57 protein-coding genes, 1 tRNA gene and 1 riboswitch (2 of these 59 running past the window's edge) are annotated in these 56972 nt (G+C 70.8%); of the genes, 45 read left to right on the forward strand and 13 right to left on the reverse strand.

Annotated features, from left to right (window positions below; genetic code table 11):
• From OG858_RS38410 to OG858_RS38420, 3 genes are all read right to left on the reverse strand, one after another.
• Window positions 1–1171 carry the start of a Tex family protein gene (locus OG858_RS38410; protein WP_328543987.1) on the reverse strand. 1220 nt of this gene lie to the left of the window's left edge, so the window shows 1171 of its 2391 coding nt (coding positions 1–1171); it begins with the start codon at window positions 1169–1171; the stop codon falls past the left edge of the window.
• Between the two features lie 160 nt (window positions 1172–1331).
• On the reverse strand, window positions 1332–1475 hold the full coding sequence (locus OG858_RS38415) for an LPFR motif small protein (RefSeq protein ID WP_256960241.1): 144 nt from the start codon (window positions 1473–1475) through the stop codon (window positions 1332–1334).
• Window positions 1476–1560: 85 nt separating this feature from the next.
• Window positions 1561–2427: an SCO6745 family protein gene (locus OG858_RS38420; protein ID WP_319068310.1), complete on the reverse strand. Its 867-nt coding sequence runs from the start codon at window positions 2425–2427 to the stop codon at window positions 1561–1563.
• 156 nt (window positions 2428–2583) lie between these two features.
• Between OG858_RS38420 and OG858_RS38425 the strand changes: the two genes are divergently transcribed.
• Window positions 2584–3543, forward strand: a complete 960-nt coding sequence (locus tag OG858_RS38425; RefSeq protein ID WP_328543986.1) for a GlxA family transcriptional regulator — start codon at window positions 2584–2586, stop codon at window positions 3541–3543.
• A 10-nt stretch (window positions 3544–3553) separates the two neighbouring features.
• Window positions 3554–4189 (forward strand): DJ-1/PfpI family protein, encoded by a 636-nt coding sequence (locus OG858_RS38430; protein ID WP_086749754.1) that lies wholly within the window; start codon window positions 3554–3556, stop codon window positions 4187–4189.
• A 13-nt stretch (window positions 4190–4202) separates the two neighbouring features.
• Here the strand turns inward: OG858_RS38430 and OG858_RS38435 are convergent, their stop codons facing one another.
• The gene (locus OG858_RS38435) at window positions 4203–4946 is read right to left on the reverse strand and encodes an enoyl-CoA hydratase/isomerase family protein (protein ID WP_327748188.1); all 744 of its coding nucleotides are present in this window, start codon (window positions 4944–4946) and stop codon (window positions 4203–4205) included.
• 148 nt (window positions 4947–5094) lie between these two features.
• Here OG858_RS38435 and OG858_RS38440 point away from each other — a divergent pair, with 148 nt between their 5' ends.
• Together OG858_RS38440 and OG858_RS38445 are read left to right on the forward strand one after the other, a co-directional pair.
• The gene (locus OG858_RS38440; RefSeq protein WP_408059504.1) at window positions 5095–5733 is read left to right on the forward strand and encodes an HdeD family acid-resistance protein; all 639 of its coding nucleotides are present in this window, start codon (window positions 5095–5097) and stop codon (window positions 5731–5733) included.
• A 173-nt stretch (window positions 5734–5906) separates the two neighbouring features.
• Entirely contained in the window at window positions 5907–6422 is a 516-nt protein-coding gene (locus tag OG858_RS38445) for an ATP-binding protein (RefSeq protein WP_086746893.1), read from the forward strand.
• 42 nt (window positions 6423–6464) lie between these two features.
• On the opposite strand, the gene idi is transcribed toward OG858_RS38445, so the two are convergent.
• From idi to galE, 4 genes are all read right to left on the reverse strand, one after another.
• Window positions 6465–7058 (reverse strand): isopentenyl-diphosphate Delta-isomerase, encoded by a 594-nt coding sequence (gene idi, locus OG858_RS38450; protein WP_086746905.1) that lies wholly within the window; start codon window positions 7056–7058, stop codon window positions 6465–6467.
• Between the two features lie 124 nt (window positions 7059–7182).
• Window positions 7183–7701, reverse strand: coding sequence for a GNAT family N-acetyltransferase (locus OG858_RS38455; protein WP_086746894.1), 519 nt, complete (start codon window positions 7699–7701; stop codon window positions 7183–7185).
• On the reverse strand, window positions 7692–8630 hold the full coding sequence (locus tag OG858_RS38460) for a cation diffusion facilitator family transporter (protein WP_086746895.1): 939 nt from the start codon (window positions 8628–8630) through the stop codon (window positions 7692–7694). The genes OG858_RS38455 and OG858_RS38460 overlap by 10 nt, the downstream gene beginning before the upstream one ends.
• A gap of 157 nt (window positions 8631–8787) precedes the next feature.
• Window positions 8788–9756, reverse strand: coding sequence for a UDP-glucose 4-epimerase GalE (gene galE / locus OG858_RS38465; protein ID WP_319068304.1), 969 nt, complete (start codon window positions 9754–9756; stop codon window positions 8788–8790).
• 424 nt (window positions 9757–10180) lie between these two features.
• Here galE and OG858_RS38470 point away from each other — a divergent pair, with 424 nt between their 5' ends.
• The 20 genes from OG858_RS38470 (at window position 10181) to OG858_RS38560 (ending at window position 31447) form a co-directional block, all read left to right on the forward strand.
• Window positions 10181–12022: a DUF5941 domain-containing protein gene (locus OG858_RS38470; protein ID WP_086746897.1), complete on the forward strand. Its 1842-nt coding sequence runs from the start codon at window positions 10181–10183 to the stop codon at window positions 12020–12022.
• A complete protein-coding gene (locus tag OG858_RS38475) occupies window positions 12019–12771 on the forward strand; it encodes a phosphocholine cytidylyltransferase family protein (protein WP_046706041.1) in 753 nt (250 codons plus the stop codon). The genes OG858_RS38470 and OG858_RS38475 overlap by 4 nt, the downstream gene beginning before the upstream one ends.
• Window positions 12759–13823 (forward strand): iron-containing alcohol dehydrogenase family protein, encoded by a 1065-nt coding sequence (locus OG858_RS38480; RefSeq protein ID WP_086746898.1) that lies wholly within the window; start codon window positions 12759–12761, stop codon window positions 13821–13823. Before OG858_RS38475 ends, OG858_RS38480 begins: the two co-directional genes overlap by 13 nt.
• A gap of 28 nt (window positions 13824–13851) precedes the next feature.
• Window positions 13852–14580, forward strand: a complete 729-nt coding sequence (locus OG858_RS38485) for a CDP-alcohol phosphatidyltransferase family protein (RefSeq protein ID WP_037704113.1) — start codon at window positions 13852–13854, stop codon at window positions 14578–14580.
• 8 nt (window positions 14581–14588) lie between these two features.
• Window positions 14589–15461 carry a glycosyltransferase family 2 protein gene (locus OG858_RS38490; RefSeq protein WP_373420776.1) on the forward strand — a complete coding sequence of 291 codons (873 nt, stop codon included), beginning with the start codon at window positions 14589–14591 and terminating at the stop codon, window positions 15459–15461.
• A 95-nt stretch (window positions 15462–15556) separates the two neighbouring features.
• Window positions 15557–16486: an ABC transporter permease gene (locus tag OG858_RS38495; RefSeq protein ID WP_086746900.1), complete on the forward strand. Its 930-nt coding sequence runs from the start codon at window positions 15557–15559 to the stop codon at window positions 16484–16486.
• Entirely contained in the window at window positions 16479–17246 is a 768-nt protein-coding gene (locus tag OG858_RS38500) for an ABC transporter ATP-binding protein (RefSeq protein ID WP_046706038.1), read from the forward strand. The genes OG858_RS38495 and OG858_RS38500 overlap by 8 nt, the downstream gene beginning before the upstream one ends.
• Window positions 17247–17651: 405 nt before the next feature.
• Window positions 17652–18554 carry a squalene synthase HpnC gene (gene hpnC, locus OG858_RS38505; protein ID WP_319316159.1) on the forward strand — a complete coding sequence of 301 codons (903 nt, stop codon included), beginning with the start codon at window positions 17652–17654 and terminating at the stop codon, window positions 18552–18554.
• Window positions 18551–19501 carry a presqualene diphosphate synthase HpnD gene (gene hpnD / locus OG858_RS38510; RefSeq protein ID WP_037704108.1) on the forward strand — a complete coding sequence of 317 codons (951 nt, stop codon included), beginning with the start codon at window positions 18551–18553 and terminating at the stop codon, window positions 19499–19501. The genes hpnC and hpnD overlap by 4 nt, the downstream gene beginning before the upstream one ends.
• Window positions 19501–19641, forward strand: coding sequence for a DUF6380 family protein (locus OG858_RS48320; RefSeq protein WP_373420774.1), 141 nt, complete (start codon window positions 19501–19503; stop codon window positions 19639–19641). The genes hpnD and OG858_RS48320 overlap by 1 nt, the downstream gene beginning before the upstream one ends.
• A complete protein-coding gene (hpnE, locus tag OG858_RS38515) occupies window positions 19638–21065 on the forward strand; it encodes a hydroxysqualene dehydroxylase HpnE (protein WP_328543984.1) in 1428 nt (475 codons plus the stop codon). Before OG858_RS48320 ends, hpnE begins: the two co-directional genes overlap by 4 nt.
• Before the next feature lie 68 nt (window positions 21066–21133).
• Window positions 21134–22207 (forward strand): polyprenyl synthetase family protein, encoded by a 1074-nt coding sequence (locus OG858_RS38520; RefSeq protein ID WP_373420775.1) that lies wholly within the window; start codon window positions 21134–21136, stop codon window positions 22205–22207.
• A gap of 137 nt (window positions 22208–22344) precedes the next feature.
• The gene (shc, locus tag OG858_RS38525) at window positions 22345–24357 is read left to right on the forward strand and encodes a squalene--hopene cyclase (protein ID WP_319068297.1); all 2013 of its coding nucleotides are present in this window, start codon (window positions 22345–22347) and stop codon (window positions 24355–24357) included.
• Window positions 24357–25001: a phosphorylase family protein gene (locus OG858_RS38530; RefSeq protein WP_086748799.1), complete on the forward strand. Its 645-nt coding sequence runs from the start codon at window positions 24357–24359 to the stop codon at window positions 24999–25001. The genes shc and OG858_RS38530 overlap by 1 nt, the downstream gene beginning before the upstream one ends.
• A 5-nt stretch (window positions 25002–25006) precedes the next feature.
• Window positions 25007–26029, forward strand: a complete 1023-nt coding sequence (gene hpnH / locus OG858_RS38535) for an adenosyl-hopene transferase HpnH (protein WP_086748798.1) — start codon at window positions 25007–25009, stop codon at window positions 26027–26029.
• Between the two features lie 4 nt (window positions 26030–26033).
• Window positions 26034–27191 carry a flavodoxin-dependent (E)-4-hydroxy-3-methylbut-2-enyl-diphosphate synthase gene (ispG, locus tag OG858_RS38540; protein WP_086748797.1) on the forward strand — a complete coding sequence of 386 codons (1158 nt, stop codon included), beginning with the start codon at window positions 26034–26036 and terminating at the stop codon, window positions 27189–27191.
• A gap of 41 nt (window positions 27192–27232) precedes the next feature.
• Entirely contained in the window at window positions 27233–29164 is a 1932-nt protein-coding gene (gene dxs / locus OG858_RS38545) for a 1-deoxy-D-xylulose-5-phosphate synthase (protein WP_319316150.1), read from the forward strand.
• On the forward strand, window positions 29165–30574 hold the full coding sequence (locus OG858_RS38550; RefSeq protein WP_086748795.1) for an aspartate aminotransferase family protein: 1410 nt from the start codon (window positions 29165–29167) through the stop codon (window positions 30572–30574).
• Between the two features lie 121 nt (window positions 30575–30695).
• A complete protein-coding gene (locus OG858_RS38555) occupies window positions 30696–31328 on the forward strand; it encodes a helix-turn-helix domain-containing protein (protein ID WP_086748801.1) in 633 nt (210 codons plus the stop codon).
• Complete coding sequence (locus OG858_RS38560; RefSeq protein WP_086748794.1) at window positions 31325–31447, forward strand: DUF6126 family protein; 123 nt, start codon at window positions 31325–31327, stop codon at window positions 31445–31447. Before OG858_RS38555 ends, OG858_RS38560 begins: the two co-directional genes overlap by 4 nt.
• A 210-nt stretch (window positions 31448–31657) precedes the next feature.
• On the opposite strand, the gene OG858_RS38565 is transcribed toward OG858_RS38560, so the two are convergent.
• Complete coding sequence (locus OG858_RS38565) at window positions 31658–32455, reverse strand: tyrosine-protein phosphatase (protein ID WP_086748793.1); 798 nt, start codon at window positions 32453–32455, stop codon at window positions 31658–31660.
• A 257-nt stretch (window positions 32456–32712) separates the two neighbouring features.
• On the opposite strand from OG858_RS38565, the gene OG858_RS38570 reads away from it, so the two are divergent.
• From OG858_RS38570 to OG858_RS38590, 5 genes are all read left to right on the forward strand, one after another.
• Window positions 32713–34788 carry an alpha-galactosidase gene (locus tag OG858_RS38570; RefSeq protein ID WP_086748792.1) on the forward strand — a complete coding sequence of 692 codons (2076 nt, stop codon included), beginning with the start codon at window positions 32713–32715 and terminating at the stop codon, window positions 34786–34788.
• A 301-nt stretch (window positions 34789–35089) separates the two neighbouring features.
• Window positions 35090–35248, forward strand: a riboswitch (cyclic di-AMP (ydaO/yuaA leader).
• A gap of 4 nt (window positions 35249–35252) precedes the next feature.
• The gene (locus OG858_RS38575) at window positions 35253–36257 is read left to right on the forward strand and encodes a LysM peptidoglycan-binding domain-containing M23 family metallopeptidase (protein ID WP_086748791.1); all 1005 of its coding nucleotides are present in this window, start codon (window positions 35253–35255) and stop codon (window positions 36255–36257) included.
• A gap of 192 nt (window positions 36258–36449) precedes the next feature.
• Window positions 36450–37010: a hypothetical protein gene (locus OG858_RS38580; protein ID WP_086748790.1), complete on the forward strand. Its 561-nt coding sequence runs from the start codon at window positions 36450–36452 to the stop codon at window positions 37008–37010.
• A 72-nt stretch (window positions 37011–37082) separates the two neighbouring features.
• Window positions 37083–37793 (forward strand): DUF6250 domain-containing protein, encoded by a 711-nt coding sequence (locus tag OG858_RS38585; protein ID WP_086748789.1) that lies wholly within the window; start codon window positions 37083–37085, stop codon window positions 37791–37793.
• A 205-nt stretch (window positions 37794–37998) separates the two neighbouring features.
• Window positions 37999–38784: an SGNH/GDSL hydrolase family protein gene (locus OG858_RS38590; RefSeq protein WP_037704094.1), complete on the forward strand. Its 786-nt coding sequence runs from the start codon at window positions 37999–38001 to the stop codon at window positions 38782–38784.
• A 383-nt stretch (window positions 38785–39167) separates the two neighbouring features.
• Here OG858_RS38590 and OG858_RS38595 read toward each other — a convergent pair whose 3' ends face one another.
• A complete protein-coding gene (locus OG858_RS38595) occupies window positions 39168–39788 on the reverse strand; it encodes a TetR/AcrR family transcriptional regulator (protein ID WP_179201022.1) in 621 nt (206 codons plus the stop codon).
• A gap of 115 nt (window positions 39789–39903) precedes the next feature.
• Window positions 39904–41085: a Glu/Leu/Phe/Val dehydrogenase dimerization domain-containing protein gene (locus OG858_RS38600; RefSeq protein ID WP_319068284.1), complete on the reverse strand. Its 1182-nt coding sequence runs from the start codon at window positions 41083–41085 to the stop codon at window positions 39904–39906.
• 182 nt (window positions 41086–41267) lie between these two features.
• Here OG858_RS38600 and OG858_RS38605 point away from each other — a divergent pair, with 182 nt between their 5' ends.
• The 12 genes from OG858_RS38605 to OG858_RS38660 all read left to right on the forward strand — a co-directional run bounded on the left by OG858_RS38605 (window position 41268) and on the right by OG858_RS38660 (window position 52278).
• Complete coding sequence (locus OG858_RS38605) at window positions 41268–42446, forward strand: MBL fold metallo-hydrolase (protein WP_319265686.1); 1179 nt, start codon at window positions 41268–41270, stop codon at window positions 42444–42446.
• Between the two features lie 455 nt (window positions 42447–42901).
• Window positions 42902–45112 (forward strand): sensor histidine kinase, encoded by a 2211-nt coding sequence (locus tag OG858_RS38610; RefSeq protein WP_328543983.1) that lies wholly within the window; start codon window positions 42902–42904, stop codon window positions 45110–45112.
• Between the two features lie 80 nt (window positions 45113–45192).
• Complete coding sequence (locus OG858_RS38615; RefSeq protein WP_319065781.1) at window positions 45193–45624, forward strand: roadblock/LC7 domain-containing protein; 432 nt, start codon at window positions 45193–45195, stop codon at window positions 45622–45624.
• Between the two features lie 2 nt (window positions 45625–45626).
• Window positions 45627–45998, forward strand: coding sequence for a DUF742 domain-containing protein (locus tag OG858_RS38620; RefSeq protein ID WP_086748613.1), 372 nt, complete (start codon window positions 45627–45629; stop codon window positions 45996–45998).
• Window positions 45976–46575, forward strand: coding sequence for a GTP-binding protein (locus OG858_RS38625; RefSeq protein ID WP_086748599.1), 600 nt, complete (start codon window positions 45976–45978; stop codon window positions 46573–46575). Before OG858_RS38620 ends, OG858_RS38625 begins: the two co-directional genes overlap by 23 nt.
• Entirely contained in the window at window positions 46572–47129 is a 558-nt protein-coding gene (locus tag OG858_RS38630; RefSeq protein ID WP_086748600.1) for a GAF domain-containing protein, read from the forward strand. Before OG858_RS38625 ends, OG858_RS38630 begins: the two co-directional genes overlap by 4 nt.
• Before the next feature lie 199 nt (window positions 47130–47328).
• Window positions 47329–48357 carry an L-threonine 3-dehydrogenase gene (gene tdh / locus OG858_RS38635; protein WP_086748601.1) on the forward strand — a complete coding sequence of 343 codons (1029 nt, stop codon included), beginning with the start codon at window positions 47329–47331 and terminating at the stop codon, window positions 48355–48357.
• 56 nt (window positions 48358–48413) lie between these two features.
• Window positions 48414–49613, forward strand: coding sequence for a glycine C-acetyltransferase (locus OG858_RS38640; RefSeq protein ID WP_319266580.1), 1200 nt, complete (start codon window positions 48414–48416; stop codon window positions 49611–49613).
• Between the two features lie 83 nt (window positions 49614–49696).
• Complete coding sequence (locus tag OG858_RS38645; RefSeq protein WP_086748603.1) at window positions 49697–50596, forward strand: LysR family transcriptional regulator; 900 nt, start codon at window positions 49697–49699, stop codon at window positions 50594–50596.
• A 65-nt stretch (window positions 50597–50661) separates the two neighbouring features.
• Window positions 50662–51246 carry a helix-turn-helix domain-containing protein gene (locus OG858_RS38650; protein WP_328543982.1) on the forward strand — a complete coding sequence of 195 codons (585 nt, stop codon included), beginning with the start codon at window positions 50662–50664 and terminating at the stop codon, window positions 51244–51246.
• Between the two features lie 26 nt (window positions 51247–51272).
• On the forward strand, window positions 51273–51830 hold the full coding sequence (locus OG858_RS38655; RefSeq protein ID WP_328545274.1) for a GNAT family N-acetyltransferase: 558 nt from the start codon (window positions 51273–51275) through the stop codon (window positions 51828–51830).
• Between the two features lie 88 nt (window positions 51831–51918).
• On the forward strand, window positions 51919–52278 hold the full coding sequence (locus OG858_RS38660; RefSeq protein WP_046707674.1) for an MmcQ/YjbR family DNA-binding protein: 360 nt from the start codon (window positions 51919–51921) through the stop codon (window positions 52276–52278).
• Between the two features lie 82 nt (window positions 52279–52360).
• On the opposite strand, the gene OG858_RS38665 is transcribed toward OG858_RS38660, so the two are convergent.
• Window positions 52361–53266 (reverse strand): transketolase family protein, encoded by a 906-nt coding sequence (locus OG858_RS38665; protein WP_328543981.1) that lies wholly within the window; start codon window positions 53264–53266, stop codon window positions 52361–52363.
• A gap of 41 nt (window positions 53267–53307) precedes the next feature.
• Window positions 53308–54009 (reverse strand): thiamine pyrophosphate-dependent enzyme, encoded by a 702-nt coding sequence (locus tag OG858_RS38670; RefSeq protein WP_086748607.1) that lies wholly within the window; start codon window positions 54007–54009, stop codon window positions 53308–53310.
• Window positions 54010–54160: 151 nt separating this feature from the next.
• On the opposite strand from OG858_RS38670, the gene OG858_RS38675 reads away from it, so the two are divergent.
• The 4 genes from OG858_RS38675 to OG858_RS38690 all read left to right on the forward strand — a co-directional run.
• Window positions 54161–54234: transfer RNA gene (locus OG858_RS38675), tRNA-Pro, on the forward strand.
• Window positions 54235–54665: 431 nt separating this feature from the next.
• Window positions 54666–55886 (forward strand): ABC transporter substrate-binding protein, encoded by a 1221-nt coding sequence (locus OG858_RS38680; protein WP_319266584.1) that lies wholly within the window; start codon window positions 54666–54668, stop codon window positions 55884–55886.
• A gap of 70 nt (window positions 55887–55956) precedes the next feature.
• Window positions 55957–56916, forward strand: a complete 960-nt coding sequence (locus OG858_RS38685) for a carbohydrate ABC transporter permease (RefSeq protein ID WP_086748608.1) — start codon at window positions 55957–55959, stop codon at window positions 56914–56916.
• On the forward strand, window positions 56916–56972 hold the start of the coding sequence (locus OG858_RS38690; protein WP_086748609.1) for a carbohydrate ABC transporter permease. It continues 777 nt past the right edge of the window; the window shows 57 of its 834 coding nt (coding positions 1–57); it begins with the start codon at window positions 56916–56918; its stop codon lies off the right edge, out of view. Before OG858_RS38685 ends, OG858_RS38690 begins: the two co-directional genes overlap by 1 nt.

Consider the following 56972-nt stretch of genomic DNA (forward strand, 5'->3'; position numbering starts at 1 on the left):
TGCCGATGGCGATCAGGTCGACCGTGTGCTCCTTGGCGAGGCGCGCCAGCTTGGCGATGGCCTCGTCCCACTTGTTGGCCGGGACGTGCGGGTAGATCACGTCGGTCGCGACGACCTTGCCGGTCGCGTCCACCACGGCGACCTTCACGCCCGTACGGAAACCGGGGTCGAGGCCGAGCGTCGCCCGGGTGCCGGCGGGGGCGGCGAGGAGCAGGTCGCGCAGGTTCGCCGCGAACACGTTCACCGCCTCGTCCTCGGCGGCCGTCCGCAGCCGCAGCCGCAGGTCGATGCCGAGGTGGACGAGAATCCGGGTCCGCCAGGCCCAGCGGACCGTGTCCGTCAGCCACTTGTCGCCGGGGCGCCCGCGGTCGGCGATCCGGAAACGATGGGCGACGATCCCCTCGTACGAGGAGGGGCCGGGCTGCTCGGAGGGCTCCTCCGGCTCCAGGACGAGATCGAGGACGTCCTCCTTCTCGCCGCGCAGCATCGCCAGGATGCGGTGGGAGGGCAGGTCGGTGAACGGCTCGGTGAAGTCGAAGTAGTCGGCGAACTTGGCGCCCGCCTCCTCCTTGCCGTCCTTCACCTTGGCGGCCAGCCGTCCTCGCACCCACATGCGCTCGCGCAGCTCGCCGATGAGGTCGGCGTCCTCCGAGAACCGCTCGGTGAGGATCGCCCGCGCGCCGTCCAGCGCGGCCTGCGGATCGGCGACGCCCTTGTCGGCGTCCACGAACGCCGCGGCGGCGGCCTGCGGCTCGACGGTCGGGTCGCCGAGCAGGCCCTCGGCCAGCGGCTCCAGGCCCGCCTCGCGGGCGATCTGCGCCTTCGTGCGCCGCTTCGGCTTGAAGGGGAGGTAGATGTCCTCCAGCCGCGCCTTGGTCTCGGCGGCGCGGATCCGGCTCTCGACCTCGGGCGTCAACTTGCCCTGCTCGCGCACGGACTCGAGGATCGCCGCCCGCCGCTCCTCCAGCTCCCGCAGATAGCGCAGCCGCTCCTCGAGCGTGCGCAGCTGCGCGTCGTCGAGCATCTCGGTCGCTTCCTTGCGGTAGCGGGCGATGAAGGGCACGGTCGAACCGCCGTCGAGCAGCTCCACCGCGGCTCTGACCTGCCGCTCCCGTACGCCGAGCTCCTCGGCGATCCTGCCTTCGATGGACCCTACGAGGGGTGTCGTCACGTTCCCGTACCGCCTTCTCCACTGGGGTTGCGCGGCAATTGTGGCAGGTGGCACCGACAGCGGGGGCCCAGGACGTGAGACTCGCGGGGCCGGCCCGGGACGGGCGGGGAGCCGGACGCGTGCTCGCGTCCGGCTCCGAAGGTCCACGGCACGGTCGTACTCAGGCCCGACGGGCCCGCCCTCCGCCGCGCGTCGAACTCGACGCGCCGCCGAAGAGCCGGGCCACGGCCCGGAACGGCAGCGTGACCACCGTCGCGATGGCCCCACCGATCTGCCGCAACACGTCTGCGATGGCACGCAACACGTACTTCCCCTTTCGTCTCCCGGCCGGCTGGGCCAGGAACGATCGGGTACCGCGCCCCGCGCCGTTCATGTCTGAACCGGTTCGGTCAGCGCTTGCCGATCATCCCCGCCGGGAACGCCCCCGCGGAGAGCATGGTCGTCACCAGCCCGGTCATCAGCTCGGTGAGCCGCTCCACCCCGGCCGCGCCCAGGTGCTCGTACGGCGCGAGGTCCAGGCGGTCCGTCGCGTCCTCGATCTCCCTGCGCAGGGCCACGCCCGCCTCCGTCAGTTCGCCCTCGGCGCCGAGCAGCCCGCGCCCGTGGAGCCGGGCGGTCGCGGCGTCCCACTCGTCCCTGGTCCAGCCGCGCGTGCCGACCGCCCACTTCGGCGACATGCCCTTGCCGGTCGCGGTGTGGCTGGCCAGCGCCTCGACCGGGTCGAGGCCCGCGTCGAGGAGCACCGCGAGATGTCCGTCGCCCCGGTGCTCGCGCAGCAGCGTGGTCGCGTGCCAGAGCGCGAGATGCGGGCGCTCGGGTACGGGGAGATCGGCGTGCGCGGCATACAGGGGGCGTGCGGTCCTCACGCACGCCTCGGTGGCGCGGAGTGCCAGCTCCGCAGCCTCGGCGACCTCGTCGGAGGCGATCAGCTCCTCGCCGAGCAGCCGCCGCAGCGTGGCGTCGGCGGTGCGCTCGCGGGCCGCCAGCACCACCGAGGGCGCGGCTGCCTCCCACACGGCGGGAACGTGCTCCGCCACCAGTTCGTGGCGGAAGTTGAAGAACGTCGCCGTCACCACGCCCGCGCCGACCCCGCCCATGGCCGCCGCCCGCACCGCGAAGTACGCGGCCTGCGGGTCCGCCACCCCCACGGCGGCCAGCTCCCGGCCGAGATCCGGCGAGAAGTAGTGCGCGGAGTGGAACGGATTGAGGAGGCTGTGGCAGCGCCGCCCGGCGCGCTCCGGCAGAGGTGAGGTCATGCCCGACATGTTACCGACCGGTTGGTAGGTGAGGGGGGCGGCCCGGCCGCCCACCTGCCCCGGCCGGCCCGGGCGTGGTGGCGCTGCTCTCCGGTGGCAGAAAAGGTGGGGTACTCGTCATTGCGGCCGTCGTCCGACCGCCCAAGAATCGATGACATGCGAACTGTCCTGGTCGTCCTCTTCGACGGCGTGCAGAGCCTTGACGTCACCGGCCCGATGGAGGTCTTCGCCGGCGCCGAACAGCACACACCGGGGACGTACCGCATCAGCACGGCCTCGCTGGACGGCACGCCCGTGCGCGCCTCCAGCGGCCTCACCCTCGTCCCCGACCACACCCTCGCCACCGCACCCGCCCCGCACACGCTGCTCGTCCCGGGCGGCCAGGGCACCCGGAATCCCGCCCCCGAGGTCATCGCCTGGCTGCGCGAACACGGCCCGCGCGCGCAGCGCCTGGTCTCGGTCTGCACCGGCGCGATCCTGCTCGCCGAGGCGGGCCTCCTGGACGGCCGCCGGGCGACCACCCACTGGGCGTACTGCGACACGCTGGCCCGCCACCACCCGGCGATCGAGGTCGATCCGGACCCCATCTTCGTCCGCGACGGGCACGTTGCCACCTCCGCCGGTGTCACCTCCGGCATCGATCTGGCCCTCGCGCTCGTCGAGGAGGACATCGGCCGCGAGGTCGCCCTCGCCATCGCCCGCCACCTCGTCGTCTTCCTGCGCCGCCCGGGGAACCAGGCCCAGTTCAGTGCCCAGCTCGCCGCCCAGACGGCCCGGCGGGAGCCGCTTCGCGAGGTCCAGCAGTGGATCACCGAGCACCCCGGTGACGACCTGAGCGTCGAGCACCTGGCCGCCCGCGCCCGGCTCTCACCCCGCCACTTCGCCCGCGCCTTCCAGGCCGAGACGGGCACGACCCCGGGCCGGTACGTCGACCGCGTCCGCCTCGAACACGCCCGCCGCCTCCTGGAGGACACCACCGACGGAGTCGAGGAGATCTCCCGCACCTGCGGCTACGGCACCTCCGAGGCCATGCGCCGCGCCTTCGTGAAGACCCTCGCCACGTCCCCGGCGGAGTACCGCCGCCGCTTCCGCCCGGCCTCCGCACCCACCCCCTGAAAGGGAACCCATGCAGATCGCCATCGTCCTCTTCGACCGCTTCACCGCTCTCGACGCGGTGGGTCCGTACGAGACCCTCGGCCGTGCGCCGGACGCGGAACTGCTCTTCGTCGCCGAGGAGACCGGCCCGGTCCGTACCGACCAGGGAACCCTGGCGATCACCGCCGACAAGACCCTGGCCGAGGTGCCGAACCCCGACATCGTGATCGTTCCCGGTGGCCCCGGCCAGAGCGCGCAGATGGAGAACGAGGCCCTGCTGGGCTGGCTGCGTACAGCCGACACCACCAGCACCTGGACGACCTCCGTGTGCACCGGCTCCCTGTTGCTCGCCGCCGCGGGCCTTCTGGAGGGCCGCCGCGCCACCTCGCACTGGCTTGCCCTCGACGCGCTGAAGCGGTTCGGCGCGGAGTCGACGGGGGAGCGGGTGGTGTTCGACGGCAAGTACGTCACCGCGGCCGGCGTCTCCTCCGGCATCGACATGGGTCTGACCCTGCTGGGCAGGATCGCGGGCGACGACCACGCCCAGGCGATCCAGCTGGCGACGGAGTACGACCCGCAGCCGCCGTACGACGCGGGCTCACCGGAGAAGGCGCCCGCCCACCTCGTCGAATGGTTCCGCGAGAACAGCCGTCACGTTCTGCGGTGAGTGCAGGGGGAGTTCAGACGCTCCAGGTGAACCGGGGCCGCCTGCGCTCCAGGAACGCGGCGACGCCCTCCGCGGTGTCGCCGCTGCCGCGGGCCTGCTCGGCCCAGTGGGCGTCACGGTCCGTGCGGCCGTTCGCGAACTCCTTGGCCGCCGCCTGCGTCAGCTGGGAGCGCGAGACCAGCACCCGGGTGAACTCCGCAACCCGCTCGGCGAGTTCGCCCACGCGCAGCACCTCGTCCACCAGCCCCGTGCGCAGCGCGCGCTCCGCGTCGATCAACTCGCCGGAGAACAGCAGGTACTTGGCGGTACCCGGCCCGACCAGCGACACCAACCGCCGGGTGGAGGAGGCCGGATAGACGAGCCCCAGCTTCGCGGGGGTGATCCCGAACAGCGCCCCCTCCTCCGCGAACCGCAGATCGCAGGCCGCCGCCAGCTGTGAGCCGCCGCCCACGCAGTGCCCGCGGATCGCGGCGAGGGTCGGCTTCGGGAAGGCGGCGAGTGCATCCTCGGCGAGCCCCGCCAACTTCTGGGCCTCGCCCGGGGACTCCCGTAGCGTGGAGATGTCGGCCCCCGCGCAGAACGTCCCGCCCTCCCCGGTGAGCACCAGAGCCCGTACGCCGGGGTCGGCGGCCAGCCGGTCGAGCAGCGACGGCAGCGCCCGCCACATCCCGGCCGTCATGGCGTTGCGCTTGGCCGGGTGGTGGACGACGACGGTCGCCACCCCGGCGGCGACGGTGTCCAGCAGCTGAGGCTCCATGCACCGGATGCTAGCCACCCCCCGCGCCCATACGATCAAGAAGGGGCCCGTATCCGCGAGGAGGCCCCGCATCCTCGGATCCAGGAAGGCCAGGGACAAGGCCACGCCCACAGCCGAGGGCATCGCCCCCGCGACGGCCGGGACGGGTGTGTACGCCGCCGAGGACGTGGACGCCGAGACCGCCAGGCTCAGCCGGGACTACGGCCGGCTCGCCGTACTCGGTGCGGTCCTGGTGATCGCCGGGCTCGTCGGACTCTGCTACGTGGGGTTCGCCACCCTGACCTCGATGATCCTCTTCGGCTGGCTGCTGCTGATCGGCGGTGCGATCGGTCTGCTGCACGAGGTCCAGGCGCGCGGCACCAACTTCTTCTGGCTCTCAGTCGTGGTCGCGGCCCTGAACATCGCGGCCGGTGCGGTCGTCGTCAAGAGCCCGGAGGCGGCGGCCGAGGCCCTCACCATGTTCGCCGCGCTGCTGTTCCTGACCGGCGGGGTGTTCCGGCTGGTCGGCAGTCTCGTGGTGCGCGGCCCCCAGTTCGGCTGGACGCTCGTCCAGGGTGCCTTCGGTCTCCTCCTCGGCATCCTGGTCCTCGCCTCCTGGCCGAGCAGCAGCAAGTACGTCATCGGTACCTTCTTCTCGCTCGCCCTGCTCTTCGACGGCCTCGGCCTGATCGCCACCGGTTTCGGCGGGCGGCGCGTCGTGGGGCTGGTCACGGAGCGACTCGCGGGGAGTGAGCGGCCGAAGGAGCGGGCGGACGGGTCCGGCGTCAAACCCGTACAACCCGAATAGTTCCGAAAGGGACACGCGCCGAACAGCGACGGTCGCACGGCTGGCCAACCCGCTCTCGAATGATCCGAAAGTCGCCGAAACGCGCTGACTTCTGTTCAGTCCTCCGTGCGCAGCGTTGAGTTACCAACACTCGACTTGTGGTGACAATCGAGCGCAAGGGTGGCGACCGGACAATGGACGACCAAGGGCGCGGGAGCGACCCACGCCCTGCAGGCGGCGGGCACGGACCCGACGGCCCGAAGCCGCCGGAGCCCCTGCCCTACGAAGGGGTCTGGCGGTTCACCGCTGACGCCGTCGACGCCTCGGTGCCGCAGGCGCGGCGCGCCGTCCGGGACCTGCTCGCCCGCCAGGGCGTGCCGATCTCGGACGACCTCGTCCAAGGACTTCTGCTGATCGTCTCCGAGCTGGTGACGAACGCCGTGAAACATGCGGCGCTCCTGTCGCCCACGCTCGCCGTCGAGGTCGCCGTCGGTGCGGAGTGGGTGCGGGTCTCGGTCGAGGACAACCACCCCTACCGCCCGACCGCCCTGGAGACCGACCACGGCCGGCTCGGTGGCCGTGGTCTGCTCCTGGTGCGCGAGATCACGCTGGAGGCGGGCGGGGTCTGCGACGTCGAGCACACGTCGAGCGGCGGCAAGGTGATCTGGTCCGCCCTGCCGCTCAAACCCGCACACCTGCTCCAAGGGTGAGGGAGCGCCGGTATCCGGATCAGCCCACTGATCCGGGGACCGTCACCAGCCCGCGGCCGGGCCCGTCAGCTCTCTGACCGCCGGCCGGGCCGCGTCCAGGACCGTCATGAACCAGGCTGAGAAGGGGTCCTTGGCGTGCCGCTCCGCCAGCTCGGCCGGGGTGACGAACGCGGTGGCCCCGACCTCCTCCGGGTCCGGCCGGAGCGGGGCCTGCAGCAGTCCGACGAACAGATGGTTGAACTCCTGCTCCACCAGGCCCGAGTCCGGGTCCGGGTGGTTGTAGCGGACCGTGCCCGCCTCGCCGAGCAGCGCCGGGGAGACCCCCAGCTCCTCGTGGGTCCGCCGCGCGGCCGCCGCGAAGGGGGACTCGCCCGGGTAGGGGTGCCCGCAGCAGGTGTTCGACCAGACGCCGGGGGAGTGGTACTTGCCGAGGGCGCGCTGCTGGAGCAGCAGCCGCCCGCGCTCGTCGAAGAGGAAGACCGAGAACGCCCTGTGCAGTTGACCGGGCGGCTGATGAGCGGCCAGCTTCTCCGCGGTGCCGATCGTGGTGCCGTCCTCGTCGACCAGCTCCAGCAGGATCGCTTCCATGGTTCCGTTCTGCGAACTCTGCACCGCGGTGGCAGGTGTGATCGGCATGCCCATCCTTCGCCTCGTTCTTCGAGCCTCAAGTTTGCCGCACGACACCGGCTCACCCGGCACTTCGCGCCAACCCGCATGTCCTACCCGCGCACCCCGCCCGAAGACACATGCGGACCGCTTCTCAGACCCCGAAGGCGGCCGGATACCTGATGGTGCCGGGTGACACCGACGCGGAACCGTCCAGCACCAGCGCCATCATCGCCGCGTCCGGAACGTCGAAACCCGGCCGGATGCCGTACTCGGATGCACGTACGAAGCCGAAGCGCGGGTAGTACTCGGGATGCCCCAGGACGAGGACGAGCCGCTCCCCACGCGCGCGTGCCGCCTCCAGTGCCGCGCGTACGACGGCCGCCCCCGCCCCCTGGCGCTGACGGTCCGGCAGCACCGCGACGGGGGCCAGCGCCAGCGCGGGGACCTCGTCCACATGGCAGCGCGTGATCAGTGCGTACGCCACGATCGTGCCGTCCGGCGCCTCGGCCACGTACGACAGCTCCGGCAGCCAGGCCTCGGGGTCCTCGCGGAGCGCGTCGACGAGCCCGGCCTCCGCGTCGGTCTCGAACGCGGCGGCGTTGACGTCGTACACGCCCGTCCGGTCGGCGGACGTCTCCGGTCGCGTGGTCCAGTGGGTCGTCAGTGACAAAGCTTCGCCTCGTGTTCCGCGTGGCCGCTCGGCTCCAGCTGGAAGGTGCAGTGCTCGACGTCGAAGTGGTCGCCGATGCAGCCCTGGAGGTCGTGCAGCACCTTCTCGTGGCCTATGGAGTCCAGCGTGTCGGAGCTGACCACCACATGGGCGGAGAGCACCGGCATGCCGGAGGTGATGGTCCAGGCGTGGAGATCGTGGACGTCCTCCACACCCGGCAGCGCCAGTATGTGCGCTCGTACCTCGGCCATGTCGACGTTCTTCGGCGCCGCCTCCAGCAGGATGTCGAGGGTCTCGCGCAGCAGCTTCACCGTGCGCGGGACGATCATCAGGCCGATGGCCAGCGAGGCGATCGGGTCGGCGGCCTGCCAGCCGGTGAGCAGGATGACCACCGCGGAGATGATCACCGCCAGCGAACCCAGTGCGTCCGCGGCCACCTCCAGGAAGGCACCCCGTACGTTCAGGCTCTCCTTCTGGCCCCGCATCAGCAGGGTCAGCGAGATCATGTTCGCGACCAGACCGATCGCGCCGAACACGACGGTCAGTTCGCCCGCGGTCCCGACCGGTGTGACGAAGCGCTGGACGGCCTCGTACAGCACATAGCCGCCGACGCCGAGCAGCAGCAGACAGTTGGCGAGCGCCGCGAGTATCTCGGCGCGGGCGTAACCGAACGTGCGGTTGCCGGTCGCCGGGCGGTTCGCGAAGTGGATCGCGAGGAGTGCCATGCCGAGGCCCACCGCGTCCGTCGCCATGTGCGCCGCGTCCGCGATGAGCGCCAGCGAATCGGCGAGAACACCGCCGACGATCTCGACCACCATGACGGTGAGCGTGATCGACAGCGCGATCCGCAGCCGTCCGCGGTACGCCGCTGCCGCCGTACCACTGGTCGGCGCGTGATGCGCGTGCCCGTGATCGTGCCCAGCCCCCATGGGGTCCGCCTTTCAAACGCGTCCGTGTGTTCGGCTCCGGATCACAGTGAACTACGGGTGGGGGGTACCCGGCAACGCGGCACTGAACACCGTTGTCATGTGCTCTGACCTGCGGAAACGATATGCAGGTCAGAGCGTTGTCATGATCGGGGGCGGGTCAGAGGCCCCGGTGCAGCCGCCAGCCGGCCCAGGCCGACTCGACCATCTCGCGTACCTCCCGCCGGGCCACCCAGCCGAGCTCCCGTTCGGCCCGCGCCGCCGAGGCGACGGCGCGTGGCGCGTCTCCGGGCCGGCGCGGCTCGACGAGGGCGGGCCGGTGGTCGCCGGTCACCTCGCCGACGAGGTCGATGAGTTGGCGGACCGAAACGCCCTCGCCGCGGCCGATGTTCACGGTCAGGTCGCCCGTGGCGCCGCCGGTGAGGCGTCGGGCCGCCGCGAGGTGCGCGTCGGCGAGGTCGGCGACATGGATGTAGTCCCGGACGCAGGTGCCGTCAGGGGTCGGGTAGTCGTCGCCGAAGATCCGCGGGGCGTCGTCGCGGGTCAGGCGGTCGAAGACCATCGGGATGACGTTGAAGACGCCCGTGTCGGCCAGGGCCGGGTCGGCGGCGCCCGCCACGTTGAAGTAACGCAGGCACACGGTCGCGATGCCGTGCGCCCGGCCCGCCGCCCGGACCAGCCATTCACCGGCGAGCTTGGTCTCGCCGTACGGGTTCACCGGGGCACACGGGGTGTCCTCGGTGATGAGGTCCACGTCCGGGTTGCCGTAGACGGCGGCGGAGGAGGAGAAGAGGAAGCGCTCGACCCCGGCTCCTGCCGCCGCCTCCAGGAGGGTGGCGAGAGCGCCGACGTTCTCCTGGTAGTAGCGGGTGGGCTGGGCGACGGACTCGCCGACCTGCTTGCGGGCGGCGAGGTGGACCACACCGGTCACGGCGTGCTCGGTGAGGACGCGTTTGAGGAGGTCGCCGTCCAGGGCGGAGCCGTGGATCAAGGGGATGCGCTCGGGGAGGCGGCCGCGGACCCCTGAGGAGAGGTCGTCCAGTGCGATGACCTGTTCGCCGGCGTCGGTCATGACCTTCGCCACGTGTGCGCCGATGTAGCCCGCCCCGCCTGTGATCAGCCATGTCATGCGGTCAACCTTATGCGGGGTGCGCTTGTGCCCATTCGCTGTGGAGGGTGTGCAGGGTTGGCGGACGCGGGTGCCATCGTGGCTGGTCGCACGCCCGCCGCGCAGCCGCGGACGGCACAGTCCCGCGCCCCTTCGGGGACGCGGCATGCGGCCTCCGGCAGAGGAACGAGGCCACCCCTTGGCCCCCTATCAACCGATATACGCACCGGAGTTTGTGGCGTAACCCCCGCATCCCCGATGATGATCGCGGCGGAGGGCCGACGGCGTGGTCAGTTCGAACCGATCAAGCCGTGAACGGGCGGTGAACGTCTGCTTCTCTTCATCCGATAACCTCTGCCGACACGCCGCCGGCCCCCAGGGTCAGGGCGCCTCCACCACGTACATGTCCGGCGCGGTCGCGTCGGCACCCAGGGAGTGAGTTCCTCTGTCGACCGCCATCCTCACCGGTCAGCCGGTGCCCGGATCGTCGCTGGAGGGCGATCTGCGGTCGCTCGGCTTCGACGTGCGGGTCGCCTCCGACACCGGTGACGTCGAGACGCTCCTCGCGACGGTGCCCGCGGACCAGCGGGTCGCGATCGTCGACACACGGTTCGTGGGCCATGTGCACGCCCTGCGCCTGGGACTCACCGACCCCCGCTTCGAGGCCGCCGCCCTGCCGGGCGCCGTGACCGTCCAGGCCGCCGCCCGCCGAGAACTGACCCGGGCGCTGGCCCGCGAGAGCTCCACCGCGAGCGGCAGCACCGCCGTAGCCGTCGACAGCGTCGCCGACCAGGTCGCCGCCGCCCTCGACGCGGACGGTGTCACCCCGTACCGGCCCGAACTCGGCACCCTGGTCGCCGTCGTCCCCACCGACCCGCAGGCCCGCAACGAGGCCCGCCAGGCGGTCGACGCCGTCGACGACGAGGCCGTACGGCTGCGCACGGCGGTGAAGTCCCGCGACGGTTTCTTCACGACGTACTGCATCAGCCCTTACTCCCGCTACATCGCCCGCTGGTGCGCCCGCCGGGGCCTGACCCCGAACCAGGTCACCACGGCCTCGCTGCTCACCGCCCTGATCGCGGCGGGCTGCGCGGCCACCGGCACCCGCGGTGGCTTCGTCGCGGCCGGCCTGCTGCTGATCTTCTCCTTCGTCCTCGACTGCACCGACGGCCAGCTGGCCCGCTACTCGCTGCAGTACTCCACGCTCGGTGCCTGGCTCGACGCCACCTTCGACCGCGCCAAGGAGTACGCCTACTACGCGGGTCTCGCCCTCGGCGCCGCCCGAGGCGGTGGCAGTGACGATGTATGGGCGCTCGCCCTCGGCGCGATGGTCCTGCAGACCTGCCGCCACGTCGTCGACTTCTCCTTCAACGAGGCGAACCACGACGCCACCGCCAACACCAGCCCCACCGCCGCCCTTTCGGACAGGCTCGACAGCGTCGGCTGGACGGTCTGGGTGCGGCGCGTCATCGTCCTGCCGATCGGCGAGCGCTGGGCCATGATCGCCGTCCTCACGGCGCTCACCACTCCTCGGATCACCTTCTACGCGCTGCTCATCGGCTGCGCCCTCGCCGCGACCTACACCACCGCCGGCCGCGTGCTGCGCTCGTTGACGCGCAAGGCACGGCGGACGGACCGGGCGGCGCGGGCGCTGGCGGAGTTGGCGGACTCGGGGCCGCTCGCCGAAGCGGCGGCGCTGCCCCTCCGCCGTACCGGCGCCAAGGCGGACGGGACGACGGCCAAGTCCGTCTCTCGGCTGTTGGGCGCGGCAGGCGCAGTCGTCCTCCTGCTGTTCTGGACCTGGCAGGAGCCCTACGGCAGTTGGCTGCCCGTCCTCTTCGCGGGGATCTACGTCCTCAACGCCGGTGCCACCGTCGCCCAGCCCCTCAAGGGCCCCCTCGACTGGCTGATCCCCCCGCTGTTCCGCGCCGCCGAATACGGCACGGTTCTGGTACTGGCGGTCAAAGCCGATGTGAACGGAGCCCTTCCCGCGGCTTTCGGGCTGGTGGCCGCGGTCGCCTACCATCACTACGACACGGTGTACCGCATCCGCGGTGACGCCGGCGCGCCGCCCCAGTGGCTGGTGCGGGCCATCGGCGGGCACGAAGGCAGGACCCTGCTGGTCACCGTCCTGGCCGCGCTGCTCGCGCCCACAGAGTTCAAGGTCGCGCTCACGGCTCTCGCCGTGGCCGTGGCGCTGCTGGTGCTCGTCGAGAGCATCCGCTTCTGGGTGACCGCCCATAAAACAGGCGCACCCGCCGTACACGATGAAGGAGAACCCGCATGATCGGCCTCGTGCTGGCGGCCGGCGCCGGACGGCGTCTTCGCCCCTACACCGACACCCTCCCCAAGGCGCTGGTACCGGTCGGACCCGAGGGCGACGAAGAGAGCCTCACGGTTCTCGACCTCACCCTCGGCAACTTCGCCGAGATCGGCCTGACCGAGGTCGCGATCATCGTCGGGTACCGCAAGGAGGCGGTGTACGAGCGCCGCGAGGCGCTGGAGCAGAAGTACGGCGTCAAGATCACTCTGATCGACAACGACAAGGCCGAGGAGTGGAACAACGCCTACTCCCTGTGGTGCGGCCGTGACGCCATCAAGCACTCGGTGATCCTCGCCAACGGCGACACGGTGCACCCGGTCTCCGTCGAGAAGACGCTGCTCGCCGCCCGCGGCGACGGCAAGAAGATCATCCTCGCCCTCGACACGGTGAAGTCCCTCGCCGACGAGGAGATGAAGGTCGTCGTCGGCCCCGAGGGCTCCATGACGAAGATCACCAAGCTGATGGACCCGGCCGAGGCGACCGGTGAGTACATCGGCGTCACCCTCATCGAGGGCGAGGCCGCCGACGAGCTGGCCGACGCCCTGAAGACGGTCTTCGAGACGGACCCGCAGCAGTTCTACGAGCACGGCTACCAGGAGCTCGTGAACCGCGGCTTCCGCATCGACGTCGCGCCCATCGGTGACGTCAAGTGGGTCGAGATCGACAACCACGACGACCTCGCCAAGGGACGTGAGATCGCGTGCCAGTACTGACGAGGCTCATCCCCTCGCCGGTGGTCGTGGACATCCGTCCCGGCGCGCTCGATGATCTGGCGGCGATCCTGTCGGACCAGCGCATCGCGCCGTCGGGCCGGCTGGCCTTCGCGATCAGCGCCGGCTCCGGCGCGGCGCTGCGCGAGCGGTTCGCCCCCGCGTTTCCGGAGGCGGACTGGTTCTCCGACGCCGACGGGACCATCGACGGCGCGGTGCGGCTCGCCGACTCGATCAAGAAGGGCGGTCACTACGACGCCGTGGTCGGGCTCGGCGGCGGCAAGGTCATCGACTGCGCCAAGTACGCGGCCGCCCGGGTCGGCCTGCCGCTGGTCGCCGTGGCCACGAACCTCGCCAACGACGGTCTGTGCTCGCCGGTCGCCACCCTCGACAACGACGCGGGCCGCGGCTCGTACGGTGTGCCGAACCCGATCGGGATCGTCATCGACCTCGATGTCATCCGTGAGGCCCCGGTGCGCTTCGTGCGGGCCGGCATCGGCGATGTGATCTGCAAGATCTCCGCCGTGGCCGACTGGGAGCTGGCCAGCCGGGAGACCGGCGAGAAGGTGGACGGCCTGGCCGCCGCCATGGCCCGCCAGGCCGCCGAGGCGGTCCTGCGCCACCCCGGTGGGGTCGGCGACGACGAGTTCCTGACGACCCTCTCCGAGTCCCTCGTCCTGTGCGGGATCTCGATGTCGGTGGCCGGCGACAGCCGGCCCGCCTCGGGCGCCTGCCACGAGATCAGCCACGCGTTCGACCTCAGCTTCCCCAAGCGCAACGCCCTGCACGGCGAACAGTGCGGTCTCGGCGGCGCGTTCGCCACGTTCCTGCGTGGCAACCACGAGGTCGCGGGCCAGATGGTCGAGGTTCTGCGCCACCACGGGCTGCCCGTCCTCCCGGGCGAGATCGGCTTCACCGTGGACGAGTTCGTCCAGGTCGTGGAGTTCGCCCCGCAGACCAGGCCGGGCCGCTACACCATCCTCGAGCACCTCGAACTGAGCACCGACCAGATCAAGGACGCATACGCCGACTATGCCAAAGCCATCGGTAGCTGAACTCCGCCCGGTCGTTCACCCCCCGGGGGTGAAGGACCGGCGGAGCGGTGAGCACTGGGCCGGCCGGCTCTACATGCGCGAGATCTCGCTGCGCATAGACCGGCACCTGGTGAACACCCGGGTCACGCCCAACCAGCTGACCTACCTGATGACCGTCTTCGGCGTCCTCGCCGCCCCGGCCCTGCTGGTGCCGGGCATCCCGGGCGCCGTCCTCGGTGTGCTGATGGTCCAGCTCTACCTGCTGTTCGACTGCGTCGACGGCGAGATCGCCCGCTGGCGCAAGCAGTACTCGATGGCCGGCATCTACGTGGACCGGGTCGGCGCCTACCTGTGCGACGCGGCCGTGCTCGTCGGCTTCGGTCTGCGCGCCGCCGACCTGTGGGGCACCGGCCGGATCGACTGGCTGTGGGCATTCCTCGGCACCCTTGCCGCCCTCGGCGCCATCCTGATCAAGGCCGAGACGGACCTTGTCGGGGTCGCCCGGCACCAGCAGGGCAAGCCGCCGGTCCAGGAGTCGGCCGCCGAGCCGCGTTCCTCCGGCATGGCGCTGGCCCGCAGGGCCGCCGCCGCCCTGAAGTTCCACCGGCTCATCCTCGGCGTCGAGGCCTCCCTGCTGATCCTGGTCTTCGCCGTTCTGGACCAGGCCCGGGGCGACCTCTTCTTCTCCCGGCTCGGCGTCGCCGTACTCGCCGGCATCGCGCTGCTCCAGACCCTGCTGCACCTGGTGTCCATCCTGGCCTCCAGCAGGTTGAAGTGAGCGGCGGCATGAAGGTCGGCGCGGTGATCATCACCATGGGCAACCGCCCCGACGAACTCCGCGCCCTCCTCGACTCGGTCGCCAAGCAGGAGGGCGACCGGGTCGAGGCGGTCGTCGTCGGCAACGGCTCGCCCGTCCCCGACGTCCCCGAGGGCGTACGGACGGTCGAGCTGCCCGAGAACCTCGGTATCCCCGGGGGCCGCAACATAGGCATAGAGGCCTTCGGCCCCAGCGGCCGGGACGTCGACGTCCTCCTCTTCCTCGACGACGACGGCCTGCTCGCGCACCACGACACCGCCGAACTCTGCCGCCGGGCCTTCGACGCCGACCCGAAGCTCGGCATCGTCAGCTTCCGGATCGCCGACCCGGACAGCGGCGAGACCCAGCGGCGCCACGTGCCCCGGCTGCGGGCCGCCGACCCGATGCGCTCCTCCCGGGTCACCACCTTCCTCGGCGGCGCCAACGCCGTACGCACCGCCGTCTTCGCCGAAGTCGGCGGCCTCCCGGACGAGTTCTTCTACGCGCACGAGGAGACCGACCTGGCCTGGCGGGCCCTCGACGCGGGCTGGATGATCGACTACCGGTCCGACATGGTGCTGTACCACCCCACGACCGCCCCCTCCCGGCACGCGGTCTACCACCGCATGGTCGCGCGCAACCGCGTCTGGCTCGCGCGCCGCAACCTCCCCGCCCCGCTCGTCCCGGTCTACCTGGGCGTCTGGCTGCTGCTGACCCTGCTCCGCAAGCCCTCCGGCCCGGCCTTGAAGGCCTGGTTCGGCGGCTTCAAGGAGGGCTGGACGAGCCCCTGCGGCCCCCGCAGGCCCATGAAGTGGCGTACGGTGTGGCGGCTGACCCGGCTGGGCCGACCTCCCGTCATCTGACACGCTCGAAATCTGAGAGCATTCGGCCGTACCCGGTCCAGGTTTCCGCCTCGGCCCGACCAGGCTGCGCACTTTGAGGACGAAAGTTTCCATTTGTGAGTGAGACAACGCATGACGGCAGGGTTGTGGTGAGCGACCGTCCGTCGCCCGACGACGGGCTCTCCGCGACGGAACTGGCCGCCAAGTACGGGCTCGCCGTGAGCGGCGCCAGGCCCGGACTCGTCGAGTACGTCCGCCAGATGTGGGGGCGGCGTCACTTCATCCTCGCCTTCTCCCAGGCGAAGCTCACCGCGCAGTACAGCCAGGCCAAGCTCGGCCAGCTGTGGCAGGTGGCGACCCCGCTGCTCAACGCGCTGGTGTACTTCCTGATCTTCGGCCTGATCCTCAACGCAGACCGGGGCATGTCGCGCGAGGTGTACGTCCCGTTCCTGGTCACGGGCGTGTTCGTGTTCACCTTCACGCAGAGCTCGGTGATGGCGGGCGTCCGCGCGATCTCCGGCAACCTGGGCCTGGTGCGCGCCCTGCACTTCCCGCGCGCCTCGCTGCCCATCTCCTTCTCGCTCCAGCAGCTCCAGCAGCTGCTGTTCTCGATGATCGTGCTGTTCTGCGTGGCGGTCGGCTTCGGCAGCTACCCGAAGCTGTCGTGGCTGCTGATCGTGCCCGTTCTGGCGCTGCAGTTCCTGTTCAACACCGGCCTCGCGCTGATCATGGCCCGCATGGGGTCCAAGACCCCGGACCTCGCGCAGCTGATGCCGTTCGTGATGCGGACCTGGATGTACGCCTCCGGCGTCATGTTCTCCATCCCGGTGATGCTCGCCGACCACCCCAAGTGGATCGCCAGCGTCCTCCAGTGGAACCCGGCCGCGATCTACATGGACCTGATGCGCTTCGCGCTGATCGACGGCTACGGCCGCGAGAACCTGCCCCCGCACGTGTGGGCGGTCGCGGCAGGCTGGGCCGCTCTGATCGCGTTCGGTGGCTTCGTGTACTTCTGGAAGGCGGAGGAGAGGTACGGCCGTGGCTGAGTCACACATCCCCACCGTCATCGCGGACGAACTGCACATCGTCTACCGCGTGAACGGCGCCAAGACCGGCAAGGGCAGCGCCACCGCCGCTCTCAGCCGCATCGTCAAGCGCGGCGAGGAGCGCGGGGTGCGCAAGGTGCACGCCGTCAAGGGTGTCTCCTTCATCGCCTACCGCGGCGAGGCCATCGGCCTGATCGGCTCCAACGGCTCCGGCAAGTCCACCCTGCTGCGTGCGATCGCCGGTCTGCTCCCGGCGGAGAAGGGCAAGGTCTTCACCGACGGCCAGCCCTCCCTGCTCGGCGTCAACGCCGCGTTGATGAACGACCTCACGGGCGAGCGGAACGTCATATTGGGCGGCCTCGCGATGGGCATGTCCCGCGAGCAGATCAGGGAGCGCTACCAGTCGATCGTCGACTTCTCCGGCATCAACGAGAAGGGCGACTTCATCACCCTGCCGATGCGGACGTACTCGTCCGGCATGGCGGCCCGGCTGCGCTTCTCCATCGCGGCGGCCAAGGACCACGACGTGCTGATGATCGACGAGGCCCTCGCCACCGGTGACCGGTCCTTCCAGAAGCGCTCCGAGGCCCGTATCCGCGAGCTGCGCAAGGAGGCCGGCACGGTCTTCCTGGTCAGCCACAACAACAAGTCCATCCGCGACACCTGCGACCGCGTCCTGTGGCTGGAACGCGGCGAACTGCGCATGGACGGACCCACGGACGAGGTCCTGAAGGAATACGAGAAGTTCACGGGCAAGTAGCCCGAAACGACCCGGGCCCCACCGGAACTGTTCCGGTGGGGCCCGGCGTCTGCAAGGGATACCCGGGAGCGGCGTCCGCAAAGGAAACGCCAACTTCGGCAAGGAAGCGTCAACTCCGGGCGCCCATAGGAATCTTGGGGGCAATCGGTGCGTTCTTGTGATGTGCAGGACACCCCGACGGAGCTTGGTGCGTTGTACAACGTAAGCTGTACCGGTGCCCAATCGCGGCAAGTGGGTCCATAATGCGCGACATCCGGCATCAGCCGCAGACGCCGCCCACTGGGCGGCGTGTCCGAAATAGTGCGTATTGGGTCGGCAGTGTAGAACGGGAGATGTGACGGCCATGGCTACGGAGACTCCCCAGCTCAAGCACGCTTCTGCCGTTCTCGCGCCGGGTGACGAGCGGTGACCGAAACCGGGACGGCGCGCGCCGGGGACCCGGAGGGCGACACCCTCGACAAGGCCGGGGCGGAGAACTTTCCCGTCGCCCCGTTCTTCCTCCCCAGGGCCTGGCGCGACGACCTCATGGCCGTCTACGGCTTCGCCCGGCTCGTCGACGACATGGGTGACGGCGACCTCGCTCCCGGCGGCGCCGACGCCCGCCTCCTCGGTGTCCGTCCGCAGGACGCCGACGACCGGCTCCTCCTTCTGGACGCCTTCGAGGCCGACCTCGCCAGGGTCTTCGACGGCACCCCGGACCACCCGCTGCTGCGCAGGCTCCAGCGCACCGTCCGCAGCCGCTCCCTCACCCCCGAGCCGTTCCTCGCCCTGATCGCCGCCAACCGTCAGGACCAACTGGTCAAGCGGTACGAGACCTACGACGATCTGCTCGCCTACTGCACGCTGTCCGCGAACCCCGTCGGCCATCTGGTCCTCGCCGTCACCGGCGCCACGACCCCCGAGCGGGTCCGGCACTCCGACGCGATCTGCACCGCGCTGCAGATCGTCGAACACCTCCAGGACGTGGCCGAGGACCTGGGCCGCGACCGTGTCTATCTGCCCGCCGCGGACATGAAGCGCTTCCACGTCCAGGAGGCGGACCTCGCCGCGCCCACCGCCGGCGCATCGGTGCGCGCACTGGTCGCCTACGAGGCGGAACGCGCCCGGAATCTCCTGAATGACGGCACCCCCCTCGTGGGTAGCGTCCACGGCAGGCTGAGGCTGCTCCTCGCGGGGTTCGTGGCGGGAGGAAGGGCGGCCGTCCAGGCGATCACCGCCGCCGAATTCGACGTACTTCCCGGCCCGCCCAAGCCCGGCAAGCTCCGGCTGCTGCGCGAGGTGGGCGCGACCCTGCGAGGAGAGGGGTGATCCGGACCGTGGAATCGGAACCACACGCGGCCGCGCCGGTACTCGCCGCCTACAGCTACTGCGAGGCCGTCACCGGACAGCAGGCCCGCAACTTCGCCTATGGCATCAGGCTGTTGCCGACGCCCAAGCGCCGCGCGATGTCCGCGCTGTACGCGTTCTCCCGGCGCGTCGACGACATCGGTGACGGCGCGCTCGCGGTCGAGGTGAAGACGGCCCGGCTGGCGGAGACCAGGGCGCTGCTCACCCGGGTCCGGGCGGGCTCCGTCGACGAGGACGACACGGATCCCGTAGCGGTCGCCCTCGCCCACGCCGGGGCGGCCTTCCCGATCCCGCTCGACGCCCTCGACGAACTCATCGACGGCGTCGTCATGGACGTACGCGGTGAGCACTACGAGACCTGGGACGACCTGAAGGTCTACTGCCGCTGTGTCGCCGGTTCCATCGGGCGGCTCTCGCTCGGTGTCTTCGGCACGGAACCGGGGGCGCGCGGCGCGGAACGCGCGCCGGAGTACGCCGACACCCTCGGGCTCGCGCTCCAACTGACGAACATCCTCAGGGACGTTCGCGAGGACGCGGAGGGCGGGCGCACCTATCTGCCCGCCGACGACCTCGCGAAATTCGGCTGCTCGGCCGGGTTCGCCGGGCCTCTCCCGCCGTCCGACTCCGACTTCGCGGGTCTGGTGCACTTCGAAGTGCGCCGGGCCCGCGCCCTGTTCGCCGAGGGTTACCGGCTGCTGCCGATGCTCGACCGGCGCAGCGGCGCCTGCGTCGCCGCCATGGCCGGCATCTACCGGCGGCTGCTCGACCGCATCGAGCGGGAACCGGAGGCCGTGCTGCGCGGCCGGGTCTCGCTGCCCGGCCGTGAGAAGGCGTACGTCGCCGTACGCGGCCTTTCCGGTCTGGACGCCCGGCATGCGTCGCGCCGTACCGTCAGGAGGCGCGTCTGATGGACAATTCGCTCCAAGACGAACCCATCGGGGAAAAGTGGTACGCAACCCTCCGCAACGCGGGAGCGTCCCTGACTGCGACGGCCTGCCGCGGACCCATCCGGCACCCCGGCGGACCGGCAGGGGAGGGTGCACGATGACCGACGGCGCACAGTCCGAGGGGCTGCCGGACGCGGACCGTACGGGCCGCCCCCGGAGCACGGCCGTGGTGGTCGGCGGGGGGCTGGCGGGCGTCACCACCGCGCTCTCGCTCGCCGACGCCGGCGTGCGTGTCACGCTCCTGGAAGGGCGGCCCCGGCTGGGCGGACTCGCCTTCTCCTTCCAGCGGGGCGAGCTGGCCGTCGACAACGGGCAGCACGTGTATCTGCGGTGCTGCACCGCCTACCGCTGGTTCCTCGACCGTGTCGAAGGGACCGAGCTCGCGCCGCTGCAGGATCGTCTCGACGTGCCGGTTCTCGACGCCGGGGGCAGAGCCGGGCGACGGCTCGGCAGACTGCGGCGCGACGCGCTGCCCGTCCCCCTGCATCTGGGACGCAGCCTCGCCACGTACACCCATCTCTCGCTCGCCGAGCGCGCCGGGGTGGGGCGGGCCGCACTGGCGCTCAAGGCGCTCGACCTCGCCGATCCCGGGCTGGACGAACAGGACTTCGGCAGCTGGCTGGCCGCGCACGGTCAGTCGGCGCGGGCCGTCGAGGCGCTGTGGGACCTCGTGGGGGTCGCCACCCTCAACGCGGTGGCTCGGGACGCCTCCCTGGGGCTCGCCGCGATGGTGTTCAAGACGGGTCTGCTGTCCGACCCGGGCGCCGCCGACATCGGCTGGGCCCATGTCCCGCTGGGTGAACTGCACGACCGGCTGGCCCGCAAGGCGCTCGACTCGGCGGGTGTCCGTACCGAACTCCGTACCCGCGCCACCTCCATCTCCCCCCTGGGGAACGGGACTTGGCGGGTCGAGGTCCCCGGCGAGAGCCTCGACGCCGACACGGTCGTCCTCGCCGTACCGCAGCGCGAGACGTACGACCTGTTGCCCCCAGGAGCGCTCGACGAGCCCGGGCGGCTGCTGGAGATCGGTACCGCGCCGATCCTCAACGTCCATGTGGTGTACGACCGGAAGGTGCTGAGCAGGCCGTTCTTCGCGGCGCTCGGCTCGCCCGTGCAATGGGTCTTCGACCGGACCGAGGCGTCCGGTCTGCGTGAGGGCCAGTATCTGGCGCTGTCGCAGTCGGCCGCACAGGACGAGATCGACACGCCCGTGTCCGGCTTGCGCGAGCGGTATCTGCCCGAGCTGGAAAGGCTGTTGCCCTCCACACGCGGCGCGCGGGTGAAGGACTTCTTCGTGACCCGGGAGCGCACCGCGACGTTCGCTCCCACCCCCGGCGTCGGACGGCTCAGGCCCGGCGCCCGCACCAAGGCCCCCGGCCTGTACCTGGCCGGAGCGTGGACCGCCACCGGGTGGCCCGCGACCATGGAGAGTGCGGTCCGCAGCGGCATCGGGGCGGCGGACGCCGCCCTCGCCGCGCTGGGCCGGCCCAGGGACCACCTCTTCGACCACGAGGAGGCCGCGTGACGCTCGAAGCGCCCCCAACCGGTTCCCGCACTCTCGGTACCGCGAACACATCGACATCTGGAGAGACTGTGCCCACTGTGCCCCCGGCCGTGACGGCCGCTGCGAGGACCGCGGTGGACGTGACCGCGCTCCTGGAGCGCGGGCGGACCCTGGCCACACCCGTGCTGCGGGCGGCCGTCGACCGGCTGGCGCCCCCCATGGACACCGTCGCCGCCTACCACTTCGGCTGGATCGACGCCCACGGCAACCCGGCGGACGGCGACGGCGGCAAGGCCGTACGTCCCGCGCTCGCCGTCATGTCCGCCGAGGTCACCGGCGCCGCACCCGAGGTCGGCATCCCCGGCGCGGTCGCGGTGGAACTGGTGCACAACTTCTCGCTGCTGCACGACGACCTGATGGACGGCGACGAACAGCGCCGCCACCGCGACACCGTCTGGAAGGTCCACGGCCCCGCCCAGGCCATCCTCGTCGGCGACGCCCTGATGGTCCTCGCCAACGAGATCCTCCTCGAACTGGGCACCGCCGAGGCGGCCCGCGCCACCCGCCGCGTCACCACGGCGACCCGCGCGCTCATCGACGGGCAGGCCCAGGACATCTCCTACGAGCACCGCGAGCGGGTCACCGTCGAGGAGTGCCTGGAGATGGAGGGCAACAAGACCGGCGCCCTGCTCGCCTGCGCCTGCTCCATCGGCGCGGTCCTCGGCGGCGCGGACGACCGCACCGCCGACACGCTGGAGAAGTACGGCTACCACCTGGGCCTCGCCTTCCAGGCCGTCGACGACCTGCTGGGCATCTGGGGCGACCCGGTCTCCACGGGCAAGCAGACCTGGAGCGATCTGCGCCAGCGCAAGAAGTCCCTGCCGGTCGTGGCCGCGCTCGCGGCGGGCGGTCCGGCCTCCGAGCAACTCGGCGAGCTCCTCGCCGCCGACGCCAAGAGCAGCGACTTCGAGAACTTCTCCGAGGAGGAGTTCGCCGTGCGCGCCGCCCTCATCGAGGAGGCGGGCGGCCGCGCGTGGACCGCCGAGGAGGCGCGCCGCCAGCACACGATCGCCATCGAGGCGTTGGACTCGATCCGGATGCCCGAGCGGGTGCGGGACCAGTTCGCGGCGCTCGCCGACTTCGTCGTCGTACGAAAGAGATGATCGCCATCCCCCAGGAGCCGACCGCCAACGGTCGAATAGCCCTCGCGTAGTCGCCGGCCGGTGCCTGTCACCGGACACGCACCGGCCGACGGCTGACCCACCGCAGAGAGATCCGTCCACTGCACGAAGGGGAAGCCATGACAGCGACGACCGACGGAAGCACCGGGGCACTGCCGCCCCGCGCTGCCGCGGCCAGCGACACCGACCACGACACCCCTGTGGCGGCAGGGGTCCAGGATGCGGCAGCGCATGCCGTACGGCGCGCCACCGACTTCCTGCTCTCCCGACAGGACGCCGAGGGCTGGTGGAAGGGCGACCTGGAGACCAACGTCACCATGGACGCCGAGGATCTGCTGCTCCGTCAGTTCCTGGGCATCCGCGACGAGAAGACCACTCGGGCCGCCGCCCTCTTCATCAGAGGCGAGCAGCGCCCGGACGGCACCTGGGCCACCTTCCACGGCGGCCCGCCCGAACTCTCCGCCACCGTCGAGGCGTACGTCGCGCTGCGGCTGGCCGGGGACGACCCGGCCGAGCCGCACATGGCGCGGGCCTCCGCGTGGATCCGCGAGCGGGGCGGGATCGCCGCCGCCCGGGTCTTCACCCGTATCTGGCTGGCGCTGTTCGGCTGGTGGAAGTGGGACGACCTGCCGGAGATGCCGCCCGAGATCGTCTACTTCCCCAAGTGGATGCCGCTGAACATCTACGACTTCGGATGCTGGGCCCGCCAGACGATCGTGCCGCTGACCGTCGTCTCGGCGAAGCGCCCGGTGCGGCCCGCGCCGTTCCCGCTCGACGAGCTGCACACCGACCCCGGACGGCCGAACCCGCCCAGGCCCCTGGACCCGTTGGGCAGTTGGGAAGGCGCCTTCCAGCGCCTCGACAAGGTCCTGCACGGCTACCACAAGGTGGCGCTGAAGCGGCTGCGCAGGGCGGCGATGAACAGCGCGGCCCGCTGGATCGTCGAGCGGCAGGAGAACGACGGCTGCTGGGGCGGCATCCAGCCGCCGGCCGTCTACTCGATCATCGCGCTGCACCTGCTCGGCTACGACCTCCAACACCCCGTGATGCGGGCCGGACTGGAGTCCCTCGACCGGTTCGCCGTGTGGCGCCAGGACGGGGCCCGGATGATCGAGGCGTGCCAGTCCCCGGTGTGGGACACCTGCCTGGCCGCCATCGCGCTCGCCGACGCGGGTCTGCCCGCCGACCATCCCCAACTCGTCAAGGCCGCCGACTGGATGCTCGGCGAGGAGATCGTCCGCCCCGGCGACTGGTCGGTGAAGCGACCCCAACTGCCCCCGGGAGGCTGGGCCTTCGAGTTCCACAACGACAACTACCCCGACATCGACGACACCGCCGAGGTCGTCCTCGCGCTGCGCCGGGTCAGGCACCACGACCCGGAGCGGGTGGAGAAGGCCATCCGGCGCGGGGTGCGCTGGACCGTCGGCATGCAGTCCAGGAACGGGGCGTGGGGCGCCTTCGACGCCGACAACACCAGCCCGTTCCCCAACCGCCTGCCGTTCTGCGACTTCGGCGAGGTCATCGACCCACCGTCCGCCGACGTCACCGCGCATGTGGTGGAGATGCTCGCGGTCGAGGGACTGTCCCACGATCCGCGTACCCGGCGCGGCATCGAATGGCTGCTGGCCGAGCAGGAGTCGAACGGCGCGTGGTTCGGCCGCTGGGGCGTCAACTACGTCTACGGCACCGGGTCGGTGGTCCCCGCCCTCGTGACCGCCGGGCTGCCCGCCGCGCACCCCGCGATCCGCCGGGCCGTGGCCTGGCTGGAGACCGTGCAGAACGACGACGGCGGCTGGGGCGAGGACCTGCGCTCCTACCGCGACGCCGCCGAGTGGGGCGGCAGGGGCGCCTCCACCGCCTCCCAGACGGCGTGGGCCCTGCTCGCACTGCTGGCGGCGGGGGAGCGGGACACCAAGGCCACCGAGCGCGGCGTCGAGTGGCTGGCCCGGACCCAGCGGGAGGACGGGTCCTGGGACGAGCCGTACTTCACCGGGACCGGCTTCCCCTGGGACTTCTCGATCAACTACCACCTCTACCGCCAGGTCTTCCCGCTCACCGCGCTCGGCCGGTACGTCAACGGCGAGCCGGCCGTCCTGAGGGCCCCGCACGCGTCGAAAGCCAAGGGGAGCTGATGAACCCGCCCGCCGCCCCGGCCCCGCTGCTGATCGCCTGCGCGCTCGGCATCGAGCAGCTCGCCCTGCGCAGCGGCGACCGGGGCGGCGCCGGGGGCCCGGTCACCGTACTGCGCACCGGCATGGGGCCGAGGGCCGCCGAGCGGTCCGTCACCCGGCTGCTCGCCGACCCGGGGCTGCGCGACGCGGCCGTACTGGCCACCGGGTTCTGCGCCGGACTCGCCCCGGGCATGCACCCCGGTGACCTGGTCGTCGCCGAGGAGACCCGGGGCCCCGACGGCGCCGTCACGCCCTGTGTGGGCACCGAACTGCTGGTCAAGGAGCTGGTGCGGGCCGTGCCCGGGCGCAAGGTCCACACCGGCCCGCTCACCGGATCCGACCATGTCGTACGCGGCCAGGAACGGTCCGACCTGTACGCGACCGGCGCACTCGCGGTCGACATGGAGTCCGCCGTCACGCTCCACTGCGCCGTGAGATCCGGCGCACGCCCGGTTGCGGCCGTCCGGGTGGTCGTGGACGCTCCAGAGCATGAACTGGTCCGGATCGGCACGGTACGCGGTGGAATATCAGCCTTCCGCGTCCTTCGTGCCGTCCTTCCCGCTTATTACGAATGGCACCGTTCCTTGCTGCTCCCCAGGAGGTGAGCCAGATGGCCATGCCGCTCCGCCAGTCCATCAAGGTGGCGACGTATCTCGCCGAACAGAAGCTCCGCAAGCGCGACAAGTTCCCGCTGATCGTCGAGCTGGAACCGCTCTACGCCTGCAATCTGAAGTGCGAGGGCTGCGGCAAGATCCAGCACCCGGCGGGTGTGCTCAAGCAGCGCATGCCGGTGGCGCAGGCCGTGGGCGCCGTCCTGGAGTCCGGGGCGCCGATGGTGTCGATCGCCGGCGGCGAGCCCCTGATGCACCCTCAGATCGACGAGATCGTGCGGCAGCTGGTGGCGAAGAGGAAGTACGTCTTCCTCTGCACCAACGCCATGCTGCTGCGCAAGAAGATGGAGAAGTTCAAGCCCTCGCCGTACTTCGCGTTCGCCGTGCACATCGACGGGCTGCGGGAGCGGCACGACGAGTCGGTGGCGAAGGAAGGGGTGTTCGACGAGGCCGTGGCCGCCATCAAGGAGGCCAAGAGGCGCGGCTTCCGGGTGACCACCAACTCGACCTTCTTCAACACCGACACCCCGCAGACCATCATCGAGGTTCTCAACTTCCTCAACGACGACCTGAAGGTCGACGAGATGATGATCTCGCCCGCCTACGCCTACGAGAAGGCGCCCGACCAGGAGCACTTCCTCGGCGTCGAACAGACCCGTGAACTGTTCAAGAAAGCCTTCTCGGGTGGCAACCGGCGGCGCTGGCGGCTCAACCACTCGCCCCTGTTCCTCGACTTCCTGGAGGGCAAGGTCGACTTCCCGTGCACGGCGTGGGCGATCCCCAACTACTCGCTCTTCGGCTGGCAGAAGCCCTGCTATTTGATGAGCGACGGGTACGTCACGACGTACCGGGAGCTGATCGAGGACACCGACTGGGACGCGTACGGCCGGGGCAAGGACCCGCGCTGCGCCAACTGCATGGCGCACTGCGGCTATGAGCCGACCGCCGTCCTCGCCACCATGGGATCGCTGAAGGAGTCGTTGCGCGCCCTGCGCGAGACGGTCTCCGGAAACAACGGGTGACGCCATGACCGCCGTCTCCCTGGGCGTTCCCGAGGTACCGGTCCGGCCGATCGCCGAGCGGCGCGTGTCGCGCGGGATCCAGGTCGGGTCGGTGGCGGTCGGGGGCGGGGCCCCGGTGTCGGTGCAGTCGATGACGACGACCCGTACGTCGGACGTCGGCGCAACCCTGCAGCAGATCGCGGAACTCACCGCGTCGGGCTGCCAGATCGTCCGTGTCGCCTGCCCCACGCAGGACGACGCGGACGCCCTCGCCACCATCGCCCGCAAGTCGCAGATCCCGGTGATCGCGGACATCCACTTCCAGCCGAAGTACGTGTTCGCGGCGATCGAGGCCGGTTGCGCGGCGGTGCGGGTGAACCCCGGCAACATCAAGCAGTTCGACGACAAGGTCAAGGAGATCGCGCGAGCGGCGAAGGATCACGGGACCCCGATCCGGATCGGGGTCAACGCCGGCTCGCTCGACAAGCGGCTCCTGCAGAAGTACGGGAAGGCGACGCCCGAGGCGCTGGTGGAGTCCGCGCTGTGGGAGTCCTCGCTGTTCGAGGAGCACGACTTCCGGGACATCAAGATCTCGGTCAAGCACAACGACCCGGTCGTGATGATCGAGGCGTACCGGCAGCTGGCGGCCCAGTGCGACTACCCGTTGCATCTGGGGGTCACCGAGGCCGGTCCGGCGTTCCAGGGCACGATCAAGTCCGCCGTCGCCTTCGGGGCGCTGCTCAGCGAGGGGATCGGCGACACGATCCGGGTGTCACTGAGCGCTCCGCCGGTCGAGGAGATCAAGGTCGGCATCCAGATCCTGGAGTCGCTGAACCTGCGGCAGCGGCGGCTGGAGATCGTCTCGTGCCCCTCGTGCGGGCGGGCGCAGGTCGATGTGTACCGGCTGGCGGACGAGGTGAGTGCCGGTCTGGAGGGCATGGAGGTGCCGTTGCGGGTGGCCGTCATGGGCTGTGTCGTCAACGGACCGGGCGAGGCGCGGGAGGCGGACCTGGGGGTCGCCTCCGGCAACGGCAAGGGGCAGATCTTCGTGAAGGGCGAGGTCATCAGGACCGTGCCCGAGTCGAAGATCGTGGAGACCCTCATCGACGAGGCGATGAAGATCGCCGAGCAGATGGAGCGGGACGGCGTCGCGTCGGGGGAGCCGGCGGTCACCGTGAGCTGACAACACGGGCTGAGAGAGCACGGATCGAGAGGGGGCCCGACGTGACGATTCTGGAGAGCATCCGGCAACCGCGCGACCTGAAGGCGCTGACCGAGGCGGAACTCGGTGAACTGGCCGAAGAAATCCGGGAGTTCCTGGTGCACGCGGTCGCCAGGACCGGTGGTCACCTGGGGCCCAACCTGGGGGTGGTGGAACTCTCCGTCGCACTCCACCGGGTCTTCGAGTCACCCGTCGACCGCATCGTCTGGGACACCGGTCACCAGAGCTATGTGCACAAGCTGCTGACCGGGCGACAGGACTTCTCCAAACTGCGGGGCAAGGGCGGCCTGTCGGGCTACCCCTCGCGCGAGGAGTCCGAGCACGACATCGTCGAGAACAGCCACGCCTCCACCGCCCTCGGCTGGGCGGACGGCCTCGCCAAGGCCCGTCAGGTGCGGGGGGAGAAGGGCCATGTGGTGGCGGTCATCGGCGACGGCGCGCTGACCGGCGGCATGGCCTGGGAGGCACTCAACAACATCGCGGCCGCCAAGGACCGGCCGTTGATCATCGTCGTCAACGACAACGAGCGCTCATACTCCCCGACCATCGGCGGCCTCGCCAACCACCTCGCGACCCTGCGCACCACCGACGGCTACGAACAGTTCCTCGCCTGGGGCAAGGAGGTCCTGCTGCGCACCCCGGTCGTCGGCAAGGAGGTGTACGAGGCGCTGCACGGGGCCAAGAAGGGCTTCAAGGACGCGTTCGCGCCGCAGGGCATGTTCGAGGACCTGGGCCTGAAGTACGTCGGCCCGATCGACGGGCACGACACCAAGGCGGTCGAGTCGGCGCTGCGCCGCGCCAAGCGTTTCCACGGGCCGGTCCTGGTGCACTGCCTGACGCAGAAGGGCCGCGGGTACGAGCCCGCGCTCGCCGACGAGGAGGACCACTTCCACACGGTCGGTGTGATGGACCCGCTGACGTGCGAGCCGCTCACTCCTGCCGGTGGACCGTCCTGGACGTCGGTCTTCGGCGACGAGATCGTAAAGATCGGGGACGAGCGCGAGGACGTCGTGGCGATCACGGCGGCCATGCTGCATCCGGTCGGGCTCGGCAGATTCGCGGAGAAGTTCCCCGACCGGGTGTGGGACGTCGGCATCGCCGAGCAGCATGCGGCGGTGTCGGCGGCGGGGCTCGCGACGGGCGGGCTGCATCCGGTGGTGGCCGTCTACGCGACCTTCCTCAACCGCGCCTTCGACCAGTTGTTGATGGACGTGGCGCTGCACCGGTGCGGAGTCACCTTCGTCCTGGACCGGGCCGGTGTGACGGGCGTCGACGGGGCCTCGCACAACGGCATGTGGGACATGTCGATCCTCCAGGTCGTACCGGGGCTGCGGATCGCCGCGCCGCGCGACGCCGAGCAACTGCGGACGCAGTTGCGGGAGGCCGTCGCCGTGGACGACGCTCCCACGCTGATCCGGTTCCCGAAGGAGTCGGTGGGCCCTGAGATCCCGTCCCTGGAGCGGGTGGGCGGTATGGACGTCCTGCACCGCTCCCCGTCCTTCGACCGTCCGGCCGTGCTGCTGGTCGCCGTCGGCGTCATGGCGTCGGTCTGTCTTCAGGCCGCCGAGCTGCTGGAGGCGCGGGGGATCGGCTGCACCGTCGTCGACCCGCGCTGGGTCAAGCCGGTCGATCCGGCGCTGCCGTGGCTCGCCGACGAACACCGGCTCGTGGCTGTCGTGGAGGACAACAGCCGTGCGGCCGGGGTCGGTTCGGCGGTCGCGCTGGCCTTGGGGGACGCCGAGGTCGACGTACCCGTACGGCGGTTCGGGATTCCGGAGCAGTTCCTCCCGCACGCCAAGCGCGGAGAGGTGCTGGCGGACATCGGCCTGACGCCGGTCGAGATCGCCGGGCGGATCAGCGCGAGTCTGGCCGTCAAGGGCGAGCTCGCGAAGGGCGACCTGTCCCAAGCCGAGCCTTCCGAGGAGAAACCGTAAATGACCACAGCGGAACCCGCCGCCGATACGGAGGAGTTCGACCTCGGCAGACTCCTGGCCGAGCGCGGCGCCGAGCGCTACGAACTCCACGCCAGGCACCTCAACCACCAACTCCCGCGCATGCTGCACACCATCGGCTTCGACAAGGTCTACGAGCGGGCCGAGGGCGCGTACTTCTGGGACGCGGACGGCAACGAGTACCTGGACATGCTCGCCGGATTCGGGGTGATGGGGCTCGGCCGCCACCACCCCGTGGTCCGCAAGGCGCTGCACGACGTGCTCGACGCGCGCCTCGCCGACCTGACCCGTTTCGACTGCCAGCCCCTGCCCGGCCTGCTCGCCGAGAAGCTGCTCACCCACAGTCCGCACCTGGACCGGGTGTTCTTCGGCAACAGCGGCACGGAGGCCGTCGAGACGGCGCTGAAGTTCGCCCGGTACGCAACAGGCAGACCGCGCGTCCTGTACTGCGACCACGCCTTCCACGGGCTCACCACCGGCTCCCTCTCCGTGAACGGCGAGGACGGCTTCCGGGACGGCTTCGCACCGCTGCTGCCCGACACGGCCGTACCGCTCGGTGATCTCGACGCGCTGGCGAGGGAGTTGAAGAAGGGCGATGTCGCCGCCCTCGTCGTCGAGCCCATCCAGGGCAAGGGCGTGCACGAGGCGCCGCCCGGCTATCTGCGCGCCGCCCAGGAGGTGCTGCACCGACATAAGGCGTTGCTGATCGTCGACGAGGTGCAGACCGGGCTCGGGCGGACCGGGGACTTCTACGCCTACCAGCACGAGGACGGGGTCGAGCCGGATCTGGTGTGCGTGGCGAAGGCGCTCTCCGGAGGCTATGTCCCGGTCGGCGCGACCCTCGGCAAGGAGTGGATCTTCAAGAAGGTCTACTCGTCCATGGACCGCGTCCTTGTCCACTCGGCGAGCTTCGGCTCCAACGCCCAGGCCATGGCCGCCGGGCTCGCCGTCCTCTCGGTCATGGAGAACGAACGGATCGTGGCGGGCGCCCGGGCCACGGGCGAGCTGCTGAAGACCCGGCTGGCCGCACTGATCGACAAGTACGAGCTGCTCAGCGACGTACGCGGCCGGGGCCTGATGATCGGCATCGAGTTCGGCAGACCCAAGTCGCTGAAGCTGCGCAGCCGTTGGACCATGCTCCAGGCGGCCCGCAAGGGACTGTTCGCGCAGATGGTCGTCGTCCCGCTGCTGCAACGGCACCGCATCCTCACCCAGGTCTCCGGCGACCACCTGGAGGTGATCAAGCTGATCCCGCCGCTGGTCATCGGGGAGCGGGAGGTGGACCGGTTCGTCGAGGCGTTCAGCGAGGTGATGGACGACGCGCACAGCGGGGGCGCCCTGATGTGGGACTTCGGGAAGACGCTGGTGAAACAGGCGGTGGCCAACCGATAGAGGGGCACGTCAGGAGCCTGCCGAGGGCCCGTCAGGTGCGTGACTTCGGCGGGGACCCAGGGATTTTGCCTCTGAGGCAAGGAAATTGCCGCAGAGGCAAAAGTCCGGCTGAATGGAGGGCATGAGCCCCTCCGAGGGTACGAACCCTCCCGAGCCACCGCCGGGCGCGGCGCTGCCCGCCGTCGCCCCGCAGCTGCGGGCCCTGCGCCGCCGGGCCTCCCTCACCCTGGAGGCCGCGGCCCGAGCCGCCGCGCTCTCGCCCGCACACCTGTCCCGGCTGGAGACCGGGCAGCGTCAGCCCTCGCTGCCGATGCTGCTCGCGCTGGCCCGCATCTACGGTACGACGGTCTCGGAGTTGCTCGGCGAGACCGTCGCCGAGCGGGACGCCGTGCTGCGCGCGCCCGACATGGAGCCCACTCGGGCCGGCGGCTGGACGTACTGGCAGGCGGGCGCTTCCGGGCGCGGGATGCAGGCGCTGCGCGTCCATGTGCCGCACGGCTCGCAGGGCGACATCGTGCGGGTGCATCCCGGCGAGGAGTGGCTCTACGTCCTGAAGGGACGGCTGCGGCTGCGCCTCGGGGACACCGCGCACCAGCTCGCGCCCGGGGACAGCGCGCACTTCGACTCGCTGACCCCGCACCGCATCGCCGCCGCCGACCAGGACGGCGCCGACCTCCTGTTCGTCCACACCCTTCTGCAGAGCCCGACCGCCGCGCTGTGCCTCGGGCCGATCACCCCCGGAGAGACTCCATGACCGACCTGGAAGAGAAGTTCCCCCGCGCCCTGTGGGTGCGGCTCATCATCTACATCGCGGTCGGCCATGTCTTCGCGGCCTTCGTCTACCTGCTGTTCGAACTGGGCGCCGAGCAGTAGCCGCATCACCCGTGGGGGTCGGCTCTCCGGTCGAGGCGGCTCGTCCTGCCTGGCGCGCACTGGGCCGTTTCTGACCGCTCTTGAAGCCGTTCGTGAGCGGTTACGGACGAGTCCGGTGAGGCGGCCGGCGCCTCACGAGCCGCCTCACGAGCCGCCTCACGAGCCGCCGATCGGCCGGATGATCTCCGACCAGGAGCCGTCAGAAGTGCCCTAGTCGAGCAGGCGCTCGCGCAGCCGCTCCCGGGTCTGCGGGGTCACCTTCAGACCCTGCTCCAGATACGAGTCGACATCGCCCCAGGTCGCCTCCAGGGTGTCGAAGGCCGCCTGGAGGTACTCGGCGCGGGCGTCGAAGAGCGGGCTCAGCAGCTCCATGACCTCCGGGGACCAGGCGCTCGCGGAGGTGCTGCTGCGGTGCACCTTGTAGCGGCGGTGCTTGGCGTTCGACTCCAGGTAGTCGGTGACGACGGCCTCGCGCTCGACGCCCAGGGCGAGGAGCGTGACGGCGATGGAGAGGCCCGCGCGGTCCTTGCCCGCCGCGCAGTGCATCAGCGCGGGCACGCTGTCCTCGGCCAGCGCGTGCAGCACTCGGGAGTGTTCGGCCGTGCGGTGCTTGATCATCGTGCGGTAGGAGGCGATCATCCGGTCGGCCGCCTTGCCGTCCCCCAACAGCGCGCGCAGCTGGTCCAGATCTCCGTCCCGGACCATCTTCCAGAACTCGGCGCCGTCCGCCGGGTCGCTCAGCGGCAGGTTCACATTGAGCACGCCGGGCAGCGAGACGTCCGGGCCCTCCAGCTTGAGATCGGCCGCGTTGCGGAAGTCGAAGACCGTGTGCAGGCCCAGGGAGGCCAGGAACGCGGTGTCCTCGTCGGTCGCGTGCGCGAGGTGGCCACTGCGGAACAGGACCCCGTGACGCACCCGACGGCCGTCCACCGTCGGCAGACCGCCCACATCGCGGAAGTTACGCACTCCGGTCAGCTCGGGCTCGGTCGACGGGATCTGCTGCGTCACTGGGGCTCCTCCCATCCGGCCGTCGGCGCGATCGTCGACGGGCGCGCACTCGACACCGAGGCGCGCACTCGACCATACGACATGGGTGCGTACGCCAATGAGTTGTCCACAGGGGCCGTGGCGGGGGCTCGCCCGTACTTGTCCACAGGCGCTGAGGAAGGCGCGGTGGACGTTGTCCACAGGTGCCGTCGAGCGCCCGGAGCGACCTGCGATGATGTTGAAGCCCGATTACGCCTGTTCGAATCTGTGGGGTCTTGATGTTGGAAATCGGCGCAGACGGCCGGACCTGGCTTCTCACCGGGCCCAGAAGCAGCTATGCCCTGCGGCTCACGGAGAACGACGAACTGCTGCACCTGCACTGGGGTCCCCGGATCGCGCTCGCTGACGTCGAGGAACTGGCCGCCCGGCAGCAGCTGCCGTACTGGCCGTTCGAGGCCCCGGTCGACGGACACGAGGAGTACCCCGTCGAGGGCGGTCCCCGTTTCACCCGTCCCGCCCTCTCCGTGCGCACGGACGAGCGGCGCGGCACCGAGTGGACCTTCCGGGAGTACGAGGCCGACGGCGACGAGCTGCGGCTGCGGTTCACCGACGACGGACTCGGGATCACGCTGCACTACCGGCTGCGCGACGACGTGATCGAGCGCTGGGTGACCCTCGTCAACGACGGGCCGGCGGTGGAGCTGCTGAGGGCCGACTCGGCGACCTGGACGCTGCCGTCGCGCGTCGAGGAGACCTGGCGGCTGTCCCAGCTGCACGGGCGATGGGCGGCCGAGTCCCGGCTCCTGCGCGGGGACCTCGCCTACGGCGAGAAGGTCATCGGCAGTCGGCGCGGGCACACCGGGCACCAGCACCTGCCCTGGGTCGCGCTCGACACCGACGCCACCGAGGAGCGCGGCGAGGTCTACGGCTGCGCCCTCGGCTGGTCGGGGTCCTGGCGGATCGCGGTGGCTCAACTCGCGGACGCGCGCGTGCAGATCACCGGCGGCGCCGGATACGACGAGTCCGGACTGCTGCGGCTGGACACGGGGGAGACGTTCACCACGCCCGTCTTCGCCGGCCTGTGGAGCGACGCAGGCTTCGGCGGGGCGAGCCGCGCCTGGCACGCGTACCAGCGGACGTACATCATCCCGGACGCGGACCAGGACCGGCCGGTGCTCTTCAACTCCTGGGAGGCCACCGAGTTCGACATCTCCGAGGAACAGCAGGGGACGCTCGCGCGGCGGGCGGCGGCCATCGGGGTCGAGCTGTTCGTCGTGGACGACGGCTGGTTCGGGGCGCGTACGAGCGACCGCGCCGGCCTCGGCGACTGGACACCCAATCCGGACCGCTTCCCGAAGGGGCTGAAGCCGCTCGCCGACTATGTGCACGCCCTGGGGATGCAGTTCGGCATCTGGGTCGAGCCCGAGATGGTCAACCCGGACAGCGAGCTGTACCGGGCGCACCCCGAATGGGCACAGTTCCAACCGGGACGAAAGAGGACGGAGCTGCGCAATCAGCTCGTACTCAACCTCGCGCGCGAGGACGTCCAGGAATACCTCTGGGAACGGCTGGACGCGCTGTTGTCCAGCGCGCCGATCGACTATGTGAAGTGGGACTTCAACCGCTGCTTCACGGATGCCGGCTGGCCCGGAGAGCCGTACCCGCAGAAGCTGTGGGTCGAGCACGTGCGCGCCTTCTACGCGCTGCTGGACCGGCTGCGGGCCGCGCACCCGGGAGTGGCGTTCGAGTCGTGCTCGGGCGGCGGCGGCCGGATCGACCTCGGGGTGATGGCCCGGACGGACCAGGTGTGGACGTCCGACAACACCGATCCGCTCGACCGGCTCGCCATCCAGCACGGCTTCAGCCAGATCCACCCGGCCCGGACCATGGCCGCGTGGGTCACCGACAGCCCGAACAACCAGCTCAACGGCCGGGTCAGCTCGCTGCGGTTCCGCTTCGTCAGTGCCATGGCGGGTGTGCTCGGCGTCGGCGGCGACCTCACCGAGTGGACGGAGGAGGAACTGGCCGAGGCGGGGAGCTGGGTCGGGCTGTACAAGGAGATCCGGCCGGTTGTGCAGCGCGGCGACCTCTACCGGCTGCGGCCGCCGACGGGCGGACTGAGTGCCGTGCAGTACGTCCACGGCGACGAGGTCGTCGTCCTCGCCTGGCTCCAGGCCCAGCACTACGGCGAGCCGTCGGCCCCGCTCCGGCTGCGCGGACTCGACCCGACGGAAACGTACGAGTGCCGTGAAACGGGTGAAATGCATCGAGGTGCGGTGCTGTTGCACCACGGGCTGCGGACAGGACTGCGCGGTGACCTCGATGCGACGGTTATCCGCCTACGTCGTACTTGAGTGATCTGTCCGAAATGCAGCCGTAATTCCAACAAGCCCTGTAATAAAGCCTACTGGCACGTAGGTGCGTGAGCAGCGTCATATTCGTGACGTTCCGCTGTCGCCATGTTCACGTAATTCGTATGTGCTTACAGGGCGTTGGGCAACATTCAAGACCGGTCCTTTACGGAGTGTAATCGTGAATTGATGTAAGGATCAGGGGGGAAGACGCACAGGAAGTCCCAATGGTTGTCTCTGTGGGCACAAGTCGCTTACGTTCGGCGTCAATCCGGACGGACGCCCAATCCTGCCGCCGACCGGAGCCGCGTACCGACCCGATCCACGGCAGGAGCGGGGGACCCACAGGTAGTACCGCCTGTTCCGGTCTCCGGAACGGCTAGGGGTAAAGCCGTGCGCAAGCACGGCCGGACATCTCCAGTCCGCACCCGACAGCTCACCTCGCAGGCGCCGGAGAGGAATTCGCCATGCCCGCGAAGGGTAAGCACCGCCGTCCGAAGTCCCAGCGTTTCACCCGCTCGATCGCCGCCGCCGGGACCGGTGGCGCGGCGCTCGCGCTGCCGCTGATCGGAGCCGCCGGCGCCCACGCCGCGACCCCGACGGCCGCCGTTTCCGGTGTGTCCGAGAAGGCCGCCACGATCGCCACCGAGAAGGCCGCGGCCGAGGCGGGCGCACGGATCGAGCAGGCCGAGAAGGCCGCGCAGGCGGAGAAGACCGCCACCAAGAAGGCGGCGACCAAGACCTACTCGGTGAAGGTCGGCGACTACCTCTCGAAGATCGCGGACGAGCAGGACGTCGAGGGGGGCTGGAAGCAGCTCTACTCGGACAACCGCGAGAAGATCGGCTCCGACCCGTCGCTCATCCACCCGGGGCTGAAGCTGTCGATCGGCGGGCAGGCCGCGTCGGGCGGTACGTCGCAGTCGTCGAAGCCGCAGCTGTCGCAGTCCTCGACGGCCGCCGGGTCCTCCCAGTCGTCGAAGTCCGCAGACTCCGCGAAGCAGGAGTCGAAGGACACCCAGGCGTCGACCTCCACGTCGAGCGGCCAGTCCTCGTCGTCCAACAGCTCCGGCTTCAGTCTGCCCATCCAGGGCGCCACCGTCGGCACCGCGTACAAGACCGCCGGCAGCATGTGGTCCAGCGGGTACCACACGGGCGTCGACTTCGTGGCCCCCACCGGGACCACCCTCAAGTCCGTGGGTGCGGGCACCGTCGTCTCCGCCGGCTGGGGCGGCGCGTACGGCAACCAGGTCGTCATCAAGCTCGCCGACGGCTACTACGCCCAGTACGCCCACCTGTCCTCGATCTCCGTCTCCGCGGGGCAGTCCGTGAGCGGCGGCCAGCAGATCGGTCTCTCCGGCGCGACCGGCAACGTCACCGGGCCGCACCTGCACTTCGAGATCCGCACCACCCCCAACTACGGCGCGGACATCGACCCGCTGGCCTACCTTCGCTCGAAGGGCGTCAGCGTCTGAGGCGCAGCCGCACGACCGCACCGAAGGCCGGCCCCCGTGATCCGCGGGGCCGGCCTTCGGCGTTCCCGGAGAGTCGGCCTTCTTCCGTGTCGGCTGCCCCCGCCACGGCCCCTGGCGAGGCGTGATCACCGTATTGCGATCTCGTGGCATGGCTGATCAAAGTCTCGACAGGTATGTGAATGAGCGGACACAGTGGTCTCCGTAAGCGCTTTCTACGCCTTGGGGGTCTTCGTGTCCGGCGTCGACCGACGCACTGCCGTCAAGAGCCGCGTCCTCGTGAGCGCTGCGGTGGCCGTGCGGCTTCCGGCCCGGGCCGCTGCGCCCGCTCTCGCCTCCGGTGAGCCGGGCGTGGTGCGTCCCGATGACCGGCGGCTCGTCTCCGACGGCCACTGGAGCCGCACCGCCGAGGCCGCCACCGTCGACTCCGGCTCCCGGCCGCCCTTCCGGTTCACCGGTGGCGGCGTCCGCGCCCTGTTCGGCGTCGCGTCGGTCACCTTGCCCGCGCAGATCCACGTGTCGGCGGACGGCGGCCCGAAACGGTTGTACGCCGTCGGCCGGAGCGGACCCGACTCGCGCAAGGGCCGGGCCGCGTCCTCCTGTTCCTCCTGTTCCTCCTGTTCTTCCTGCGGTTTCACCTGCAACGCGGACACCGGCGCAGCAACCGACGTCGCGGGCAGGACAGGGTGGGATTCCCCGCCCTCGGCGAACAGTCGGTGCCGGAAGGGCAGCACCGCCCCCACCGCGGTCGAGTGACCGCGGACCTCACCCCACATGGGCTGGAATCCCCCTCTTTTTGGAGCGGGTGAATGTCAAAGAAGGAGCGTCATGACCACTCGCAGAGCCTTCGGGACCCTTGCCGCCGGCGCGGCCCTCGCGGCGCTCGCCCCGGCGGGGACGGCGTCCGCGAGCCGCCGCCGCGGCCGGCTGATCGCCGCCGACGACTTCCGGCACGGGCTCGGGCAGTGGGCCCTGGAGTTGGAGAGGGGCGGGGCGGTCACGGCCTCGCGCGGGGTGCTGGATGTCGACGTGCCCGCCGGAGCCACGGTCTGGTTCAAGCGGAAGCTGGCAGGGCCGTACGTCGTCGAGTACACGGCCACGCCGGTCTCCGCGGGCGGGGTCAACGACCGGGTCTCCGATCTCAACAACTTCTGGAACGCCGTCGATGTGCGGTCGCCCGATGATCTTTTCGCCACCCGGCGTGGGGGCGCGCTCGCCGAGTACGACCATCTGAAGACGTACTACGTCGGGTACGGCGCCAACACGAATACGACCACGCGGTTGCGTCGGTACGTCGGTGAGGCGGGTGTGCGGCCGTTGATCTACGACTACACCGAGCCGCTGCTCGTCGCGAACGAGCCGAACCGCGTCCGGATCGTCTCCGACGGCTCGAAGGTCCAGTGGTGGAACAACGGGCGGCTCGTCTTCGACCACGTCGATCCCGCGCCGTACACGGGTGGGCATTTCGCCTTCCGCACCACCTGGAGTCACTTCCGGATCGAGGACTTCCGGGTGTGGAGGCCGGGCGGTCGGCACTGAGCGGTCGGCCGGACCGGGATGGTCGAGGGAGAGGGTCGGGGTGGCGGGGTGCCGCCGTCCCGGCCCGGTGTATTCCGGATTGACCCAAAACTTACCCGTGGCCTATCTCACCGACCGTCAACCCCTTATTACGGTCGCGTAGGTCACATCGGAAGGTGAATCATGGGCCGATGTGGCAGACGATTCGAAGAATGACAGCAGATCAATGATCGGGTCGTACGTGGCGGTGGGGGACAGCTTCACCGAGGGCGTGGGCGATCCCGGGCCCGACGGGCGGTTCGTCGGCTGGGCCGACCGGTTCGCGGTGCTTCTCGCGGACCGGGTGCCCGAGGGCGATTTCGGTTACACCAACCTGGCTGTGCGGGGGAAGCTCCTCGACCAGATCGTGGCGGACCAGGTGCCGAGGGCTCTGGAGCTCGCGCCCGATCTGATCTCCTTCTGCGCGGGCGGCAACGACATCATCCGGCCGGGCACCGATCCCGACGAGGTCGCCGAGAGGTTCGAGCGGGCGGTGTCCAGGCTCACTTCGGCCGTCGGTACGGTCATGGTGACCACCGGGTTCGACACCCGTGACGTCCCGGTGCTGAGGCACATGCGGGGCAAGATCGCCACGTACAACCTGCATGTGCGGGCCATCGCCGACCGGTACGGGTGTCCTGTGCTGGACCTGTGGTCCCTGAAGACGGTCCAGGACCGGCGGGCCTGGGACCTCGACCGGCTGCACCTGTCGCCGGAGGGGCACACGCGGGTCGCCCTGCGGGCGGGGCAGGTGCTGGGCGTGGACATTCCGGCCGACCCCGATCAGCCGTGGCCTCCGCTGCCGCCGCGCGGCACGCTCGAGATGCGCCGCGACAACATCCACTGGGCGCGGGAGTATCTGGTGCCGTGGATCGGGCGGCGACTGCGGGGGGAGTCGTCCGGGGATCATGTGTCGGCGAAGGGGCAGTTGTCGCCGGACGACATCAGGACGTGGATCGGGGCGGTGGCCTGAGAGGCCCGAGAGGTCTGAGAGGCCTGACGGGATTGCCTCCGGCGGTCGGCCGGTTCGCAGTGGCCGACCCCGGGCTTGGGGGTGGCCGGGCCCACCCGGTGCGGTGGGTGCCTGCTTGTCGTGGGGGTGCTGCGCTGCGTGCGGGTGCGGGCGCCGTGTGGTTGCTCGCGCAGTTCCCCACGCCCCTTTTGGGGCGCGGGGACCTGGTGGGTGGGGAGCCGTTCTCCGGGCCGGCCGCTCTGCGCGACGGGTGCTACGCACCGGCACGGCCCCGTCCGCCGGTCGGCTCCTTCCGCCGTCGGCCGCTTCCGCCGTCGGCCGCTTCCGCCGACGGGCGGCTTCTCGCCGTCGTGGCGGGGCCTGCTCGGTTGGCGGCGGTTCGTTCAGCGGGTCGCCGCTGTGAGGTTCTCGCGGGTCAGGCCCAGTTCGTGGGCCAGAGCCTCGTCGGCCCAGTTCTGGGCTCGGATGCGGGAGACGGCTCCGTCGTAGGTCGTCATCTGTACGGCGAGACCGTCCAGGAGGGCGGTGAGGCGGAGCGCCGTCGCCGCGGGGTCCGGGCAGTGGAACTCGTCGGCCGCCACGCCGGCTTCGATGACCTCGGTGAGTGCGGCCTTCCACTGTCTGTCCAGGTCGCGGGTGACCTCGCGGAGTGCGGGTTCGCGGAGGGCGGCCGCCCAGCCCTCGATCCACAGGCGCCAGCCCTTGGCCTGGCCGGTCGGGGCGTACCAGCGGACGGCCGCGCGCAGTCGGCGCAGTGCCGTGGTGCGGCGGCCCAGCAGTTTGCGGAGGTGGGCGAGGTCGTCCTCGGCGGCGTACCGGAAGGCCTCGGCCACCAGTCTTTCCTTGGTCGAGAAGTGGTAGAGCACCAAGGCGTTGCTCACCCCGAGGACGGCGGCAACGTCGGCGATCCGTACCGCCGCGACGCCTCGCTCCTCGATCTGTTCGATGGCGGCCCGGAGCAGCTCCGCACGCCGCTCGGCCACACTCAACCGCACCCTGGCCACGCGGCAACCCTACCCAGGCCCACGGACAGCCGCCGCAGCGTTCGAGCCACCTCGGGGACGGCCGGTAACCGCCGGAGGGTGTCGGCCGTTCGCGGCCCGGATCCCCGGCCGCCCGTCAGCGGTGCACGCCGAATCGGTCCGTGATCGCCGGGACTCGGTCGGCGGCGATGGCATGGGCGGCGGCGCGGGGAGTCGTGTCGTCGATCTCGGCTCGGGTGAGCACCAGGTCCACGAGGGCGCGCATGGAGCGGCGGGTGTGGGTGAACGCCTCGTCGGCGGTGGGACCGATGTCGCCGAACAGCGTCCACCACCACCAGGCGTTCGTTCCGGAGTTCACCACGACGTCGGGCAGGACGACGACCCCGCGTGCGGCGAGCAGTTCCTCGGCCGCCGGGAGGACGGGCATGTTGGCCGCCTCGACGATCAGCCGGGCGTTGACGTGGTGCTGGTTGGTGGTGTCGATCGCGTAGGAGACGGCCGCGGGGACCAGTACGTCGGCTTCGGCCGTGAGCCAGGCATCGGCGGGCGCTTCCTGGTCGTCGGGGCGGAGTGCGGAGCGGTCGACCGTGCCGTGCGGGTCGCGGGCCGTGAGCAGTGCCTCGATGTCCAGCCCCGCCGGGTTCGTGATGGTGCCCTTGATGTCGGCCACGGCCACGACCGTCAGACCGGCGCGGGCGAGGAAGCGGGCGGTGGCCCCGCCCATGGTGCCCAGGCCCTGCACGGCGACCCGCGTTCCGGCGTACGGCGCGTCGGCCCGGTCCAGGGCCGTGAGCACGGACTCGGCGACGCCGCAGCCGCCGACCAGCTCGTCGAGGCCGATGCCGTCCACCTGGACCGCGAAGGCGTCCGCGAGGCGCCGCCTGGCCGTCTCCTCGTCGTCGAGGAGGGGGTACACCGCTTGGATCGTCGACACCAGGCCCGCCTCCGCGGCCGCACGGTCCATCAGGTCCTGGGTGAGACCGAGGTCCTCGCCGGTGGTCCAGAAGTTCTCGATGTACGGGCGCATCGCGCGCAGGTAGCGGACGAGGACGTCGTACGCCTGCGGGTCCCGCGGGTCGTGGTCGATACCGCCCTTGGCACCGCCCAGCGGGACGTATCGACCCTCGGGGGCGTAGTGCAGCGCTTCCTTCATGGTCATGCCGCGGGCCAGTCCGGCGACCTCGTCGAGCGTGCAGCCCGGCCGCATCCGCAGACCACCGCTGGAGACCCCGCGCACCAGCCGGTCCACGACGAGAAAGCCCCGCCGGCCCGTGACGTGGTCGGTCCAGGTGAGGGACACGAAGGGAGGCGTGGTCATGGGGCTCCTCGGGACGGCCTGGAGAGGCGGAAGGAAAGGGTGCAGGTGGGTGAGGGCGGCGGGAACAAAAGGAGCTACTGAATAGTTGGTCAGTATTGCATCGTGCGGGGACGGGTCGGACCCGGCGCTGTCACAGGGGCGGACCATAATGGGATGCCTGAGCGAATCCACCAGGAGGTGCCGTGTCCGGTTCCGGATCCCGTTCTCTCAGCTCGGGGCTGCGCGCAGCGCGGCCCGCCGCCTTCGGCGCGGACCCGAGCGGTGCCCGGCTGGAGCGGATCCGCAGATCCCCGCACTTCGCGAACGGGGTCTTCGTGAACCCCGAGGGCGCGCAGGTCCGTCCCTCCGGCGGTGCCGCCGTGGAGATGGCGAAGAGCTACTTCCGCAAGGACGAGAGGGTGCGGCGTGCTCCGGCGGGGCTGATCCCCGTGCACTCCACGACCCTCGCCGACCTGGTCAGGCCCCCGGCGAGCGGACTGCGGATCACATGGATGGGCCATTCCAGTGTGCTCGCCGAGATCGATGGGCACCGGGTGCTCTTCGACCCGGTCTGGGGCGAGCGCTGCTCCCCGTTCGCCTTCGCCGGGCCGAAGCGGCTGCACCCGGTGCCGGTGCCCCTGGCCGCGCTCGGACCGGTCGACGTCGTCGTCATCTCGCACGACCATTACGACCACCTGGACATGCCCTCGATCAAGGAGCTGGCCGGTACGGACACGGTCTTCGCCGTGCCGCTCGGTGTCGGCGCCCATCTGGAGCACTGGGGCGTCTCCGCGAACCGGATCCGCGAGCTCGACTGGCACGAGGCGACGAAGGTCGGCGGCCTCACCCTGACCGCCACCCCCGCCCGGCACTTCTGCGGCCGGGGCCTGCGCAACACCCAGCACACGCTGTGGGCCTCCTGGGTCGTCGCCGGTGACGAGCACCGGATCTACCACAGCGGCGACACCGGGTACTTCGGGGGCTTCAAGGACATCGGTGCCGAGCACGGCCCGTTCGACATCACCATGATCCAGGTCGGTGCCTATTCGGAGTTCTGGCCCGACATCCACATGACTCCCGACGAGGGGCTGCAGACCCACCTCGACCTGCAGGGCGGCGAGCCCAGCGGCGTGATGATGCCGATCCACTGGGCGACGTTCAACCTGGCGATGCACGCCTGGGCTGAGCCGGGCGAGCGCATGATGTGGGCCACGCACGCTGCGGGGGTCACGATGGCCGCGCCGCAGCCGGGGGAGCCGTTCGAGCCGAAGAGCACACCGCCGGTGAATCCGTGGTGGCGTGCCGTGTCCCAGCAGCCGGTGGGCGGCTGGTCCGCCTGGCCGCCCGTGGGGGATCGGCTGGACCTGGTGGCGGAGAGCTGACACCAGGCCTGACGCCAGGCCTCCCTCAGGGGGCGTGGACATAGGTGTCGCGGTGGTGACCGGCAGGGTGAACGGGTCGAGAATTCTCCCGACAGGGTGATTTTTGGATTGACGTCGAGGGCCGGGGAGTAATTCGCTCCCCGGCCCTCGACGTCTGTTCTCGACCCTTTCTGGCCAACTCCGATCGAAATTCGAGCACAGAAGGAATTCGGCAGGAACAAGCGTCCGAAGAATTATCGGACTGTCGCACGAAGCCTCATACCAGAGCGGGGCGCATTGCGGAGGTATTTGTCAACTGCGCACCGCACCTGACGCGTTGGCGACTACTGTGAGTTGCCGTGGGGCGACGCAGTGCCGAATTCTTCGACTCTCGCGACCGACACGCGAGGGCGCATGCCCAAGTCGCCCGGACGCGGCACCCCCCACACCCCAGACGGACCAGTACGAGGACGCTGATGTCTCACCTTCGCGCACCGGCCGCACGCGCAGACCGCCGTGAGGGCGGGCGGCACGGGCGATCGGCCACCCGAGCCGTCCCCTCGCTGCCCGAGATCCACATACGGCCACAGCTGGTGCGCCTCGCGGTCCTGCCCCCCACCGCGGTGGCCCTCAGCGCCTGCGCCGCCGTCCTGTTCACGTTCCGCGCCGGCGGCGCCCGCCCCAGCCTCACCCTGTGGGCGGTCCTCGCCGGAGCCGCCGCGGTGGCTCTCGCCGGCATCGCGATCGCCGCCGTGGCCGCCGGCCGCACCGCCGGGTCCGTCCGCGAACGTCTCGGTGCCCTGCGGCAGGTCAGCACCAAGAGCGAGGACGACCTGCGCGCCCTCGTCGACGCGCTCCGGCGCGGCGACCAGCCGCCCGCCCGCGGAGCGCGACCCGAACCCGCCGCGGACGCAGACGACTTCGAACTGCTCAGCGGCGACCTGGCCCGCGCCCACGACAGCGCCGTCACCGCCGTCGTCCAGGCATCCCAGCTCTCCAGCCACGCGGGCAGCGAACAGAAGCTCGAAGTCTTTGTGAACCTGGCCCGCCGACTGCAGTCCCTCGTGCAGCGCGAGATCTCCATCCTCGACGATCTCGAGAACGAGATCGAGGACCCCGACCTCCTCAAGGGCCTCTTCCACGTCGACCACCTCGCCACCCGCATCCGCCGCCACGCCGAGAACCTCGCCGTCCTCGGCGGCGCCGTCTCCCGCCGCCAGTGGAGCAACCCCGTCTCCATGACCGAGGTGCTGCGCTCCGCGATCGCCGAGGTCGAGCAGTACTCCCGGGTCAAACTGGTGCCCCCGGTCGACGGCACCCTGCGCGGGCACGCCGTGGCCGACGTCATCCACCTCCTCGCCGAACTCGTCGAGAACGCCACGGTGTTCTCCGCCCCGCACACCCAGGTCCTGCTCCGCGCCAACCTCGTCACCTCCGGGCTCGCCGTCGAGGTCGAGGACAGGGGCCTCGGCATGCCCGTCACCGAGCAGAACAAGATGAACGCCCTGCTCGCCGACCCCGACCAGGTCAACGTCGCCAGCCTCCTCCAGGACGGCCGCATCGGCCTCTTCGTCGTCTCCCAGCTGGCCCGCCGCCACGGCATCCAGGTCCGCCTGCAGACCAACATCTACGGCGGAGTGCAGGCCGCGTTCGTCGTTCCCCAGGGCCTGCTCGGCAGCGACCCGAGCGACCTGCCGCAGACCCAGACCCAGCCCCAGCCCCAGACTCAGACCCAGCCCCAGACGCAGCCCCACACCGAGCAGAGCACCGGCGTACGCCGCCCCGACGCGCCCCGCCACGCACAGCCCGCCACTTCCCAGCGGGCGTCCGCGCCCGGACCCGCCGACCGTCCGGCGACCGACCGGTCAGGCCGGCCCACCCCAGGCCGGCCCCTACCGGCGCAGCCGGGCCGCCCGACCCCCGCGCAGCCCGCGCGCCCCGAGTCCGGTCACCGCTCCGCCCCGAATCCGGCGCGTGCCTCCGTGCCCCGGCAGCAGGGCCCCGGCCGGGCCGGCGGCCGGCAGGGGCCGGGCAGAGGCAGCGGCGGCCCGCCCCCGCTGCCGGTGCGCGGCGCCCGGGACGAGCGGCCCAACCCGGCCGAGGCCGTGCCCGGCGTCGGTCCCGACGACCGGCGGACCGTCGCCGAGAACACCGGCACACCTCCGACCCCCCGCGTCGGCGGCGCCGTACGCGGCACCATGGGCAGGCCCCAACTGCCCCGCCGCCGCGCCCAGCAGCACATCGTGCCCCAGCTCCGCGGCGGCCCCGCGCCCGCGCCCAGGCAGGACCCCGACCACTACATCGGCCACGACCCCGGGCTGATGGCCGCCTTCCAGCGCGGCATCGGACTCGCCGAGGCCCGTCAGATGGAGGGCTCCGACTGGGACACCTCCACACTGGACACGACCGCCGCGGACCTCGCACCCCCCGCCCCCGACGCCGCGTCCCGCATCGACACCGGACAGCTGAACACGGGCCACCTCGCCTCGGCGTCACCGGGCGGCACGGGCCGTACGGACGCACTCCACATGGAGCTGGCCCACATGGACGCGCCCCACAGGGACGCCGCCCAGCCCCTGGGCGGACACCCCAGGGGCGTCGCCCCCATAGCCGTACCGCCGCCGTCGGCCCTCGACGCGGCACACGACCGCACGTCCCGGCAGGACGGGAGCACACCGGCCGGATGATCACCCCCCTCCCCACCCCCACCACGGTCCCCACCCCCTCCGCTCCCGCAGACCAACGCACCCCAAGGAGTCGATCCACCATGGCGAGCGATGCGCCGACCGGCCATGTATCCGATCTCGACTGGCTGATGAGCGGCCTCGTCCAGCGCGTACCGCACACCAAGAGCGCGGTGCTGCTCTCCTGCGACGGGCTCGTGAAGTCGGTCCACGGCCTCGATCCGGACAGCGCCGACCACATGGCTGCCCTGGCCTCCGGCCTGTACTCCCTCGGACGCAGCGCGGGCGTCCGCTTCGGCGACGGCGGCGACGTCCGCCAGGTCGTCGTCGAACTCGACTCGACCCTGCTGTTCGTCTCCACCGCGGGCTCCGGCACCTGCCTCGCCGTGCTCGCCGGACGCGAGGCCGACGCCGCGGTCCTCGGCTACGAGATGGCGATGCTCGTCAAGAGCGTCCGCCCGTACCTGGTCACCCGGCCCCGCCAAAGCGTCGAACCCTCCGCGATGAGGCCTTGAACGTGCCCGCGGCCGGCGACGGACCTCTGTACGACGACGCCGCCGGGCGTCTGGTACGCCCCTACACCGTCATCAACGGCCGGACCCGGCCGACCACCGCGCTCGATCTCCTCTCACAGGTGATGGCCACCGGGGCGACCCCCCTCGGCTATCTCGGCCCCGAGCACGCAACCGCACTCGACCTGTGCCGGGCACCCGTCTCGGTCGCCGAGGTCGCCGCTCACCTGAAGCTGCCGGCGGCGGTCACCAAGGTGCTGCTGTCCGACCTTGTCGACTGCGGGGCCCTCACCACCAAGCCCCCGGTTTTCCACCACAACCCGACAGACCGGTCTCTTCTGGAGGCAGTGCTCGATGGACTACGACGACAGCTCTGATCCCTTTCCCGCCGCACTGAAGATCTTGGTGGCGGGAGGGTTCGGGGTCGGCAAGACGACCTTCGTCGGCGCGGTGAGCGAGATCGCGCCGCTGAGCACGGAGGAACTGCTCACCACAGTGAGCGCCGCCACCGACAATCTCGACGGCATCGAGAACAAGGTCGAGACGACCGTCGCGATGGACTTCGGCCGCATCACACTCGATCCGCGCCATGTGCTCTACCTGTTCGGCACCCCCGGGCAGCAGCGGTTCTGGTTCATGTGGGACGAACTCTCCGAGGGGGCCCTCGGCGCGGTCATCCTCGCCGACACCCGCCGCCTGGAGGACTGCTTCGCCGCCGTCGACTTCTTCGAGCAGCGCGGCCTCGGCTTCATCGTCGCCATCAACGAGTTCGACGGCTCCTTCCGCTACGACGCCGACGAGGTGCGCGCGGCGCTCGACCTCGACCCGGAGATTCCCGTCGTCTGCTGCGACGCCCGCATCTCCAGTTCGGGCGTCCAGACCCTGCTCATCCTCGTACGGCACCTCCTCGCCCACACCCCGGCCCAGCTCCCGAGCCACGGAGCCCACACGTGATGTACGACCCGCCGCGTCCGGTCGGCCGGCTGCTGCTCACCCCCGATGACCGGGACGCTCCCGAGCGCGTGGAGCGGCTGCGGCTGCTGGGGCTCGGCGAGTACGCCGAACCGGCCTTCGATGCCTTCGCGGACCGCCTCGCCGAGGTCGCATCGGTGCCGTACGCGATGGTCACCTTCGTCGACGAGTACCGGCAGTTCTTCGCCGGCCTGCATGTGTCGGCGGAGCCCACGGCGGACACCACGGTGCTCGGGGTGGACCGTCGCCTCGCCCGTGACCGCGGCTTCTGCCCCTATGTGGTGGTCCGCCGCAAGGGGCTGGTCCTCGACGACGTGCGTGAATACCCGAAGTTCGCCGGGAACCCCGTCGTCGACGACCACGGCATCCGTTCCTACCTGGGCGCCCCGCTGCTCGACCGCACGGGCATCGCCCTCGGCACGGTCTGCGTCCTGGACGTCCAGCCACGCCCCTGGGGCAGGGCCGGCCTGGAGACCATCAAGTCGATGGCCGCGGAACTGACCGCTCGGATCGAGGAGCGGGAGGCGTTCCCGTGACACGGGCAGCGGTCGGCACATCATGGCGGATTCCACGGCCCGGCAGGGTGTGAAGGAAAGCTGCGGCGGAGCTTAAGAAAACCTCGATGGACCCGGGGTACCGCCGTACGGCAGATTGATCGGCGATCCCACCCCTCTCCCCGGTACGGGCCTGTTCGCCATGCCCGGCGCCGGGGGCGCACCCACAGGAGCCGTCGCGTTGAAGGCGCTGGTCAAGGAGAAGGCGGAGCCCGGGCTGTGGCTCGTCGACGTCCCGGAGCCCGAGGTCGGTCCCGGCGACGTACTGATCAAGGTCCTGCGGACCGGGATCTGCGGCACCGACCTGCACATCAGGTCCTGGGACGGCTGGGCCCGGCAGGCCATCCGCACTCCGCTGGTGGCCGGCCACGAGTTCGTCGGCGAGGTCGTGGACACCGGCCGTGACGTCACCGAGATCCAGGCCGGCGACCGGGTCAGTGGCGAGGGCCACCTCGTGTGCGGCAAGTGCCGCAACTGTCTCGCCGGCCGCCGCCACCTGTGCCGCGCCACCGTCGGCCTCGGAGTCGGACGCGACGGCGCCTTCGCGGAGTACGTGGCGCTGCCCGCGACCAACGTCTGGGTGCACCGCGTCCCCGTCGACCTGGACGTCGCGGCCATCTTCGACCCGTTCGGCAACGCCGTGCACACCGCGCTGTCCTTCCCGCTGGTCGGCGAGGACGTCCTGATCACCGGCGCCGGACCCATCGGCCTGATGGCCGCCGCCGTCGCCAGGCACGCCGGTGCCCGCCACGTCGTGGTCACGGACGTCAGCGCGGACCGGCTGGAGCTGGCCCGCAAGATCGGGGCCAGCCTCGCGCTGGACGTGCGGGAGTCGACCATCGCCGACGGGCAGCGCACCCTCGGCCTGCGCGAGGGCTTCGACATCGGCCTGGAGATGTCCGGCAACCCCGTCGCGATGCGCGACATGATCGCCAACATGACGCACGGCGGGCGGATCGCCATGCTCGGGCTGCCGTCCGAGGAGTTCGCCGTCGACTGGTCCCGGATCGTCACCTCGATGATCACCATCAAGGGCATCTACGGCCGTGAGATGTTCGAGACCTGGTACGCGATGTCGGTCCTCCTGGAGGGCGGCCTCGACCTCGCCCCCGTGATCACCGGCCGCTACGACTACCGCGACCACGAGGCGGCCTTCGCCGACGCGGCGAGCGGCAGAGGCGGCAAGGTCATCCTCGACTGGAGCGCGTGAGCGTCCGGGCGATCGGCGTAACTCACTTTCCGCGTAAGCATTTTAGGAGCTTCCTGATGTTCGACTCCGTGCGCGACGACCTCCGCGCCACCCTCGACGAGATCCGCGCCGCCGGCCTGCACAAGCCCGAGCGGGTCATCGGCACCCCGCAGTCCAGGGCCGTCGCCGTGACCGCCGGCGGCCGCCCCGGCGAGGTCCTCAACTTCTGCGCGAACAACTACCTGGGCCTAGCCGACCACCCCGAGGTGATCGCCGCCGCCCACGAGGCCCTGGACCGCTGGGGCTACGGCATGGCCTCCGTCCGCTTCATCTGCGGTACGCAGGAGGTGCACAAGGAGCTGGAGGCCCGGCTGTCGGCGTTCCTCGGCCAGGAGGACACGATCCTGTACTCCTCCTGCTTCGACGCCAACGGCGGCGTCTTCGAGACCCTGCTCGGCCCCGAGGACGCGGTGATCTCCGACGCCCTCAACCACGCCTCGATCATCGACGGCATCCGTCTGTCCAAGGCCCGCCGCTTCCGGTACGCCAACCGCGATCTCGCCGACCTGGAAAGGCAGTTGAAGGAGGCCACGGAGGGCGGCGCCCGGCGGAAACTGATCGTCACCGACGGCGTCTTCTCCATGGACGGCTATGTGGCCCCGCTCCGCGGGATCTGCGACCTCGCCGACCGACACGACGCCATGGTCATGGTCGACGACTCCCACGCCGTCGGCTTCACCGGCCCCGGCGGCCGAGGCACCCCCGAGCTGCACGGTGTCATGGACCGCGTCGACATCATCACCGGCACCCTCGGCAAGGCCCTCGGCGGCGCATCCGGCGGATATGTCGCCGCCCGCGCCGAGATCGTCGCCCTGCTGCGCCAGCGCTCCCGCCCGTACCTCTTCTCGAACACGCTCGCCCCGGTGATCGCGGCGGCCTCCCTGAAGGTGCTCGACCTCCTGGAAGAGGCCGACGACCTGCGGATCCGCCTCGCCGAGAACACCGCGCTGTTCCGCGGCCGGATGACCGAGGAGGGCTTCGACATCCTCCCCGGCGACCACCCCATCGCCCCCGTCATGATCGGCGACGCGGCGAAGGCGAGCCGTCTCGCCGAACTGCTCCTGGAGCGCGGTGTGTACGTGATCGGCTTCTCCTACCCGGTCGTCCCCCAGGACCAGGCCCGCATCCGGGTCCAGCTCTCCGCCGCGCACTCGACGGCGGACGTGAACCGGGCGGTGGACGCGTTCGTGGCGGCACGGGCCGAGCTGGAGGCCTGAGTCGGACCCTGAGCCGGACCTTGGGGCGGAGGTCCGAACGGACGGGTTCAGGGGGAAAGCGGGCATTTGAGAGAATCGGTCCCATGATCGAAGCGCGGCGGCTCCACATCCTTCGTGCGGTGGCCGACCACCGCACGGTGACGGCGGCTGCCGCCGCGCTGTACCTCACCCCGTCCGCCGTCTCCCAGCAGCTGACCGCGCTGGAACAGGAAACGGGCCACCGCCTGGTCGAGCGCGGCGCGAAAGGCGTACGGCTCACCCCGGCCGGCGAGATCCTGCTCGGCCACACCCACGCGGTCCTCGCCCAGCTGGAGCAGGCGGCGGCGGAACTGGCCGCGTACAGCTCGGGCGCGGCCGGCACCGTCACGGTCGCCTCCTTCGCCACCGGCATCGCCCAGGTCGTCGCGCCCGCGCTGGCCCGCCTCGCCGTGTCCGCGCCCGGCATCCGCCTCCGCGTCCAGGACGCCGAGGGCGACGCCAGCCTCCCGATGGTCCTGGACCGGCAGGTCGACATCGCCGTCGCCGTCGAGTACCGGGGCGCTCCGGCCGCCGACGACCCCCGCCTCACCCACGTCCCGCTGTACGCCGAGCCCTTCGACGCGGTCGTGCCCGTCGGCCATCGCCTCGCCGACGCGGCCGAGGTGCCGCTCGCCGAACTCGCCAAGGACACCTGGATCGGCCCCTACCCCGGCAACCCCTGCCACGATGTCGTCGTCCTGGCCTGCGAGAACGCCGGTTTCCAGCCCCGCCTGGAACACTCCTCCGACGACTTCCGCGCAGTCGTCGCCCTCGCCTCCGCCGACGCGGGCGTCGCCCTCGTACCCCGCTCGGCGCTGCGCGGGACGGACCTCACGGGCGTGGTCGTACGCCCCGTGGACGGGGTGGCCCCCACGCGCCGGGTCTTCGCCGCCGTACGCCGTGGGGCGGAGGGGCACCCGCTGATCCGGCCGGTGCTGGAGGCGCTGGGTGAGGCGGCGGAGTGAGGTGGCGCGGTGAGGCGGAGCACACCGAAGAAGCGACTTCCCATATTCGGGATAGCATCCCGAATATGGGAAGAGTCGAAGAAGTGGCAGTACGGGACCCCGTCGATCTCCGCCTGGCCGCCCGCCTGGCCGGGCTGCGGGCCGAACACGGCTGGTCCCTGGGTGAGTTGGCGGACCGCAGCGGTGTGAGCCGATCGACCCTCTCCCGGGCCGAGCGCGCGGAGACCAGCCCCACGGCCGCCCTCCTGAACCGCCTCTGTCATGTGTACGGCCGGACGATGTCCCAGCTCCTCAGCGAGGTCGAGTCCGAACAGGTCTCCGTCGTGCGCGAAGGAGAGCAGGCCGTCTGGGAGGACAGGGCCTCCGGGTTCGTACGGCGTTCCGTGTCGCCACCGATGGCGGGGCTGCGCGGCGAACTCGTCGAGGGGAGGCTCGCGGCGGGCGCGGACATCGCCTACGACGGGCCCTCCGTGCCCGGCCTCGAACAGCACATCTGGGTCCTGGACGGCACCCTGCACGTCACCGACCGGGACGTCGAGCACCGGCTGGCAGCCGGGGACTGTCTGCGGATGCGGGTGTGGGGGCCGACGCGGTTTCGCTGCCCCGGGCCCGAGGGTGTGCGGTACGCGCTGGTGGTGGTGAAGCCGTGACCGAGTCCGTGACGGATGTGGAGTCCATGACCGGGGCCTCGCCAGCGTCCGGGACAGTGATCTCCCGGCTCGATGGCTCGCCACCACGCTCCCTCGTCGAGGAGTTGGCGGACCTGTTGGTCGACACCGTGCACGGCGGTGCCTCGATCGGCTTCCTCGCCCCGCTCGACCGGGCGGCGGCCGTCGCCTGGTGGGAGGAGCGCGTGAACGCGGTGGCGGCCGGCGGTCTCGCCGTGTGGGTGGCGCGCGACGGTGACAGGGTGGTCGGCACGGTCGGTCTCGTCTTCCCGGACAAGCCCAACAGCCGTCACCGGGCCGAACTCGTCAAGCTGATGGTCCACCGGGACGACCGTGGACAGGGCCTCGGCCGCGCGCTGCTCGCGACCGCCGAACGGGCCGCCGCCGACGCGGGCATCACCCTGCTCCACCTGGACACCGAGACCGGCAGCCCCGCCGAGCGCCTCTACGACCGAGCCGGGTGGACCCGGATCGGGACGATCCCCGACTACGCGGCGGACCCGCACGGGACGCTGCGGCCGACGTCGATCCACTACAAGCGGGTGGGTGCCGCCGTCTCCGCCTAGACATGTCACGCGGCCTCGTCGGCAAGGTGCGGCACCGGCTCCGGCTCCGGCCGGGTGATTGTCAGTGGTGACCGCTACGGTGCGTCTCATGCCGGATGCCGAAGACGTACGACGTGTCGCCCTCTCCTTGCCCGACACCACGGAGAAGGTCGCCTGGAACATGCCCACCTTCCGGGTGGCGGCGAAGATGTTCGCGACCCTGCCGGAGGACGAGACGTCCATGGCCGTGCGCTGCCCGAAGGAGGAGCGCGACGAGTTGGTCCTCGCCGAGCCCGGCAAGTTCTGGATCGCCGACCACGAGGCGGGGTTCGCGTGGGTGAGGGTGCGGCTCTCCGCCCTGGAGGGCGAGCCCGAGCTGCGCGACATCCTCGCCGACTCCTGGCGCCAGGCGGCCCCGACCGGACTCCTCGACGCCCACCCGGAGTTGGGACTCCCGGCCGCCGACTGACGGCGGCTCGACCCCCTCGGAGCGTCGGCGCCGGGCGCCTCGGCGCCACCGCCGTCGGCCACCCCGATCGGGCCCCGGCCCGCTACCACAGGAACCCCGCGATCCGCTCGTGCAACGAGGCCGCGTCCAACCCGTGCGCGGCCACGTGTTCCTCCATTCGCCCGTACCGCCGCAGCTCCCTCCGGCCCACCCCCAGCCCGAGCACCCGGTGCGGCACATCGGCCAGCGCGTCGTTCGCGGCGGCCGTGGACGTGCCGGCCAGCCAGGGCTCGACCAGGACGACGTCCGTGCCCGCCGACCGGGTGGCCCGGCGCAGCGCGGCCGAGTCGAAGGGGCGGACGGTGGTCGCGTACAGCACGGTCACGTCGAGCCCCTCCGTGGCCGCCAGGACGGCGTCGAGCATCGGCCCGACGGCGACGACCACCCCGCGCCGCCCCTCGCGCACGGTGCGGAACCGCTGCCCGTCCACGGTGAGCGCCCGCCCGTTGGACTGCGCGGACAGCCGCACGTACACCTTGTCGTCCTTGCCCTCGCCCGCGCCGACCGCGTGCCGGAGCAGGGTCTCGGCCTCGTCGGGATGGCCCGGCACGTGCACGGTCCAGCCGTCGAGCGTGTCGAGGAGGGCCACGTCGCCGGGTGCCATGTGGGTCTGGCCGCCCGCGGGCCAGTCGTAGGAGGCGGCGGCGCTGACCAGCACCGCGCCCACGTCCTGGTGCCCGAGATCCAGCTTCACCTGCTCGAAGGGCCGCTCCACCAGGAAGCTCGCGAAGGTGTGCAGCACGGGCCGCATCCCGGCCAGCGCCAGGCCCGCACCCGCGCCGACCAGCAACTGCTCCCGGATGCCGACGTTGACCACCCGGTCCGGATGCCTGCGCGACGCCTCCGTGAAGCCGTCCCTGCCGATCTCGGCGAGGACCACGGCGACCCGGGGGTCCTCGTCGAGCAGCCGGGAGACGACGGGGGCGAAACGGTCACGCATGGTGTCCATGAAGTCTCTTTCCTTTCAGTGGAGTCGGGGGAACCAGAAACTCAGGCGTTCTTCGGCTCGACGCGGGCCACCACGACCCGCGGCCGGCCCGGATGCGGCGCGGTGAAGGCGGCGTACAGCGCCTCGTGGTCGCGCCCGTCCACGGTTTCGGCGGACCAGCCCGCCACCTCGAACCGGGCGGCGATCCCGCCCGGCAGGGCATGGCTGGCGGAGGAGTTGTCGATCACGACGGTGTGCAGCCGGTCGAGCCCGGCGGGGCCGGCATACGCGATCGCCTCGTGGTTGCTGCCCTCGTCCAGCTCGGCGTCCCCGATCAGCACCCACACCGCCGGGTCGGCCCGCCCCTGGGCCCGCAGCCCGAGAGCCGTCCCGACCGCGATCGGCAGCCCGTGCCCGAGCGACCCGCTGCCGATCTCCGCGCCCGGCACGAGCACCCGGTCCGGGTGGTGGCCGAGCGGCGAGTCGTACGAGCCGAAGCCGGGCAGCCAGTCGACCGGCACGAACCCCTTCGCCGCGAGCACCGCGTAGTACGCCATCGGCCCGTGCCCCTTCGACAACAGGAACCGATCCCGCTCCGGGTCCTCCATCCGCCCCGGCCCCACCCGTAGCACCCGGTCGTAGAGCACCCACAGCACGTCCAGCGTGGACGTGGCCGCCGGCCCGTGCTTCTCGGCCCCCGTCATCAGCCCCATCAGTCCGGGCATGTCCGCGAACCCATACGTACGTTCCGCTGTCGTCGTCATACCGACGAGCCTGCAACCTCGACCAAGCTTCAGGTCAAGCGCGGACTTTGGCGGCCCCGTCCGCCGATAAACGGGTGCGCGACCACGGGCCCGAGTGCGGTATTGTTTCGGTGCACGTTCAGCCAGGGGAAACCCCAGGTCAGACGGGCAACGGGACGTGGCGCAGCTTGGTAGCGCACTTGACTGGGGGTCAAGGGGTCGCAGGTTCAAATCCTGTCGTCCCGACTTGCGAAGTAGCAGGTCGGAGGTCATTCCGGTTGATCCGGAGTGGCCTCTTCGTCGTTTTGGGGGCCAGACGGGGACCGGGCGCTGTGTGACGGCCGTACGACGCTCTCTTCCATTCGTCCCCCGGCGGCGAAGCGGGCTGTCGCGAGCACCCTGAGCGCGCCGTCCCCCTTTAGTGCCCGCATAGTGCCTGCAGGTTCGCCGAGGCGACCCGAGTAAGGCCGACGGGTGATTCGATGCGATATGTGCTTGATCTTGCTTTATGTCGTCTTTAGTGTTCCGGGAGCAACACTGCGAGGTCCGAGTCCCGTGCCACCGTCCGGAAGCGAGGTGTGGAGCGCGTGCACGCGAGGTGCGGCTGCCGGCCGGTTTCGGGTCGGAAAGGACGTCCCAGAGGGACACGATGGCTGCGGGCGTTCGCCGTACTGCCGTTGCTGGCGTCGGTGCTCGCCGCTTGTGGCGGTGACGAGGACACCGGCACGCCCACCCTCAACTGGTACAACTTCCCCGACGACTCCGGTGCGCTCCAGAAGGCGGCCGACCGGTGCAGCCGGGCGTCGGGCGGCCGCTACCGGATCAGCTACAACAAGCTCCCGCGTGCCGCGGACGGCCAGCGCCAGCAGCTTGTCCGCAGACTCGCCGCCGAGGACGACTCGCTCGACATCCTGGGCCTGGACGTCACCTGGGCGGCGGAGTTCGCCGAGGCGCGCTGGATCCGGGAATGGACGGGGGCGGCGAAGCAGCAGGCCACCGAGGGCACCCTGCGCGTACCGCTGCAGACCTCGACCTGGAAGGACAAGCTGTACGCCGTCCCGTACAACACCAACACCCAGCTCCTGTGGTACCGCAAGGATTTGGTGCCCACCCCACCGAGGACCTGGGCCGAGATGCTGGACATGGCCGGTGCCCTCGCCCGGCAGGGCAAACCGCACTTCGTGGAGATCCAGGGTGCCCAGTACGAGGGCCTGACCGTCTGGTTCAACACGCTGATCAACAGCGCGGGCGGCTCCATCCTCAATGCGAGCGCGACCGAGCCCTCCCTCGGTCCTCCCGCTGTGCGGGCCGCCGGGGTCATGCGTGATCTGGCGAAGTCCCCGGCCGCGGACCCTTCCCTGCCCAACCAGATGGAGGACCAGAACCGGCTCGCCATGGAGTCGGGGACGGCGGCGTTCGAGCTCAACTACCCGTTCGTCTATCCGTCGATGAAGGCGAACAACCCCGCACTGTTCAAGAACTTCCGCTGGGCGCCGTACCCCCGGGTCGATCCGAACCGCCCGGCACGGCCCACCATCGGCGGCATCGATCTGGCGGTGAGCACCTACTCGCGCCACCCCGACCTGGCCTTCGAGGCGGCGCTGTGCCTGCGCAACCGGGAGAACCAGCTCACCGCCGCGCTCGAGGGCGGTCTGCCGCCCACCCTGCGCGCCCTGTACGACGAGCCCGCGTTCATGAAGGAGTACCCCTTCTCCAAGGACGTGTTGGCCGCCCTGGAGTCGGCGAGCGTGCGCCCGATCACCCCGGTCTACCAGAACGTGTCGATCGCGGTCTCCCACACGCTGTCTCCGCCGTCAGGGATCGAACCGGAGAGCTCCGTCAACACCATCAGGGAGCAGATCGACGATGCCCTGCGATCCGAGGGTGTGATCCCGTGAACCACCTCTTCCCGCACCACTTGGCCGGCCGGCGCCGCAGTGCGCGGGCCTCCTCCTCGGACGGCCCGAGATGAGCACGCGGCCGCAACCGGCCGCAGCCCCGCCGCCCCCCGAGGCGGAGACGGAGCAGACGGGGCCGGACCGGGCGGCACTCTCGGCGGGCGCCAGGCAGGAGCGGCGGCTCGGCTGGCTGCTCTGCGCGCCCGCGGTCGTCGTCATGGTCGCCGTGACCGCCTACCCCATCGGGTACGCCGTCTATCTGTCCCTCCAGCGGTACGATCTGCGCTTTCCCGGACAGGCGGAGTTCGTGGGCCTGAGCAACTACGGGGCGGTGCTGTCCTCCCCGTTCTGGTGGGACGCCTTCTGGGTCACGCTGTTCATCACCGCCGTGTCCGTGACGATCGAACTGGTCCTCGGCATGGGGCTCGCCCTGGTGATGCACCGCACGATCTTCTGGCGCGGCGTCGTCCGCACGTCGGTCCTCGTCCCGTACGGCATCGTCACCGTGGTCGCCGCCTTCTCCTGGCAGTACGCCTGGACCCCGGACCTCGGGTACCTCGCCGAGCTGTTGCCCGAAGGGGAGGCCCCGCTGACCGAGCAGTGGCCCGCCCTCTGGCTGATCATCCTGGCCGAGGTGTGGAAGACGACGCCGTTCATGGCCCTGCTGCTGCTCGCGGGCCTCGCGCTGGTCCCCGAGGAGACCATGAAGGCGGCCATGGTGGACGGTGCCACCGCCTGGCAGCGCTTCACCAAGATCATGCTGCCGCTGATGAAACCGGCCGTCCTGGTGGCCCTGCTCTTCCGCACACTGGACGCGTTCCGGATCTTCGACAACATCTACATCCTGACCGCGGGCGCCCAGGGGACCGGCTCCCTGTCGATCCTCGGGTACGACAACCTGTTCACCTCGCTGAACCTGGGCATCGGGTCGGCGATCTCGGTCCTGATCTTCCTCTGCGTCGGGATCATCGCCTTCACCTTCGTCAAGCTGTTCGGCACCGCGGCGCCCGGCGCGGAGGTGAAGCGCTGATGGCCGAGGTCGGGAAGTCGCATGCCGCCCGCTGGGGTGTCGTCAACGTGGTGGTG

Origin of the sequence: Streptomyces europaeiscabiei (assembly GCF_036346855.1) — a bacterium.
GTDB lineage: Bacteria > Actinomycetota > Actinomycetes > Streptomycetales > Streptomycetaceae > Streptomyces > Streptomyces europaeiscabiei.

Bases quoted from the DNA above. Each gene is read 5' to 3' on its own strand.
- OG858_RS38570 (WP_086748792.1), top strand. From the start codon at position 32,713: ATGTTGGAAATCGGCGCAGACGGCCGGACCTGGCTTCTCACCGGGCCC.
- OG858_RS38425 (WP_328543986.1), top strand. From the start codon at position 2,584: ATGCGAACTGTCCTGGTCGTCCTCTTCGACGGCGTGCAGAGCCTTGAC.
- galE (WP_319068304.1), bottom strand. From the start codon at position 9,756: ATGACATGGCTGATCACAGGCGGGGCGGGCTACATCGGCGCACACGTG.
- OG858_RS38490 (WP_373420776.1), top strand. From the start codon at position 14,589: ATGAAGGTCGGCGCGGTGATCATCACCATGGGCAACCGCCCCGACGAA.
- OG858_RS38650 (WP_328543982.1), top strand. From the start codon at position 50,662: ATGGGAAGAGTCGAAGAAGTGGCAGTACGGGACCCCGTCGATCTCCGC.
- OG858_RS38615 (WP_319065781.1), top strand. From the start codon at position 45,193: ATGGCGAGCGATGCGCCGACCGGCCATGTATCCGATCTCGACTGGCTG.
- OG858_RS38665 (WP_328543981.1), bottom strand. From the start codon at position 53,266: ATGGACACCATGCGTGACCGTTTCGCCCCCGTCGTCTCCCGGCTGCTC.
- idi (WP_086746905.1), bottom strand. From the start codon at position 7,058: ATGCCGATCACACCTGCCACCGCGGTGCAGAGTTCGCAGAACGGAACC.
- OG858_RS38590 (WP_037704094.1), top strand. From the start codon at position 37,999: ATGATCGGGTCGTACGTGGCGGTGGGGGACAGCTTCACCGAGGGCGTG.
- OG858_RS38600 (WP_319068284.1), bottom strand. From the start codon at position 41,085: ATGACCACGCCTCCCTTCGTGTCCCTCACCTGGACCGACCACGTCACG.
- OG858_RS38560 (WP_086748794.1), top strand. From the start codon at position 31,325: ATGACCGACCTGGAAGAGAAGTTCCCCCGCGCCCTGTGGGTGCGGCTC.
- shc (WP_319068297.1), top strand. From the start codon at position 22,345: ATGACAGCGACGACCGACGGAAGCACCGGGGCACTGCCGCCCCGCGCT.
- OG858_RS38640 (WP_319266580.1), top strand. From the start codon at position 48,414: ATGTTCGACTCCGTGCGCGACGACCTCCGCGCCACCCTCGACGAGATC.
- OG858_RS48320 (WP_373420774.1), top strand. From the start codon at position 19,501: ATGGACAATTCGCTCCAAGACGAACCCATCGGGGAAAAGTGGTACGCA.
- OG858_RS38585 (WP_086748789.1), top strand. From the start codon at position 37,083: ATGACCACTCGCAGAGCCTTCGGGACCCTTGCCGCCGGCGCGGCCCTC.
- OG858_RS38575 (WP_086748791.1), top strand. From the start codon at position 35,253: ATGCCCGCGAAGGGTAAGCACCGCCGTCCGAAGTCCCAGCGTTTCACC.
- OG858_RS38420 (WP_319068310.1), bottom strand. From the start codon at position 2,427: ATGACCTCACCTCTGCCGGAGCGCGCCGGGCGGCGCTGCCACAGCCTC.
- OG858_RS38530 (WP_086748799.1), top strand. From the start codon at position 24,357: ATGAACCCGCCCGCCGCCCCGGCCCCGCTGCTGATCGCCTGCGCGCTC.
- OG858_RS38475 (WP_046706041.1), top strand. From the start codon at position 12,019: ATGATCGGCCTCGTGCTGGCGGCCGGCGCCGGACGGCGTCTTCGCCCC.
- OG858_RS38445 (WP_086746893.1), top strand. From the start codon at position 5,907: ATGGACGACCAAGGGCGCGGGAGCGACCCACGCCCTGCAGGCGGCGGG.
- OG858_RS38430 (WP_086749754.1), top strand. From the start codon at position 3,554: ATGCAGATCGCCATCGTCCTCTTCGACCGCTTCACCGCTCTCGACGCG.
- OG858_RS38555 (WP_086748801.1), top strand. From the start codon at position 30,696: ATGAGCCCCTCCGAGGGTACGAACCCTCCCGAGCCACCGCCGGGCGCG.
- OG858_RS38685 (WP_086748608.1), top strand. From the start codon at position 55,957: ATGAGCACGCGGCCGCAACCGGCCGCAGCCCCGCCGCCCCCCGAGGCG.
- OG858_RS38610 (WP_328543983.1), top strand. From the start codon at position 42,902: ATGTCTCACCTTCGCGCACCGGCCGCACGCGCAGACCGCCGTGAGGGC.
- OG858_RS38660 (WP_046707674.1), top strand. From the start codon at position 51,919: ATGCCGGATGCCGAAGACGTACGACGTGTCGCCCTCTCCTTGCCCGAC.
- OG858_RS38645 (WP_086748603.1), top strand. From the start codon at position 49,697: ATGATCGAAGCGCGGCGGCTCCACATCCTTCGTGCGGTGGCCGACCAC.
- ispG (WP_086748797.1), top strand. From the start codon at position 26,034: ATGACCGCCGTCTCCCTGGGCGTTCCCGAGGTACCGGTCCGGCCGATC.
- OG858_RS38670 (WP_086748607.1), bottom strand. From the start codon at position 54,009: ATGACGACGACAGCGGAACGTACGTATGGGTTCGCGGACATGCCCGGA.
- OG858_RS38625 (WP_086748599.1), top strand. From the start codon at position 45,976: ATGGACTACGACGACAGCTCTGATCCCTTTCCCGCCGCACTGAAGATC.
- hpnH (WP_086748798.1), top strand. From the start codon at position 25,007: ATGGCCATGCCGCTCCGCCAGTCCATCAAGGTGGCGACGTATCTCGCC.
- hpnE (WP_328543984.1), top strand. From the start codon at position 19,638: ATGACCGACGGCGCACAGTCCGAGGGGCTGCCGGACGCGGACCGTACG.
- OG858_RS38550 (WP_086748795.1), top strand. From the start codon at position 29,165: ATGACCACAGCGGAACCCGCCGCCGATACGGAGGAGTTCGACCTCGGC.
- OG858_RS38435 (WP_327748188.1), bottom strand. From the start codon at position 4,946: ATGGAGCCTCAGCTGCTGGACACCGTCGCCGCCGGGGTGGCGACCGTC.
- OG858_RS38655 (WP_328545274.1), top strand. From the start codon at position 51,273: ATGACCGGGGCCTCGCCAGCGTCCGGGACAGTGATCTCCCGGCTCGAT.
- OG858_RS38460 (WP_086746895.1), bottom strand. From the start codon at position 8,630: ATGGGGGCTGGGCACGATCACGGGCACGCGCATCACGCGCCGACCAGT.